Raw genomic sequence first — 57671 nt, 5'->3', positions numbered from 1 at the left:
CCTTCTGGGCCAGGGCATCCGCCAGGTCGGTGGGGTCCGTACAGCTCATCAGCAGCACCGCGGGAAGGGCGATCGCCAGTCCCCGCAGCAGGAACCCCAGCCCCAGCTCCAGCGAGCCTTCGCTGATGGACCAGATGCCGACGTCGAGCAGGATCCTTCCGGTGTCCGGCGCGAGGATCGAGGTGCTCCAGCCGCCCAGCGCGGCCGCCACGATCAACGGCCACCCGCGCTGCCACAGCAGCGCGACGGTCAGGCCGGCCAGCGGGAAGAGCAGCAGTTCGAAGGCCAGCGCTACGGAGGCGGACACCCAGTCGATGGACAGCGCCAGCACCACGGTCATGAGCATCACGACGCCGAACTTGGCCAGCGGATTGGCCCGGGTGAGCAGGGCATGGTTGGCGTGCAGGGTCAGTGCTTCCCTCATGGCGCGGCCACCTCGGGATTGCGCGGGCCGGGTTCCTGCGCAGCAAGATTGAGCCGGGGCGCGCCAAGTTTCAGCTCGGTGCCGCCCAGGACGTCGCTGAACTCCTGGTCGTGGGTCACGGAAACCACGGCCGTGCCGGCGTCGAGGAGTTCGGAGAGGAAGGACGCCAGTTCCGCCCAGGTGTTGGCGTCCTGACCGAACGTGGGCTCATCGAGGATCAGCACCTTGGGATGGGCGGCCAGGACGGTGGCGACGGACAGCCTGCGCTTCTCGCCGCCTGAGAGTGTGTAGGGGTTCGCGTCCACGAGTTTGGTCAGCCGGAGGCGTTCCAGCAGTTCGTCCACGCGTTCCTCTCCGTGGCCGAGGTGCCGGGGGCCGAACATCAGCTCGTCCAGCACCCGGCCGGTGACGAACTGGTGCTCCGGCTCCTGGAACACGGTTCCGATCCGGGCGATCAGCTGCTCCGCCTTCCATTTGTACGGGTCAATTCCGGCGCCGTCACTGAGCTCGACCGTGGCGGATACCTTACCCTCCACCGGCTGGAGCAGCCCGGCGAGGGTCAGGGCGAACGTGGATTTCCCGGAACCGTTGGGGCCGGTGATGGTCAGCGCCTGGCCGGCCCGGACCTGCGCCGTGATGCCGGACTGCACCGGGACCGGCGGAACGGTTTTGAAACGCCGGCGGCGGGGACGCTCGCGGGATACCGCCAGGCTTTCCGCAGCCAGCAGCAGGTCCCCGCCGGCGGGCACTCCGGCACCGCGCCCGCCAGTGGCACCCGGCACTCCTGCGGCACCGGAACGCGTCCGTGTGGCAGGCACATACCCGGGCACCCAGACGCCGGCGGCCACGAGCATGTCCCGGGCCTGGGCCAGGACCTGGTCCGGGGACCCGTCCAGGAGCACTGCGGATTCCGTGGCCGATCCCGGCTGCAGCACCACGATCCGGTCCACGAGGTCCTTCCACACGCCCACGCGGTGCTCCACCACCACCAGGGTTGCCCCCGTTTTGTCCAGGCACCGGCCCACGGCGTCGCGGACCTCCAGCACACCGGCGGGGTCGAGGTTGGCTGTGGGTTCGTCCAGGAGCAACAGTCCCGGGCGCATGGCGAGGATGCCGGCGAGCGCCAGGCGCTGCTTCTGGCCACCGGACAGGGCCGACGTCGGGTGGTCCAGCGGCAGGTGGGCCAGCCCGACGTCGGCGAGCGCCTCCCCCACACGCTTCCAGATGTCCCCGCGCGGTACGGACAGGTTTTCGGCGCCGAAGGCGACGTCGTCCCCCAACCGGGAGAGGACCACCTGCGTCTCGGGGTCCTGCTGCATCAGCCCGGCACGTCCGCGCTGGGCGCGCGGCGGGGCGCCGTCGATCAGCAGGGTGCCGGTCTCGTCGGAGTCCTCGGCGTCCGGGGCGCCCCCGTGGTGGGCACCGGCGTCGCTGTCACCGAGCACTCCGGCAAGGGCATGCAGCAGCGTGGACTTGCCCGCGCCGGAGGGGCCGAGGAGGAGTACACGCTCGCCCGGCTGAATTTCCAGGTCGAGGCCATGGACTGCCGGCTGGGACCGGCCGGCGTGCCGCCAGCCCCAGCCCCGTGCCGTGACCGCCGCGGGGCGGACGCTGTCGGAAAACGTCATGAGCAGTGTGCCGTCATCAGGAGAAGACGGGCTCCGTGGCTGCCTTGCGGGAGGCGAAGGAGCTCAGCACGCCGGTCCTGGCCAGACCGCGCGTGGCGATCCAGGACAGCCCCCCAGCGATGATGGCGCCTGAGATGGCGGTGAAGATGATGTAGGCCAGTTTGTCACCGGCAGCGTATGCGATGTTCCAGCCCCACGGCGCGAACGCATCGTTCAGTCCGCAGAAGAAGCCTGCCGCGGCGCCGGCCAGCAGCGAAACGGGCAGGTTGAACTTCTTGTAGACGAACACGGCGAAAATGATTTCCGCGCCGAGGCCCTGCACGAAGCCGGAGAACAGCACGGACGCGCCGTACTGCGAGCCCATGATGAGCTCCCCGGTGGCAGCCACGGTTTCGCAGAAGATGGCAGCGCCCGGCTTGCGGATAATCAGCATGCCCAGGACGGCGGGAATCATCCAGCCGCCGGCGATGAGGCCGGTCAGCGGCGGGTATACGGCGTTCATGGGCGGCGAAACAGCGGCGGCACCCTGGGACCATGCCCAGAAAATAACGCCGCCGGCCACCGCGATCAACGCGGCAACAACAATGTCCACCACGCGCCAGCTCTTCTTGCCGTGGTGCAACGTCTGCTTTGCAGAAATATCAGTCATGTCTTCCTCCTGAGGTACAGGAGGGGAGAGTGTTTCCCGGCCGGACCGCGGCTTCCGCCGCCTGCTGCCGGACACTCTGAGAACTCGACTCCCTTGCGCCGGTACTAACCGGATCAGGTTCGAGGGTCTGCGGCTGTCCGCACTCTCAGCGCCCGCCTCCGGTTCCCCTGGACTGCTCCAGTGATGCCCGACGGCGACGCTCCCCTGTCGTATCAAATCGCCCTTGTGGGCGTTGATCAGTTTACACCCGGGGGCCCGCGAAATCCCGGGGGAAGTTGTCACAATCGGGCGGCCCGCCGCCTTGTTCCGGCGGAAGGCTGACCGTGCTCCGCGCGCTCAGGGGGCTAGGCTAGGGGAAGCCCTGTTTCCGCCGTCTTAGGAGTACCTGGAATGAGTCTTTTCATCAAGCTGCTTGGAACCGGAGTGAGCCTGCTGGCCGGATTCGCCGGCACCAAGGCCGTTGACGTCATCTGGGAAAAGGTCACCGGCAGGAAGCCTCCCAAGGGCGACAAGGATGACGTTCCCACCACCCTGCGCAGCGCCCTGACCTTTGCCCTGATTTCGGCAGCCGTCAGCGCGATCATCCAGGTTTTGGCCAACCGCGGCACCCAGCGTGCCATCACCCGCTTCGCCAAGAGCCAGGACATCGTCTAGCCCACATCCCTATTGGAGTTTTTGTCCAGAAAATGGCCGATGAGCGGGCTCGAAGTCGCGTTATCTGGACAAAAACTCCATGGGAAGTCAGGCCCGGCCGCTTGCTTCGTCGTCGTCCGCGTCACGTTTGTCGGCGGCTTTCTGCACCACGGCTTCCAGCTCGTCCGTGGTGAGGAGTTCCCGGTGCAGGTGCTTGGTACGGTAGCCGGCCCTGCCCACCATGTGCGCGGACACCGGCACGGTGAGCACCTGGAAGATCCACGCCACGAACAACACGGGCCACACCCACCAGGTCCGCAGCTGCAGGCCCACCGCTGCCAGCAGCAGGAAGAGGCCCAGCACCTGGGGCTTGGTGGCGGCGTGCATCCTGCTCATCAGGTCGGGGAAGCGCAGCAGGCCAACGGCCGCGCCGAGGGACATCAGGGCGCCCACCACCATAAAAACGGCAGAGACCGTGTCAATGACTGTGTCCACGCCGGATACCTCAGGATTCATTGGGCTGCTCCCGCCGGTCCGCCACGAAGCGGGCCACGGTCACGGACCCGATGAACCCGATGATGGACAGCGCCACGAGCAGCATCAGGTTGTTCAGATGCCGGTTGACGGCCATGTCTATGCAGAGCGTGGCCCCGATGATGGCCAGCAGCACGTCGGAGGCAAGGACCCGGTCCAGCAGGGACGGGCCGATGGCGATGCGGACAATTGCCCCGGCTGCCGCGAGGGACAGGATCACAGCCGTCACGGTCAGCACGATCTCCATCATGAGTCCACCTCCTGTTTCAGCTCGGCAAGTTCCTCTTTGGTGCCCATGATCCTGATCAGCCCGGCCTCGGTGTCCCGGACTTCCTTACGCAGGCTCATCACGTCCTCCCCGTTGCGGACGTTCAGCCCGTGGATGTAGAGCGTGGACGTGGAGCGGTCCACCTCCACCACCAGCGAGCCCGGAATCAGCGATATGACGTGGCCGGTGGCGGTCACCATCAAGTCCGAATGGCTCCGAAGCTGGACGGCCACGACGGCGTTGGTCACCTTGGGCCCGCGGGCCATGGCCAGGTACAGCACCTGGAAGCTGGCGGCCACGACCTTGCCCAGGAACACGATCGCGAACGCGACGGCACGCACAACGCTGAATCGGCCGCCCAGTTCCACCGGGGGCAGGTAGAACAGCCTGGCCACCACCACGGCGATGAGCGCCCCGAACAGGAGGTTGCCGGGGCTGAAGTCCTGCCAGAGCGCCGCCCAGACAAACACCAGCCAGACCAGGAGCGGCAGCTCCTGCCGGAGGGAGATCCGCCGGCGGCTCATTTCTGCGCCTCCTGCCAGGCAGGTTCAGGCTGGGCAAGTTCAGGCTGGGCAAGTTCAGGCTGGGCAGGTTCAGGCTGGGCAGGTTCAGGCTGGGCAGGTTCAGGCTGGGCAATCGGGTGCACCGGCGCGTTCTCGCCCAGCACCGCCTGGATGTAGGCGGACCGGTCCAGCATCTCGACGGCGGACTGGTCCGCCACCCGGAACAGCGGCCCGGCGAAGACGGTAAGCGCCACGCCGAAGATCACCAACCCCATGGTTGATCCCACCATGGTCCGCGGCAGCAGCGTGACGTTGCGTTTGCCCGCGCGGTCGCCCGAATCGGCGTCCTCAGGGGAGGCCAGCAGCACGGGATCCGGGTTCTCGGCGTCCTCGGGCTTGCGCCAGAACGCACGGTTCCATACCCGGGCAACGGCAAGGAGCGTCAGCAGGCTGGTCAGGACGCCGCCGATCACCAGGGCATAGGCCAGCGGTGTGCCGAGCTCTACGCCGGCCTGCATCAGCCCAAGCTTTCCCAGGAAGCCCGAGAACGGCGGGATCCCGGCCAGGTTCATGGCGGGAACGAAGAACAGCAGGGCAAGCACCGGGGACAGCTTGGCCAGCCCGGCAACGCGGTCGATCGACGAGCTTCCGCCGCGTCGTTCGATCAGGCCCGTAACCAGGAACAGGCTGGTCTGGATGGTGATGTGGTGGGCCACGTAGAACACCGCCGCGCCCAGCCCCGCCACGGAGGACATGGCCAGCCCGAACACCATGTAGCCGATGTGGCTTACCAGGGTGAAGGAGAGCAGACGCTTGATGTCGCTCTGCGCCAACGCACCCAGGATTCCCACCACCATGGTCAGCAGCGCCGCCACCATCAGGGGGGTGTTCAGCGAGTCCCCCGGAAAGAGGAGCGTCTCGGTGCGCACCATCGCGTAGACGCCCACCTTGGTCAGCAGGCCGGCGAACACCGCAGTGACGGGAGCCGGGGCCGTGGGGTACGAGTCAGGCAGCCAGAAGGACAGCGGGAAGACGGCCGCCTTGATGCCGAATGCCACGAGCAGCATCACGTGCAGCAGCATCTGCGTTCCCGGGTCCAGGTCCGCCAGCTTGATGGCCAGGTCCGCCATGTTGATGGTTCCGGTAGCCCCGTAGATCATCGCGATCGCGATCAGGAACAGGACCGATGACACCACGGAGACCACCACATAGGTCACGCCGGCGCGGATACGGGGGCCGGTTCCGCCGAGGGTCATCAGCACGTAGCTGGCCGTCAGCAGGATCTCGAACCCCACATAGAGGTTGAAAAGGTCCCCCGAAAGGAACGCGTTGGACACCCCTGCCACCAGGATCAGGTAGGTGGGGTGGAAGATCGACAGCGGGGCGTCCTGGTCGCCGTCGGCCATGCCCTGGCCGGTGGCGTACACCAGCACCGCGAGGCTGACCGTGGAGGAGACCACCAGCATCAGCGAGGAGAACTGGTCCACCACCATCACGATGCCCCACGGCGGCAGCCAGCCGCCGATGTTGACGGCCGCGGTTCCGCCGTCCCACACCGAAGCCAGCAGGATGCACTCCAGCAGGAGGGTCAGGGACAGCAGCGTGATGCTGACCACCCGCTGGGCCCGCGAGTGCCGGATCAGCACGAACGTCAGGGCGGCACCGAGGATGGGAAGTACGACGGCGAGCGGGGCAAAGCTTGCGATGTTCACTTCACACTTCCTTCCGGGCCGGGGGTCACGTTTTGGGAGCCGGGCTGTTCTTCCGCGGCGGCGTCTTTGGCGCGGATGCTGTGGTCCCCCGCTTTCACGGTGGCGTGCTCCGGGCTGTCGCCGGAAGCGCCGTCGCCGGAAACACCCGAATCGGAAATTCCCCGGCCGTCGGATCCGATCATGGTCAGCGGAAACTCGGACGTCTCGACTGGGATCTCGGAATCGTCCTCGGCATCGAAGCTGGGGGTTTCGGCCACGCGGATGTCTTCGACGTCGTCCTGGATCTCATCGCGGCGGGCCAGCACCCATGAACGGTAGATGATGCCCAGCATGAACGCGGTCACCGCGAAGGAGATCACGATCGAGGTCAGGATCAGCGCCTGAGGGAGGGGGTCGTTGTAGTCCCGGGGGTCCGTGTCCTTGCTGAACATGGGTGCCAGGCCGGCGTAGCCGCCGGTGGCCAGGATCAGCAGGTTGGTCGCGTTGGCCAGCAGCATCAGGCCCAGGAGCACCCGGGTGAGGCTTCGTTCCATGATCAGGTAGATACCGCAGGCATAGAGGGCTCCCATGACCGTCAGCAGTGTCAGGTTGACGCTCATGCTTTCCCCCTCCCGGTGGTTTCCGCGGGAACCCCGTCCGGTTCCTGGCCTTCGGTCTCGCCGGCGGGGCGCTCTTCAAAGTGTTCATCGATTTCGGCGCCAAGGCTGCGCAGCACGTCAAGCACCAGCCCCACCACCACGATGTAGACGCCGATGTCGAAAATGGTGGAGGTGACGAACTTGATGTCGCCGAACACCGGCATCCACAGTTCGATGATGGCGCTCTGGAAGACCTGGCCGCCGAGCAGCAGCGGCACCACCCCCGACGCCGCGGCCGTGGCCAGCCCGATGCCCAGGAGTGTTCCCGCGCCCACCGGGGTGGCTTCCCGCAATTCGAAGCGGCCGCCGGCGAGGTACCGGATGGTCAGGGCGAGCCCGGCCATCAGCCCGCCGGCGAAGCCGCCGCCGGGAAGGTTATGGCCGGCGAGGAGGAGGTAAATGGAGAAAACGACCATGGAGTGGAACACCAGCCGGGTGACCACCTCGAAGATGATGGAGCGCCGTTCGGGAGCCAAGGTGCGTCCTGCGACGAGCCAGGCGTCCCGGGTGGAAGCTGCAAACTGGCGGGTCAGGGCCAGTGCGGCGCTGTCACGGGAGCTCTGGCCGGCAAGGGACCGCCGGCCCACCGTGCCTTCGGCCACTGAAGAGGAGGACCGGATGCCGTCGCCGCGCCCCTTCACGAAGATGAGGCTGGCCACGCCGGTGGCGGCAAGCGCGAGCACGGAGATCTCGCCGAAGGTGTCCCACGCCCGGATGTCCACGAGCGTGACGTTCACGACGTTGAGTCCCCCGCCGCCTTCGTAGGCGAGCCGCGGGAACTCCAGGGAGACGGGCGTCGCGATCCGGGCGCCCATGGCGTAAATGGCCACGAAGATCATGGTGACGCCGAAAGCCACCCCGATGATCACGCGGATCACGCGGTACTTGCCGCCGGTACGGTCCCGGAGCTCGGCCGGCAGGCTGCGCATGGCCAGGACGAACGCCACCAGGATGATGGTTTCCACCAGCATCTGGGTCAGGGCCAGGTCCGGTGCACCCTGCAGGGCGAACATGAGGGCGATGCCGTAGCCGGTCACCGAGACCATCAGCACCGCGAGGAACCGTTTGTTCGCCCGCACGGCAGCCAGCGCCCCGATCACGATGCCGGCCCCCGCCACGAGCTGAAGCGGAGAATTGGGATCAATGAAGTACAGGCCGTCCGGCAGGGGCTTCCCTGCAATGATCAGGGCGGTGAGGGGAAGCACGAACGCCACTGTGAGAATCACGGCAAGGTAGAAGAACAGCGAACCACGCTGCGTGCGTCCCGTGACCCAGACTGCCACGTCATCCAGGGCGCCGATGGTCACCTGGTAGGCGCGGTCGCCGTCCACCCAGGCCGGCACCAGGCTCTGACCCCGCGCCACGAGGTTGCGTCCGTAGAACATGGCCACACCCAGCAGGAAGGTGATGGCCGTCAGGCCGAGTGCGGGGGTAAATCCGTGCCAGAGCGCGAGGTGCCCTGCCGCGCTTGCCGGATCGCCGCCGTCGTGCACGAATTCCGCGGCGTACGGCTGGATCCACTCGTCCACCGGCGCCGGCCACAGGCCATAGACGATGGTGAGCAGGCTCAGCAGGGCCGGGGCGGCCAGGAAGGACGGCTTGATGGCTTTGAACGGTGTGGGCTCGATGCCCGGCTTTGCCGCGAAGGCGCCCCACATAAAGCGTGCGCTGTAGGCGAACGTGAGGATGGATCCCAGCACCAGCCCTGCGAGCACCACCAGTCCCCAGGCGTTCGGCTGGCCCGCGGAGTCAGGGGAGGTGCCGTAGTGCACGAAGGCCTCGAACACTGATTCCTTGGCCACAAAGCCTGCCAGCGGCGGGATTCCGGCCATCGAGGCGGCACCGATGGCCGCGACGACAGCCAACGCCCGGGATGACTTGTAGACCCCGGACAACTTGCGCAGGTCACGGGTTCCGGACTGGTGGTCGATGATGCCCACCACTAGGAACAGGGTGGCCTTGAAGAGCCCGTGGGCCAGGAGCAGGGCCAGCCCCGCCAACGCAGCATCCGGTTTACCTAGCCCCACCACCATGGTGAGGAAGCCCAGCTGGCTGACTGTGCCATAGGCGAGGATGAGCTTGATATCCGTCTGCCGGAGCGCCCGGTACCCGCCCATCAGCATGGTGGCCAGGCCCAGGACCAGCACCATGGGCAGCCAGTAGGCCGTTTCCGCGAACCCCGGCGCCAGGCGTGCCACGAGGTAGACCCCGGCCTTCACCATCGCCGCGGCATGAAGGTACGCGCTCACGGGCGTGGGCGCCGCCATGGCCCCCGGGAGCCAGAAATGGAACGGGATCAGTGCCGACTTCGTCACGGCACCGATGAGGATCAGTACGACGGCGGCGGCCACGGCTCCCGCTGCCGGCCCGCCGGCCAGCTCCGGAGCCTGCTCCAGGATGGCTGAAATCCGATAGGTTCCGGCGCTGAAACCCAACATGATGAGGCCCACCAGCATGGCCAGGCCGCCCGCCGTGGTGACCATCAGGGCCTGCAGCGCAGAGCGCCTGGCGGAAAGCCTGGTGCGGGCGTAGCCGATCAGCAGATACGACAGGACGGTGGTGAGTTCCCAGAAAATGAACATCAGGAGCAGGTCGTCGGCCGTGACCAGGCCGAACATCGCGCCGGCAAAGGCCAGGAGCTGGGCGCCGAAGCCGCCCAGGTTGCTGTCCTTGTTCTTGAAGTAGCGTGCGCAGTAGACCAGCACCAGCGCACCCACCCCGAGCACCAGCAGGGACATGATCCAAGCCAGGGCGTCCATCCGGAACGCGAGTTCGATCTTGAGTTCGGGGATCCAGGGCAGGATCTCGGTGACTGCGCCGCCCGTGAAAGGTGGTGCCGCGGAGGCTTGGCCGGATGCGCCCTGGTACACAGCGTCGCGTTGCAGAAGCAGCCAGGCGAACGAGCCTGCGGGGACCGCGGCCAGCGCGTAGAACGAGTTCCTGCGGAATTTCCGGAACAGGAACGGCGCCACAGCGGCCACCGCGAAATGCACGGCAAGGACTGTGATCACTGGTTATCTCCGCAACGTCAGGAATTCGATTGTCAAAAGTTGGAGCAGGCGGTTATTCGTCAGGTTCGGTGCCCACAGTTTATCAAGCGGACGCAAACACTTTTGACACGCACGGGGCCGGTGGGGCACGGATTCCCCGTGACTCCGGGGAGTTTCCACCTTCCGTTAACTCGTCGTTGCGCTTAGGGCGGATAGCATCAGCCTATGAACCCCGCCACCGCCTCCGCGGCTACGCAGCCCCCGTCCGAACTGGAGTCCGGAACGCTGGCCACCAGCAAGGGAAGGGTCCTCGCCTGGGCCGCCTGGGACTGGGGCTCAGCGGCCTTCAACGCCGTGATGACCACGTTTGTGTTCACCGTCTACCTGACGTCCAATGCTTTCGGCGGCGAGGACCAGGCGTCTGCGGTGCTCGGCGGTGCCCTCGCCATCGCCGGCGCCGCCATCGCCCTCCTTGCGCCGGTGACGGGCCAGCGTTCGGACACCGGCGGACGCCGCAAGCTGTGGCTTGGCGTCAACACGGCCGCCGTCTCCGCGCTGACCGGATTGTGCTTTTTCGTCTTTCCGCGGCCGGAGTTCCTGCTGCTCGGCGTCACGCTCATCGCCCTGGGCAACGTCTTCTTCGAGTTCGCGGGGGTGAACTACAACGCCATGCTGGCCCAGATCTCCACCCCTAAGAACATCGGCAAGGTCAGCGGCTTCGGCTGGGGCATGGGCTACCTCGGCGGCATCGTCGCGCTGCTGATAGTCCTGCAGCTGTTCGTCCAGCCGAGCTTCGCGTGGTTCGGCGCCTCCACCCAGGACAGCCTCAACATCCGGCTCGTGGCGGTGTTCTCCGCCCTCTGGTTCTTCATCTTCGCCCTGCCGGTCCTGTTCGCCGTGCCGGAACTGCCCAAGCCGCAGCAGGGCGCCAAGCTGGGTTTCCTGGCCTCCTACGGGTTGCTGGTCCGCCGCATCAGGGCCATCTACCGGACCAGCCCGCACACCATCTTCTTCCTCCTCGCCAGCGCCATCTTCCGGGACGGACTGGCCGCCGTCTTTACATTTGGCGGGATCATCGCCGCGGGAACGTTCGGGTTCGAACTGAAGGAAGTCATTTTCTTCGCCATCTTCGGCAACGTCGTGGCAGCTGTGGGAGCCATGATCGGCGGCTTCCTGGACGACCGGATCGGGCCTAAGGCCGTCATCATCGGTTCCCTGGTCGGCCTGCTGGTCGCCGGCACGGTCATCCTGGTCCTGGGCAACGGCAGCTATGTCTTCTTTGGCCAGGCCTGGGCAGGTGCCACCACGTTCTGGGTGTTCGGGCTGTTCCTGTGCCTCTTCGTTGGCCCTGCCCAGTCCTCGTCCCGCGCCTACCTTGCCCGGCTGGCGCCGCACGGCGAATCCGGGGAGCTCTTTGGCCTGTACGCCACCACGGGCCGGGCAGTCAGCTTCCTGGCACCAACGCTCTTTACGCTCTGCATCGCCGTGGCCTCCCCGCTCGTGGAACCGGGGGAAGCACAGCGTTGGGGCATCCTCGGCATCATGGTGGTGCTGCTGGCCGGACTGCTGGTGCTGCTGCCGGTCAAACCGCCCGGCAAGGTGCAGATCGCCGTGGTTCCTGACGCCTGAGCGGGCGGCCGGGAATTCGGCGGTTTCGGAGCCCCAACTGCCTCCGCGCGGACTAGGCTGGTGCCATGAACGTGGATGAGACAGACCTCCCTGGCCTCGGCAGGCGCAAGGATTTCATGACCACCTCGGGGCGCCGGATCGGCGTGGTGGAATACCGTGAGGGTCAAACCGAACTGATCGTTTCTACCTGGGACGATCCCGATACGTGCCAGGCGTCCATCCCCCTGACAGCTGACGAAGCCGCTACCCTGGGCAACCTCCTGGGTGGCCAACGCCTGGCGATGCAGCTGTCCGAGGAACACCGGGAGATCCCCGGAATCGTCACGCGCCAGTTCTCCATCGGCGCCGACTCGCCATTCAACAACCAGCCCATGGGGAAGGCCTGCATCCGCACGCGCAGCGGCGTCTCCATCGTTGCGATCATGCGCGAAGGAGAGGTTGTGCCCTCCCCAGGGCCGGACATTGTCCTTCACCCCGGCGACCTGCTCGTGGCGGTGGGAACGCAAGAAGGCCTCGACACGGCGGCCGATATCCTGCGCAACGGCTGAGCGGCATGGATCCGCTCGCGCTAACCCTCATCGAACTGGGGGCCGTAGTCTTCTGCCTTGGCCTGCTGGCCAGGCTGGCCGGGCGGATCGGAATGTCCCCCATTCCCTTGTACCTGGTGGGCGGGCTGTTTTTCGGGGCCGGCGGCCTGGTCAAGCTGGAGGGTATGCACGAGTTCGCACATCTCTCCAGCGAGATCGGAGTGATCCTCCTGCTGCTTATGCTCGGATTGGAATATACGGCCACCGAGCTGGTCACCGGGCTGCGCAGGTCGTGGCAGGCCGGCGTCCTGGACTTCGTGCTGAACTTCCTGCCGGGCGCAGGCCTGGCGGTATGGCTGGGCTGGGGAGTGGTGGGAGCGATGGTGATGGGCGGCGTCACCTACATCTCCTCCTCCGGCATAGCTGCGAAGGTGATTACGGACCTGGGCCGTATCGGTAACCGCGAAACCCCGGTAGTGCTCTCCATCCTGGTCTTCGAGGATCTGGCGATGGCCATTTACCTGCCCGTCCTGACCGCCACCCTGGCCGGCGTCAGCTTCCTGGTGGGCCTTCAGACAGTCGGAATTTCACTGGCGGTGGTCACTGTGGTGCTGGTGGTTGCCCTCCGGCACGGACACCATGTGTCCAAGGCGGTGCACAGCGAAAACTCCGAGGTCTTCCTGTTGAACCTCCTCGGCGCGGCCCTGCTGGTGGCTGGCCTCGCCGCCGCAATGCAGGTCTCGGCCGCAGTGGGTGCGTTCATGCTCGGCATCGCCATTTCCGGTGCCACCGCGCACAGCGCAACCCGCATCCTTGAGCCGCTGCGGGATTTGTTCGCGGCCATTTTCTTCGTGGTCTTCGGCCTCAATACCGACCCCACGACCATCCCGCCGGTCCTTGGCTGGGCACTGATCCTTGCCGTCGTCACGGCCGCCACCAAAATGATCACGGGAATCTGGGCGGCAAAACGCGCAGGAATTGCCCTCCCCGGCCGCTTCCGTGCCGGTGCCGCGCTCATAGCCCGCGGCGAATTCTCCATCGTCATCGCCGGCCTGGCGGTGGCCTCCGGGGTGGTGCCGCATAACTTGGCGGCGCTGGCAACGGCTTACGTGCTCATCATGGCCATCATGGGTCCGCTGGCGGCGCGCTACGTGGAACCGATCGTGAAGATGTTGCGGCGCCCGGCTAAACCACAGCCCGCCCCCGCCGCCTAAACAGCGACGCTCTCTCAGATCCCGCCGCCCAAACAGCGACGCTCCCTCAGATCTCGGTGCGGTGGAAGTTCAGGTGGCTGCGGCTGGCGGTAGGCCCGCGCTGACCCTGATAGCGGTTGCCGTACTCACCGGAACCGTAGGGGAACTCGGCGGCCGAGCTCAGCTTGAAGAAGCACAGCTGGCCGATCTTCATACCCGGCCACAGCTTAATGGGCAGGGTGGCCATGTTGGACAGCTCGAGGGTGACGTGGCCGGAGAAGCCAGGATCGATGAACCCCGCGGTGGAGTGCGTCAACAGCCCCAGCCGGCCGAGTGAGGACTTGCCCTCCAGGCGTGCGGCGATGTCATCCGGCAAGGTAACTGTCTCGTAGGTGGAACCGAGCACGAATTCGCCCGGGTGGAGGATGAACGGCTCCCCGGAGTCCACTTCGACCAGACGGGTCAGCTCAGGCTGGTCCTCGGCGGGGTCGATGTGCGCGTATTTGTGGTTGTCGAACAGCCGGAAAAACCTGTCGATCCGCACGTCCACGGACGACGGCTGGACCATCACAGGGTCATACGGATCCAGGACAATCCGTTGGGAATCAATTTCGGCACGAATATCGCGGTCAGAGATCAGCACACTCAAAAATACCGCACCATTGCCCACCCCGCGGTCCGGGGCTACTGTTGCTGCTGTTAAGGAACGTCATTTCCGCTACAGGATGAGTCTGATGTTGCGGCTGTGACGGCGTCTCTCCCGGCAAAAGGGACGCCGACGGATCTGGGGTTGACTTGAGGAAAATTTCGGCACGGGCAACGGCGGCCATGATCTGCGCGCTGGCTCTCATCCCGCCTGCTGCCGGCCAGCTGGGGGGATTTTCCTCAAGCCCGGAATCCGCCGGGTCTTCAGCCATGGGGCACCAGACGCAGAGCGTCGCCCTCGGCCCGCCGTCGGCCACGTACGACGGCGGCACGGAAGCCGCCGCTGCGGCGCCGGGCCTCGCCCCCGCCGTGGACCCGGACATCCGGGCGGGCGACTCCGCCGGACTGGCAGATACGTCGGGAGCGGCGTCCGCTGTGGCCCCAGCCGGCACTATGTCCAAGGCAACCCTGCCTGCGTCCGATGCCGGAACGGCTGCGCCGCCAGCTGAGGACACCCCGCCCGAACCTGCGTCCATTCCACCGCTGTCCGCCACGGACGCGGACCTCGCGGCCTTGGCCCAAGCTCCGTCGCAACCCCCGGCCGTGCCCGCCGCCGCCACCGAGGCGCTCCAGACGGAATCCCTCACCACGGAAGCCCTGGTCAGGGACGACGCATCGTCGCAGATCAAAAACGTCTTCAACGCCATCAACAGCTACCGGGCTTCGTTCGGACTGCCCGCCGTGAAGTACCACGCCACGGTCGCCGGGATGGCGCAGGAGTGGTCCGACAGCATTGCCTCCCGCGAAGTGATAGAGCACCGCTCGAACTTCTGGACCGACTCCCGCGCCCTCAACCCCACCAACGGCGCAGGGGAAGTCATCGCAGTCCGCTGGGACCGCGACGCCGCACAGCTCGTGGAGTGGTGGAAGGGCTCACCTGCCCACAACGCCATCCTGAAGGACCCGCGGTTCAATGTGATCGGCGTCGGCATCACTTTCACGGACGGAAACTGGCAGACCACTCCCAACCGATACACCATGTGGGGTGTGGTGAACTTCTTCGGGTACAGCACACTCCCCGCCGGAACCATCACCAGCCCGGGCGGCAGCACTGAACCGCCGGCGCAACCCGTCACCGTCTGCGATCCGCTGGTCCGGCACATGCCCCCGACGGCGGACCTGGCGGCGGCGGCCATCAAGGGTCCAGGCGACCTTGTGTCCGTTAACTCGTCTGGCCAGCTCCTTAACCGCCCCTCGCTGGGGAACCGGCAATTCGGTGCACAGCAGGTCATCGGGAGCGGGTTTGGCACCGCCAAGGAAGTTTTCGTCACGGACTGGGAACGCGATGGCGTTTTTGACCTCCTCGTCCAATGGGCCGACGGGCGGCTCACGTTGCATGCGGGAGAGGTTGCCGGCGGCTTCCTCCCCGCCGTGACCCTGGGCCAGTCCGGATGGGCCGGAATGACCCTGGCCCTGGGAGGCTGGTGCGCCAACAACCGGCTCCCCCAACTGGTGGCACTGGACGGATCGGGGAACCTCTGGCTGTACCCCAACCGGGGAAAGGGCGACCTGGTGACCCGGACGCTGATGGCGTCGGGCGTCTCAGCCAACCGGCTGGCCATGGTGGATTACGACGGCGACGGTTTCCAGGATCTGCTGGCGCGGCAGACGGACGGCAACGTCCGCCTCTACCGCGGCTCAGGCGCACCGGCACCACGCGCCGAAGCACGCAGCGTGGTGGCCAGCGGATGGACGGACGTCACGGCGATCCGTCCGCTGCAGGATGTCACGGGCCTGAATTCGACGGGGCTGGCTCTCCGGCGCGCCGGCGACGTGGTGCAGTACTGGGACCTCAGCACCGGTGCGCTGTCCTCGCCGTCGTCCATCCCGGGTGCGTGGGCGGGGCAACGCCTGGCCCAGTAACGGCGCGACGTCCGGCGCAGTAACCGCCGGGCGGCTGGTACCCGGTGGCTATTGCTCCGTCGACCGGGCCTCCAGGACTGACTTGAGGCGTTCAAGTTGGGCGACTTCCGCCTTCATTGTCCGCTGGATCATGAAGTCCATGAGTCCGGCCAACCCCTTGGGCCGGAATTCCAGCGCGAACCGGACCCGGGTGTTTGTTCCCTCGGTGCTCAAGTAATAGCCGCCGTGCGGGCGTGCGGGACCGGCAACCACCTGGAACTGGATCTCGGCGCCCGGCCTGAGCTGGGTGATCTGGAAGTCCGCGGCAATGGGGCGCCCCGCCGGGCCTGTTAAGGTCTGCTGGTAAACGGCGCCGTTGGCGCCCACGGCGCCGGACCACAGTTCAATGCTGCGGATTCCTTCACGCCACGAGGGAAGATTTAGCCCGTCCTGCAGGAACTGGTACACGGTCATGGCATCGCGTTCAACGACGACCTCGTACTCTGCAAATGCCACGGGGATCCCTTAATTGTCGGACAGCTTTCTGATGTAGCCCGTTCCCCTGATACTGCAGCTAACCTCTTCAGGATATTCAGGAGTCGCCGCTTCGGAGCCGCCTGCGCCGTGCCTTAACCGAACAGTTATGGAACAGCCGGTCCCGCCAACGCAAGCGGGACGTGTTCACAGTGGCGCGTGTGCGAGCTGAAGGCGCCAACGTTTCCGGTGTCACTGTTCGGGGACGGCGCGCGCCTGGGGTAAAGTAAATCCGGTTGACGCAACCGGGACTATCAACCACATCGTGGCCGGTCCCCATGCGGCTGTAGCTCAATGGTAGAGCGCTAGCTTCCCAAGCTTGATACGCGGGTTCGATTCCCGTCAGCCGCTCCAATTTTCCCGCGGACTTCGCAGCGCCCGTTGCGGGCGCCTCCCAGCACCGCCCGCCACAGTCGCTTCCTGCGCGCCGTGGCCTGGCCCCGGGGCATTAGGCGCCTACCTGTATCGTCAGAAGTCAGGAACCCCTTCGGTTCCGCTACAGGAGCAATCATGGCTGACAAGTCCCCGCGTCAAGCAGCATCCAAAAAATCCGGCAAATCCATCAAGGAAAAACGCGCCGACAAGAGGGCCTCGGAAGCGCCCGCCAGCTCCCTCGACAAGGCGACCGCCGCCAAGTCAGCGAGCCCCAAAAAGAAGTGACCGGCTCCGTGAACCACCTCACCCTCGGAGTCCTCGCCAGCACGCGAAAGCCTGACGAACGGCGACTCCCGCTCCACCCCCTTCATCTGGACCGCATAGCACCGGAGCTCAGGCGGCAGATCATCCTTGAACAGGGCTACGGTGAACGGTTCGGTGTCTCGGACAGCCACCTGGCCTCCCTCGTGGGACGGATTGCCACCCGCGACCAGATCGTTGCCGACGCCGACGTCGTCCTGCTGCCCAAACCGCAGCCCGAAGATCTGGCCGAACTCCGCGACGGGCAGGTCCTCTGGGGCTGGCCGCACTGTGTCCAGGACCGCGGCATCACGCAGCTGGCCATCGACAAGAAGCTCACGCTGATCGCCTTCGAGGCCATGAACCACTGGGCCGGCGACGGCGGCTTCGGCCTGCATGTTTTCCACAAGAACAACGAGCTGGCCGGCTACTGTTCCGTCCTGCACGCCCTTGCCTTGACCGGGTCCACCGGTGATTACGGCCGGCGGCTTTCCGCCGTCGTCATTGGTTTCGGCGCCACCGCCCGCGGTGCCGTCACCGCGCTGAATGCCCACGGCATCCACGATGTCCAGGTGCTGACCAACCGGGGCGTGGCCGCCGTCGGCTCGCCCATCCACTCGGTGCGGATCGCCCAGTTCGACCATGACGACAAGGCGCCGTTCCTCAGCCAGGTCATCACCGAACGCGGCAGGGTGCCGCTGGCACCGTTCCTCGCTGCCAGCGACATCGTGGTCAACTGCACGCTGCAGGACCCCAATGCCCCCCTCACGTACCTGCGTGAAGAGGACCTCGGTGCGTTCCGTCCCGGCAGCCTGATCGTGGACGTGTCCTGCGATGAGGGCATGGGCTTCAGCTGGGCGAAAACCACCACGTTCGCCGAACCCATGCTTACGGTGGGCAGCCACATCGATTACTACGCCGTGGACCACAGTCCGTCCTACCTGTGGAACTCCTCCAGCTGGGAGATCAGCGAAGCGCTGCTCCCCTTCCTGGAAACCGTCATTTCCGGTCCCGAGGCATGGGCCGGAAACGAGACGATCGCCCGTGCCATCGAAATCCGCGGCGGAGAGATCCTCAACAAGGACGTGCTGCAGTTCCAGCAGCGGCAGGCGGAGTACCCGCACGCCCCTCTGGGCGCGTAGCGGCCGGCTGGTGCGCCGGTCCTGAAGGCCGGCGCACCGGCTGCTTCACCGTTCGCCTGACAATCCGGAGCAGGTGGCGCCGGTCCTTGAGGTCCACTTTGAGGGTCAGCTCACCGCGCCGGGCAAGTACGACGGCGACAGTCACCGCTGCCAGGACCGGCACCCCGCCGGAGACCAGGATGGCAGTGTGCGGGTCCAGGTGCTCGGCAATCCATCCGATCATGGGACCGCCGATGGCCTGGCCGCCGATCAGCACCATGATGTACAGGCTCATAACGCGTCCGCGGATTCCCATGTTGGAGCTGATCTGGACCAGCTGGTTCGAGGCGGTCAGGAACATCAGGCACCAGAACCCGGAGAGCACCATGGCCGCGCCGAACCACACCATGGACGGCGCCAGTGCCGCCAGGCAGAGCATGAGCCCGTACATTCCGGCGCCCAGGACCACTGACCGCAGCCGCAGGTGCCGGCGGCGGGTGGAGGCAATGGCCCCGGCCAATGCACCGAGCGCAACCAGCGCGTTCAGCAGGCCGTAGCCTCCGGCGCCGACGTCGTACACGTGGTCCGCGAAGGCGGCCAGCAGCACCGGCAGGCTCATGGCGAATACGGCGATGAACCCGGCCATCAGCCACGGCCAGTAGATGGTCGGCTTGCTGAGTGCGTACCGCAGCCCCTCCCGGAGCATTCCCTTGCGCTTGGGAGCAGGCGCACTGATGAACAACTGGTCCTTGCGCAGAAGCAGCAGCATGGCCACCGTTGAGCAGCAGGCCACGGCGTTTGCGGCGAAGGCCCAGCCGGCACCCACGGCGGTGAGCAGAAGTCCGGCGATTGCAGGGCCGATGAGTCCGCCCAGCTGGAAGGTTGTGGAGTTCACGCTGATGGCGTTGCGCAGGTACGTGGGGCCGACGAGTTCGTTGACGAACACCTGCCGGGCCGGCTGGTCCAGGACGGTGACAAGTCCCAGCACCAGGGCGATGGTGTAGACGTGCCACACTTCGATGCGCTGGCTGATCGCCAGGATGGCCAGTGTGGCCGCGAGGACCGCCGCGACGGCCTGGCAGAGAACCAGGATCTTCCGTTTCGGGAACCTGTCCGCCATCATCCCGCCCCACGGCCCCAGCACCAGGGACGGCATGAACTGCAGCGCCACGGTGATGCCGACGGCGGTGACCGAGCCGGAAAGCTGCAGCACCAGCCAGTCCTGCGCAATCCGTTGCATCCAAAGCGCCACCACCGCAATGAAGTGCCCGATGGCAAAAATGCGGAAATTGGGGACCCGGAGGGAAATGAAGGTGTGGCGCCACGGAAGCCGTTCAGTGACGACGGCGATCGGCTGGGTGGCGTCCGCGGGCCGCGGCGGCGCAGCCTGCGGCGGCGAAGTCCGCGGCGGAGTCTGCGAGGGTGGGGAACCGGCGGAGGCGGCGGAATCGATGACGGGCTGGCTGACGGTTGCCGTGGAAGGCGGAGGGGGTGCCACAGGGAATCCTCAAAAGGTGCGGGTGAGCGGGATACTTCCACGCTATGGTGGCCCAAAGTGATTATGGAAGCGTATTGTTCCTATAACTAACATTGCGAACCGCAATACTGCCTTGGCGCGGAGCCGCCCTCACGGGGGCTCCGACACCTGCGTCCGCCGCCCGCCACCCCAGGAGTGCCATGTTTGAACCCGCCCAACTCCGGTCCTTTTTGGCCGTTGCCGAGACCCTGAGCTTCACGAAAGCGGCGGAGCGGCTGGGGTTGGCCCAGCCCACCGTCAGCCAGCACGTGCGCAAGCTGGAAGCCGCGGCCAAGCGGGTGCTGATCGCCCGTGACACGCGGGACGTGCGGCTGACGGACAACGGCGATGCCATGGCAGGTTTCGCCCGGACCATCCTCGCGGCCCACGATGCCGCTTCCCGCTATTTCTCCGGGTCCGCCAAGCGCGGCCGGCTGCGTTTCGGCACGGCGGACGACCTTGCCATCACCGGCCTCCCCCGCATCCTCCGGGAGTTCCGCCAGATCTACCCGCAGATCAACCTGGAACTCACAGTGGGCCAGAGCGACCAGCTCTACAAGAAACTGAATGCCGGCCAGCTGGACCTGGTGTTCGTGAAGTGGGTTGCCGGAGCCAAGGACGGCACGGTGGTACAGCACGACGCGTTCGCGTGGGTGGGCCTGGAACAGACGGCACTTGAACCAGGGGATCCGGTTCCGCTGATCGCCTACCCCTCGCCCAGCCTTAGCAGGAAGCTTGCCATCGACGCCCTCGAATCCCGGGGCCGGACGTGGCGCATCACCTGCACCACCCGGCAGATCAGCGGCGTCCTGGCCGCGGTCCGGGCGGGAATCGGCGTGGCCGTCATGCCGTCCTCGCTGGTCCCCGAGGACCTCAAGATCATCACCCGCCGCTTTGACCTGCCGCCGGTGGGCGACGTCGACTTCACCCTGATCCGCAATCCGCTGGCGAATGCCGAGGTGATCGAGGCGCTCACCCAGGCGATTGTGGGGCGCACACTGAAGCGCTCCGCATAGCAGTTGAGTACCGCCCGAGTAATGGAACAATTAGCACTTAACCAAGTAAGTACCTTCCCGGGCATAAATGATTAGTGCGCGTAAGTGATTGAAGATATTACGCGCGTAATTTATGCTTGAATTCTGTTAAAGGTTATGCAGAAGCCAATGACAACGATTCGATGACGAACCGTGTCCGCCGCCGCTGCCTTGGGGGCGCCTGTCGGACAACGTTCGGGATAGGCATGCGATGACGCCAACCACGAACCACCCGCATCTTTCAGTCTCAAATTCGGTCCACTCACTAAAAACGGTACGCCCGCTGGCGGTAGGGACGCACCGCAACACGCCAGCACATCATGAATCAAGCGCACACGCTGATCTAGTCACTCAGCGCGAACCGCATGCCGCCGCAACCCTGGTGGACACCGAGTTTGTGGGTAGCCCCTACTGCGAGCGCTGCGGCACGGATGAGTTTATTTACTTGGAGACCTTCGTCCCGGCAAAGTACCGGCACGACGGCACCCTCCGGAAGCCGGGCGAAGTAACGTACTTCTGCACCGGCTGCGAAGATTTTTCGGCACACTCGGTCCCAGCCTCGTGGGTGCCGCCCGGCTGGTATTTGGGCTAGCCGCAACTCCGCTGACATTCACCTAACCTGACATACACCTAGACAGAAACGAATCGCCGCCGGCAGGCACCCGAGGGTGCCCACCGGCGGCGACTGCTTTTGGCCTGAACCCGTCTGGGTGAGGCTGCCGAACCGCCTCTTAGATCAAGCTGTCCGAGAGGTGGTTGGGCGTTCCGAAGCGGTGCGCGGTGATGCTGACGGCCTGCTCGTGCAAGAACGGCAGCAGCTCCACCCGACCGGCCTCGGTGACCGGGTGGCCGTAGATGGCCAGGTCCGGGCGCCCGCCGGTGGCTTCGGACAGCGCGGTCGCGTCGCCGCCCAGGAGCCGGATCCGTCCGCCGGACAGCTTGCCTGCCCCGGCGAGCCTCGCAGCGGAGGCCAGCCACGCGGCGTCGTCCTCCACGGTGACGGGGATATCCAGCGCACCGAGCGCCTCCTGCAGCGGTGCAGGAAGTTCGACAGCGGTGGATACCGTCAGTGCCGACCCGGCCAGGACGCCGGCGGCTACTGTCCGCACCAGGGCAGCGACGGGTTCATCCGCGGAGAGCCGAACGGTCACCGGCAGGGAGCGGTAGCGGAAAATGTTCCGCTCGGCGCTCAGGCCGGAGACATCCTTGGCGGTGCCGAACTCTTCGGCCCAGGCGAGGGCGTCGGAAGCAAGTGCACGCTGCAGGGCTTCGAAGGCGGGAGCGTCCAATGAGCCCTTCGCGGCACTGACCAGGCGGCGAACGCCCGGGTTGGTGACGGCTGCCGAGGCGCCTGCGGCTGTGCTGGCTTTGCTTTCCCAGCCACCGAGACCGGCGAGGTAGTTGGGTCCGCCCGCCTTGGTTCCGGCGCCGACGGCGGACTTCTTCCAGCCGCCGAACGGCTGCCGCTGCACGATCGCTCCGGTGATGCCGCGGTTGACGTAGAGGTTGCCTGCCTGGATGGTGTCCAGCCAGAGCCCGACTTCCTCCGTGTCCAGGGAGTGCAGGCCGGCGGTCAGGCCGTACTCCACCTGGTTCTGGATGGCGATGGCGTCTTCCAAGGTGTCCGCTGTCATGACGCCAAGCACCGGACCGAAGAACTCGGTGAGGTGGAAGTAGGATCCGCGGCGCACTCCGTAGCGGACGCCCGGGCTCCAGAGCCGGCCGGACCCGTCCAGCTGCCGCGGCTCAACGGCCCAGCTTTCGCCTTGGCCCAGGGTGGTGAGGGCGTTCAGGAGCTTGCCGTTGGCGGGTTCGATGATCGGACCCATCTGGCTGGTGGGGTCCTCCGGGTAGCCCACCTTGAGGGAGGTGACGGCGTCAATGAGCTGGTTATGGAACCGCTTGGAGGTGGCCACGGAGCCCACCAGGATCACCAGGGAGGCGGCGGAGCACTTCTGACCGGCGTGGCCGAAGGCAGAGTAGGCGACGTCCTTGGCAGCGAGGTCAAGGTCGGCACTGGGGGTGACGATGATGGCGTTCTTGCCGCTGGTTTCGGCCAGGAGCGGCAGGTCCTTGCGGAAGGAGCGGAACAGCTCGGCGGTCTCGTAGCCGCCGGTCAGGATCACGCGGTCCACGGCGGGGTGCGAGATCAGCTGCTGCCCGAGCTCACGCTCGCCCAGCTGGACCATGGTGAGCACGTCGCGGGGAACGCCGGCTTCCCAGAGCGCTTCGATCATCACGGCACCGCTGCGGCGGGCCTGCTTGGCGGGTTTGATCACGACGGCGGAGCCGGCGGCGAGTGCCGCGAGGGTGGAGCCGGCCGGGATGGCCACCGGGAAGTTCCACGGCGGGGTCACCACGGTGAGCTTCGCGGGCACGAACGTGGCGCCGTCGACGTCGTCGAGCTTGCGCGCGGACTCGGCGTAGTAGTGGGCGAAGTCCACGGCTTCGCTGACCTCCGGGTCGCCCTGGTCGATGGTCTTGCCGGTTTCGCTGGCCATGACTTCAAGCAGGTCGGCGCGGTGGGCCTCCAGGATGTCGCCGGCATGGTGGAGGACGGCGGCGCGCTCGGCGCCGCTGAGGGCGCCCCAGGCCTTGCCCTTTTCGACGGCCGTGGCGATGACCGTGTTGAGCGTCTCTGCGTCCGCGATGGTGGCGGCTTCCACGGAGTCATTGCCAAGCGTGGAGAACGGAACGCGTTCCAGGATTGCGCGGCCCCAGTCGCGGTTGGCCGGCAGGGATGGGTCAGTGTCCGGGGTGTTCTCGAAGGAGTCGCGCGGCATCGGCTCGGCCGCGAGGCTGCGGTTCTGCCGGCGGTTGGCCGGCGGAACCTGGTCGTCGAGCTCTGCCAGCGAGGCGAGGAAGCGCTGCTTCTCGCGCTCGAAGAGCGCTTCGTTTTCGCTGAGCTCGAACACTGCGGACATGAAGTTGTCCTGGCTGGCGCCCTCTTCGAGGCGGCGGATCAGGTAGGCGATGGCGACGTCGAACTCAGCCGGGTGCACCACGGGGGTGTAGAGCAGGAGCGAGCCGACATCCTTCTTGACGGCTTCGGCCTGTCCTTGCGCCATGCCGAGCAGCATCTCGAATTCGATGCCGGATTCCACGCCGCGCTGCTTGGCTAGCAGCCAGGCGAACGCGATGTCGAAGAGGTTATGGCCGGCCACACCGATCCGGACGTTCTTGATCCGGTCCGGATGCAGCGAGTAGTTGATGACGCGCTTGTAGTTGGTGTCCGAGTCCTGTTTGGTGCCCCATGTGGCCAACGGCCAGTCGTGGAGGGAAGCCTCGACGTGTTCCATGGGCAGGTTGGCGCCCTTGACGACGCGGACCTTGATCGCGGCGCCGCCGTCGGCGCGGCGGGCCGCGGCCCAGTCCTGCAGGCGGATCATGGCGGACAGGGCGTCCGGGAGGTAGGCCTGGAGCACGATGCCGGCCTCGAGGTTCTTGAACTCCGGCTTGTCCAGGATCCGGGTGAAGACCGCAATGGTCATGTCCAGGTCCTTGTATTCCTCCATGTCCAGGTTGATGAACTTGGCGTTCTGTCCGGTGCCGGCAAAGGAGGCTGCGAGGGCGAAGAGCGGAGTGAGCTTTTCCACGACGTGCTCCACAGCCTCGTCGAAGGCCCAGGCGGAGTGCGGGGCGACGGTGGAGGACACCTTGATGGAGACGTAGTCCACGTCCGGGCGGGCCAGCAGCGTGTGGGTGCCTTCGAGCCGGCGGGAGGCCTCGTGTTCGCCGAGGACGGCTTCGCCGAGGAGGTTAACGTTGAGCTTGATGCCGTCCGTGCGGATCTTCGCGATGGCCGGGCCCAGCTTGGCTTCGGTGGCGTCGACAATGAGGTGGCCCACCATTTCGCGGAGCACGCGGCGGGCGACCGGGATGACTACCTGCGGCAGGACCGGAGCCATGGTGCCGCCGAGGCGGACGGCGCTGCGCATGTACCAGGGGAGGAAGGCCGGGACCTTGGGCGCGAGGGCAGCTAGGTTCCGGGCGGCCACGTGGACGTCTTCCGGGCGGACCACGCCGTCCACGAAGCCGACAGTGAAGTCCAGCCCGTTGGGGTCCTTCAGAACACCGGCGAGCTGTTCAGCGGAGGCATCCACGGGGACCTTGGCGGCTTCCGTCAACCAGTGGCGCACCAGCCCGATTGCTTCCCCGGCCAGGGCCTGGGCTTCGGGCACGTGGGAGGCGGCTGCAACGGCCGGTTCGGTGGCCGCTTTCCCGGTGAAGACGCCGGGCTCCGTTGAAATGTTGGTCATATCTAACACTCGTTCTTTCCGTTGGTGAGGTCGTTCTTTCCTTCAGTATGATCCTCCTGTCACTTAAGATAAAGCGACGTTTTCTGAGTAATACAGGTTAGAAAACCCAATGATTAATAATCCCGTCCGAACGTTCGGAAATCACCCCGAACGCTCCCTCACTTCCTGCAGCTTTCCGGGTGACGCTCTCTCACTTCCTGCGGCTTTCCGGGTGACGCTCTCTCACTTTTCGGATACAGACGACGAACCCCCTCCCACCGAGGTGAGAGAGGGTTCGTCGATATGGCACCGGATCTGAGAGAGCGTCCGGTTATATGTTGCAGGAAGTGAGAGAGCGTTGGGCTGCTACCCGAGCAGGCGGGCGAGGGAATTCAACCCGGGAAGTCCGGCAAAAATCTGTCACGCGCGTTGACAGGTCTAGTCATTAGTGACATGGTTCACTCGTCTATGGCCCCGGGATGCCCGATATCCTGGGCGCGAATATGGGGGAATACATGACGAAACAGTTAGCCGCAAAACGACTGATACTCGGCTTCGATGCCGGATGCATGACGTGCAGCAGGATCGCCGAAGATGCCGCGGCGGCCAGTGGAGGGAAGCTGGAAGTCATGAATCTGGGCTCCTCGGAAATGGTCAAGTGGAGAACTCAGGCGCTTGGTGCGACACCGCCTTGGAAGCCAACCCTGGTCGAGCTGGTCGGCACGGTCACCGCCGTCCGCACCGGACCCGCTATCGGGTTCGCATTGATCCGAAACCTCGGCATGGCCGGCAGCTGGGGCGTCCTGAAGTCCATTGGCAAGCTCCGCCAGGAAAGCGGGGAGGCAAACCGAGGACCGGAGTTCGGACCCAGTCGAAGCGCCTTCCTTCGAGGGCTCACAGGGGCAGCATTGGGTGTCTCGATCCTGGCCGGTTCGGGTAATGCCGCAATGGCTGCCCCGAACCCCAAGAAGACGCGCAACAACCACTGGTTCGATGCCGTGGAAAGCGTCGCGAAGGAGGAACTATCTCCCGAGCAGGCCATGGCCGCCTGGCGCAAGGCCGTGGCAACGGATAACTTCGCCAAGCTCGCTGCCCTGCCAACCATGAGGGCCGGGCTGACGCTGCCAGCGCCTGAAAGCGTCCGGGGCGTTACCTGCGAAACCGAACTCGACAACGGACCGACTGTTCGCGGTGCTATGCACACACTCAAGAACGGCGGCGCGATGACCGCATTGGCGCTCATCGACGAAGACCGCATGACCGTGACGTACGAGGTCGCAACCAAGAGCGGCACCATCCGACGCCTCACAAAAGTGCATCAAGTGACGGGAGAACTGACGAGCCAGCTGATGGCTGAGGCTGACGACGGCGTTGCTACAGACATCAGCGCATTGAGGGCCTCAAACGATGACGGACTTACACCGATGGCGAATGGCTGCCCCGACTGCATGTCTCCACGTTGCGATGACATGGACTGGGGCTGCGCTGCCGCTTGCTGCGGCGCCTGCCGCTTTGCCAACTTCTTTGTGATGATGAGCTGCTTGGCCGTTTTTTGCCCCGGCTGCACCGTAGGGACATGCTGCCGCCGGTATTCGTGCCAGCCGATTGCTCGCTGCGGGCCCTACTAAGCAGGACCCTTCCTGCCCGCATGACGATTAATTAAGTAAGACCGCCGTCGGCGCCATGAGCACCGACGGCGGTCTTCGTTTTCAGCTGCTACCCCACGGGGCGGTGCATCTCCACAGCCTCTTCGTGCCGCGGGCTGTTCGGGTTCATCAGCGAGTGCTTGCGGCCGTAACCGAAGTAGATGATCAGGCCGATAATGAGCCAGATCACAAAGCGCCACTTGGTGTCCGCAGGAAGCTGCCAGATGAGCAGCGCGGAGGCCAGCACACCGAAGGCCGGGATGAACGGCATCAGCGGAAGGCGGAACGTGCGGGGCGCATCGGGCTTCTTGTAACGGAAAACGATCACGGCCACGCAGACCACCACAAACGCTGCAAGGATACCGATGTTGGTGAGGTCGGCGACCGCCTTGATTGGGAACACACCAGCGAGCAAGGCGGAAGCTACACCCGCAATCCAGGTGACACGCTGCGGCGTACCGTGGCGGTCCGTCTTGGAGAACCAGCCGGGCAGAAGACCATCGCGGCTCATGGAGAACCAGACGCGGGTGACGCCGAGCAGGAAGGTCAGCATCACGGTGAGGATGGAGAGAACGGCGAACACTGAGATGATGGTGGCAATCACCGGCAGGCCGACGCTGGTAAAGGCTGAGGCGAAACCGGCAGCAGGATCAATGTCCTTGTAGTTCTGCATTCCGGTGAGGACCAGGGTGGCCGCCACGTACAGGAGCATGGCGATGATCAGAGACAGGACGATGGCCTTGGGCATGTGCTTCTTGCCGTCCGTAGCTTCCTCGGCCGCCGTACTCATGGCGTCGTACCCGAACACGGCGAAGAAGACGGTCGCGGAGCCCGCCAGCACCGGGCCGAAACCGCTGGGCATGAACGGGTTGTAGTTATTGGTGTCGATGTAGAAGACGCCCAGGCCGATGATGAACAGAATCAGGACTACTTTGATGGCCACGGCTACCAGTTCAAACCGGCCAAAGGCTTTGGTTCCTCGGGACAGGATCCAGGTCACCAGAAGACAGACCAGGATGGCGGGAATGTTAACAATGCCCCCCTTGCCTTCATCCGCCGTCGAGGCCATCCACGTAGGCAGGTGAATTCCAATGCCGGAAAGGAAGGCGTCGAAGTATCCTGAGATGCCAATAGCAACCACTGCCACAATTGCGACATATTCCAGCAAGAGGTCCCAGCCGATGAACCAGCCGATCACTTCCCCGAGGGCAACATAGCCGTAGGTATATGCCGAACCGGCGCGGGGAATCATGCCGGCGAATTCCGCGTAAGACAATGCCGCGGCTGCCGACGCGAGGCCTGCGATCAGAAACGAGATCAGCACCGCGGGCCCCACGCCCGGGGTGCCTTCGGTGCCGGCCGCGATCAGTCCGGCGAGCGAGAAGATGCCGACGCCGATGATGCCGCCGACGCCAATGGCAGTCAGTTGCCAGAGGCCGAGCGATTTGAATAGTCCGCTGTGCTTGTTTTCTTCTTCGATGTCATCCAGCGGCTTGCGCCGCAGGATCGACTGGGACAAATCTTTAGTACTCATCACGAACTCCTGCATGGGGTGCGGCCCCATCGCGGCGCCCTGTTATCGGGCTGTGATGGGGATAACTGGGTCCGATCAGTATGCAAGCCCGATTGCATTAGATAAAGTGAATTCTCCTAATTAGTATTGATTAGATTTAGCGAAGGAACAGTCATGCTCGACGTCCGGCGGTTGAGGCTGCTTCGTGAACTCAAGATCCGGGGAACCCTGGCAGAAGTGGCAGACGCCCTCCAGTACAGCCCCTCGTCGGTGTCCCAGCAGTTGGCGCTCCTGGAAAAGGAAGCCGGAGTCCAACTACTTCGCAAGACAGGACGCCGGGTCCAACTGACCCCGCAGGCCGAGGTTCTCGTGGCACACACCGCCCATCTTCTCGAGACCCTGGAGCAGGCCGAGGCGGACCTGGCGGCCTCGCTGACCACTGTTACAGGCACGGTCCGGATCGCCGTCTTCCAGTCCGCCGCCTTGGCCCTGATGCCGGGCACCCTCACGCGGATGGCCGCCAATTACCCCGAGGTCCGGATCGAAATGGTTCAGCGGGAGCCTGAGACTGCGCTGCACGAAACGTGGGCCCGGGACTTTGACCTGGTCATCGCGGAACAGTATCCCGGCCACGCCGCACCGCGGTACGCGGAACTGGACCGCATCCGGCTGACCAGCGATGCCATCCGTCTGGCCATCCCCGGACCGGACAAGGGCCTGCCGCCGATCAGTGCGCTCGAGGACACCGCGGACCTCGCGTGGGTGATGGAGCCGAGGGGTGCGGCGTCCCGGCACTGGGCCGAACAGGCCTGCCGGAGCGCCGGCTTTGAGCCCGACGTCCGATACGAAACTGCCGACCTGCAGGCGCAGATCCGGCTGATCGAGTCCGGCAACGCCGTTGGCCTGATGCCGGACCTGGTCTGGACAGGACGGGGAACGTCGGCGGAACTGCTGCTCCTGCCGGGCAATCCGCACCGGACCGTGTTCACGTCCGTACGGCGGTCCAGCGTCAAGCGGCCCGCCATCCTGGCCGCCCGGGAAGTGCTGGCCACAACCGCCGACTCGATTGCTCCGGCAGGGCCGGTCCCGCCGGAGGCCAAGTCCGCGTGATCCCCGGCATGGCCATGTTCGCGGCCCTAGCAGGGGAGTTGCCTACGTCACAGCGCGGAATTACACCGGGCGTTAGACTGAACAAGTTATGAATCGCACAATGTTTAAGTCCAAAATCCACCGGGCCACTGTCACGCATGCCGATCTGCACTACGTCGGGTCGGTCACCGTTGACCTGGACCTGCTGGAGGCTGCGGACATTCTCCCGGGAGAGCTCGTAGCGATCGTCGACGTCACCAATGGCGCCCGCTTGGAGACGTACACCATCGCGGGCGAGCGCGGTTCCGGTGTCATCGGCATCAACGGGGCGGCGGCGCACCTGATGCACGAAAATGACATCGTCATCCTGATCACCTATGCCGAGATGACCACGGAAGAGGCCCGGTCCTACACGCCGAAGGTTGTCCACGTAGACAAGGACAACAAGATTGTCCAGATCGGCAACGACCCCGCCGAGGGCCACACCCGTGGTCTCATGCGGCCGCCGTTCGCCCTGAACAACTCCGCCCTGAACTAAACCGGCAGCCGGCCCGCGCGCCCAAGCAGGGCGCGGATCCGGTAGTGCTCCGCCGGCCGGAACCCGGGCCGTCCGGATACCGAGATCCTGCCCACACTCCGGCTTCAGGCTGATTAAATCTGATTAGGCTGGGATGGTGAACGCTAACCCCTGCCCGCCTGCCCTGCCAGGGACACTTTCAGGGACGTCCGGGTGCTAGGCGTTCTCGCGGGCTTCTTCGTGGTGTGGTGCATCATCCTGGTCGGTATGTTCGTGGGCCGACGGAATGTGCTCGGCGAGAACGCCCGTTCCGTTCTCAGCTCGCTGACCTTCTTCGTGGCCAGCCCGGCGCTCCTCTTCGAGACGCTCGGCAAGGCTAAGCTCCACGATGTCTTTGCCGCTCCCCTGCTGGTCACCGCCGTCGGTGCGATGGTCACGGCCGCACTCTTTTTCGTGATCGTCCGTTTCCTGCTGAAGCGGACCGTGCCCGAATCGCTGATGTCGTCCATGAGCGCGTCACTGGCGAACTCCGCCAACCTGGGCATCCCCATCGCCGTTTATGTCCTCGGCGACGCCAGCTACGTGGCGCCGCTGCTGATCTTCCAACTGGCCTTCTTCACGCCGCTCTTCCTGATGGCGCTGGATGCCACCACCAGCGCACACCGGACCACGCCCGCCGGCTTCGCCCTCATGATCCTCAAGAACCCGATGATCGTGGGTTCCGCGCTGGGCCTGGTGGTGGCGGGAACGGGATGGCAGGTGCCGGAGCTGGTCATGCAGCCCATCCACCTGATCGGCGGGGCAGCCATCCCGGCCATGCTGATCGCGTTCGGCATGAGCCTGAACGGCTCCCGGCCGCTGCAGGCAGCCGCCGGCCGCCGCCTCGACACCCTCCTGGCAAGCGCCTTCAAGCTCGTGATCCACCCGGCCATCGCCTACGTTTTCGCCCGGATGCTCGGCATGGAAGGGCATGCCCTGTTCGCCGTCGTGGTGACGTCCGCGCTGCCCACCGCCCAGAACGTTTTCGTGGCGGCCAGCCGCTACCGGACGGGCATCACCGTGGCCAAGGACACCGTCCTGATCACCACCGTCGTGGCCGTCCCGGCAATGATCGTCGTGGCCCTGCTCCTGACCTAGTTCTTCTGGTGCTGGTCCAGGAGCCGGGCGCAGCGGATGAAGCCGAGGTGCGAGTACGCCTGCGGGTGGTTGCCCAGGTGGGTTTCGGTGCCGGGATCGTACTCCTCGGGCAGCAGGCCGGTGGGACCGAACAGGTTCACCAACTGGTCGAACAGGTCCCACGCCTCCTCGATCCGGCCCACCGCCACGTAGGCCTCAATCAGCCAGGTGGTGCAGATGTGGAAGCCGCCCTCCAGGCCCGGCAGGCCGTCGTCGTACCTGTACCGGAAAACCGTGGGTCCCACCCGAAGCTCCCGTTCCACGGCGGTGACGGTGTCCAGGAACCGCTGGTCGGTCACGTCCAGCAGGCCGGACAGGCCGATGTGCAGCACCGCGGCGTCCAGGTCCGGGCTGTCGTAGGCCACGGTGTAGGACGCCGCGCCGTCGTCCCAGCCTTCGCGGAGGACTTCCTCGCGGATGGTTGCGGCGGTGGGCGCCCAGGCCGGTTCCGGTTCCCTGCCGTGCCGGGCAGCGGTGCGCAGGGCCCGGTCCAGCGTCACCCAGCACATGACTTTGGTGTACACGTGGTGCCGAGGGGCCCGGCGCGCTTCCCAGATCCCGTGATCGGCCTCATGCCAGCGGGCCAGCACCGCGGATGCCATCTGGACCATGAGCTCCCAGTGTGCATCCTCCAGCGCGCCCTGGCGTTCGCTCACTGCGGCGATAAGTTCGGCGATTGGCCCGAACACGTCGAGCTGCACCTGGTGGTCCGCCGCGTTGCCGATCCGGACCGGGCGGGACCCCGCGTAACCGGGCAGGCTTTCGATGATGGCCTCCGTGGACAGCGGCGCTCCCGTGACCGAATACAGCGGGTGCAGCCATTCCGGCCCGGGCGCGTTGTCCAGGATCCGCCCCAGCCAGCGGAGGAACCCGTACGCTTCCGTGGTGGAACCCAGGTCCACCAGGGCGTTGACGGTCATGGAGCCGTCCCGCAGCCAGCAGTAGCGGTAGTCCCAGTTCCGGGTGCCGCCGATTCCTTCCGGCAGCGACGTGGTGGGCGCGGCGAGCACTGCACCGGTGGGTTCGTGCACCAGCGCGCGGAGCACCAGCGCCGAGCGGCGCACCAGCGATGGCTTGACACCCGGCAATGCCAGGTCCTGGACCCACCGCCGGGAGTGATGGGCGACGGCGGCACGGCGCTCCGTTTCGCCGCTCACCTGGGCGTGGCTCGGATCGGTGTCACCGCAGCGCAGGTTGAGCACCACGGGCCCGTTCTGCAGGTTGACGTCTGCGGTGGCTGTGGCATGGCGGCCGTCCGAGGTGATGGAAAAACTGACGCCGGGAGCCAGCAGGATGATGGGATCGGAGGTGCCCACCACGTGTAGTTCCTCGCCCCGGGCCTCCATGCTGAACGGCGCGTTGGCGTAGTCGGGCCGGGGAGCGAAGACGACCCTTGCCGCGCCGCTCCCTGACAGCACCCGGACCAGGCTGGTGATCCCTTCCGGGGCCGGCTCTAGGTAGTCGGTCACCGTGACGTCTGCCCAGCGGGTTTCCACGATCATGGTGCTGTCCACGTAGCGCTGACCCAGGACCTGGGACGCCTTGACGGGTTCCACCGAGAAGTGGCCGGCGGCGTCGCCACCCAGGATATGGGCGAACAGGGACCCGGAGTCCGGCAGCGGGTGGCTCATCCAGCAGACCTTGGCTTCAGGGGTGATCAGGGCCGTGGACGAGCCGTTGCCGATCATGGAGTGGCGTTCCAGGCCGACGGCGTCCTCCCCGAAGAGCCACGCCCGCCGCAGTTCAAACAGGATGGCCAGGACCCGGGCAAAGGATTCAGGATCCCGCAACCGGTGGGCCGCGGCAGTTGGCCCCTCCCCTACCTTGATGCCCATGTCAGGGCCGCGGAGGGTGGTTATGGCAAGTTCGTCGCTTGAGGCATCACCGGCGTACAGGGCGGCGCTCACGCCCAGGCGGGCACGGAGATGCTCCAGGGCGTCGGCCTTGGACGGTTCCACCACGGAGAGGTCCAGCACGGAACCGTCAACAATGTAGAACAGGCCGTGGGCGCGGGCGACTGCCTCGGCTTTTTCCAGCACCTTGACGACGATCGCGGGCGAGGCCGGCCGGGTGTGGACGGACACCGCCACCGGCTTCCGCTCGATGCTGATCCCCTTGTAGGCGCCGATGGTTTCAACCAGGGCCTGGCTCGCCTGCTGCAGGACGGATTCGGTGGCCAGCGAGAGCCCGTGGGCGAAGCCCATGTCGAATTCCGCCCCGTGCGAACCCACCAGGTGCACTTCCGCCGGGAGCCGGGACACAGCCGCCAGGTCCCGCAGCGACCTGCCGGAGATGACGGCGGCGTGGGTATTGGGCAGGGCGGCCAGGGCCCGGAGGGCGATCGCGGCGCTGCCCAGCGGCAGGGTCTCGGTGGAGATGCCTTCCGCATCACAGAGGGTGCCGCCGTAGTTGCAGGCCACCAGCAGCCCGGGCGTCCGGGCAAGGATCTTGAGTTCAGCGAGCAGGTTCGGCGTGAGGCCGTCGTCGGCGGCATCCGACTGCACAAAGGCGCGGAGCAGGCCAAGCGGCAGGGACCGAGTCAGGAGCGCGGAATCGGCCACGGTCTGGTTGAGCGGAGTAGGCACAGGCGACGTCCTTCGGATAATCCCCAATGATGCGTGAGAAAGTCCGGCGAGGGACATACCCCCAAGTTTCCTGTGCCGTCGTTACATCAGAATATCCCTGTCATTGCGGGAATGTAACGTGTGCACGCCCTCCCTTTGCGGCAGAGGGCTTTGCGGCAGATGGCGGCTCCCGGGCAGCTACCGCCGCGCCCGCTTCAGCACAACCACGGTGGCGTCGTCGGAAACCTCCCGGCCGGAGGCCAGCTCCAGGACGGCGTCGCAGGCGGCCTGCGCGCTGGCGCTGGCGGAGACAGTGCCAGCCACCACGGCGGTCAGGACCTCGACGTCAGGGTAGACATCGAGCAGGCCGTCGCTGACCACTGCCAGCGAGTCGCCGGGCTCCAGCGAAACCTGGTGCGCGTCCCACTCCTGGCCCGGCCAGGCTCCGACCGGCGGTCCGCCGGTGAGCAGCCGCGAAGAACTGCCGTCCGCCTTGATGTGCAGCGCCAGTCCGTGGCCGGCGTCCACGTAGTTCAGGATGCCGGTGGATGCGGTGAGCCGGGCGTGGAAGAGCGTGACGAACGACGCGGACTGCTCCAGGTCGGCTTCGAGGATCCGCCCGGCGGACTTGAAGGCGTCGCCCAGCGGCGATCTGTGGGCAACCGACCGCATCACGGCGCGGACGGTGGCCGCGATCAGCGCGGCCCCCATACCCTTGCCCATGGCGTCCGCCAGCGTCAGCTGCAGGCCGCCGTCGTTCGGGTACCAGTCGAAGAAGTCGCCGCCGACGTTGCGGGACGGCCGGAACGACCCGGCGATGTCGAACCCGTCGAGGGACAGCCCCTCCGCCGGCAGCAGGCTGCGCTGGACCTCGACGGCGCGGCGCAGTTCGTCCTGGACTGCGGCCTCATGGACGGCGCTGGCGCGCGGCCTGCGGAACAGGGCAGTGATCCTGGACCCGAGCTCGCGGGGGCTGAAGGGCTTGGTGAGGTAGTCGTCCGCGCCGGTGTCGAGCCCGGTCAGGCGGTCCAGTTCCTCGCCGCGGGCGGTGATCATCAGGATGTAGGCGTCGGAAAAGCGGCGAAGTTCGCGGCAGACCTCAACGCCGTCCATGTCGGGCAGGTTGAGGTCCAGTGTCACCAGTTCAGCGCCGTCGCGCTGCATCAGTTCAATACCGGCCCGCCCCGTTGAGGCGGAGGAAACCTGGAAACCCTGCTTGGTCAGAATGTGGACCAGCAGGCCGCGGATGTCTTCATCGTCCTCAATGACCAGGGCACGGCGTACGTCCGGCTCAACAGTCATGCACTTATTAGACTCCGTGCGGCTGTTATTGTCACATCCGTATCATCCGTGACGTTCTGCCACACGGGCGTCGTGCCCCGGCTACGCCGACGGCACCCGGCGGCGGACATCCGCGGCCGGGCAGCCGATGCCTAGACCCGGGCCATCCCGGCTGCCGTGGCGAGCAGTTCGACGGACCGCAGGCGGGCCTCGGTTCCGTTGCTCTGGTGGGCCACGATCAGCTCGTCCGCGTCAGCGTGGGCCGTGAACTCGTCGAGGTAGTCCATCACCACATCCGGAGTGCCGATGGCCGAGTACTTCATCATCTGCGCCACGTGCTGGCCCTGAGGCGAATCGAGGATCATGTCCGCCTCATCGTCGGTGAACACCCTGCCGTTGCCGAAGAACAGGGACACACGGGCGCGCTTGGTGGCCTGGAACATCGACTGCGCCTCGGCGGCTGAATCGGCCGCAATCACATTCACGCCGGCGATCACATGCGGAGCGTCCAGCTGGGCCGAGGGCTTGAATTCGCGGCGATAGGCGGCCACGGCATCCTGCAGGGCGTTGGGTGCGAAGTGCGAGGCGAAGGCGTACGGCAATCCGAGCTGCGCTGCCAGCCGGGCCCCGAAAAGCGAGGACCCCAGGATGTACAGCGGCACGTTGGTGCCCTTGCCCGGCGTGGCCTCCACACCATGGATGCGGGTGGGGCCGGTCAGGTAGCCCTGCAGTTCCAGGACATCCTGCGGGAAGCTGTCCGCCGACATCGGGTCGCGGCGGAGGGCTCGCATGGTGTTCTGGTCGCTGCCCGGCGCACGGCCCAGGCCGAGGTCGATGCGTCCGGGATGCAGCGTCTCCAGCGTGCCGAACTGCTCGGCGATGGTCAACGGGGAATGGTTGGGCAGCATCACGCCGCCGGCGCCCAGCCTGATGCTGCTGGTGTTGGCCGCGATGTGGGCGATCAGCACGCTCGTGGCCGAGGAGGCGATGGAGGACATGTTGTGGTGCTCCGCGTACCAGACCCGGCTGTAGCCGAGTTCCTCGGCCCGCTGTGCCATGGCCACGCTGCCGGCGAAACTCTCGGCCGCTGTCTGACCCTTCGCGATGGTGGCCAGGTCAAGGATGGAAAGCGGAACAGTCACGGAGGAGCCGGCCTTTCGTAGCGGAGCAGTGGCGGTCCGTTCCGGTAGCGGAACAGGCACACTGGCGACAACGACGGCGGCGGCCCGGTTATTTCTGGATGTCGCCGTGGTGCTGGACACGCGGGAAGGGCGTTCGATTTAGCTCAACTGTGCTATATCCAGATCGTCCGGCTGGATGCGACGGTTACTTACACGCGTAGTTGTAGTCGAGGCCACTGGAGACATACTGCGTCAGCGCCACGCGGCTGCCGGGTGTGAGCCCTGATAGGGAGCAGTTCGACTTGGCGCCGTTCAAGGTGCGGGCACCGGCAAGCCAGCTGGGAAGCCCCGCCAGGTTGCTGCTTGAGGGAACAGTGCCTGCGATCTGACCCCACTGGTACCCGGTGGAATAGATCCCGACGTCGGCGCCGATGCTTTCGAAGTAGGCGGTCATGCCCTCGAGGTCGGCCCGGTTGGCTTCCCTGTCCGGCTGCCAGCTGTTTTCCGTCTCCACGTCCAGCCACCAGAAGTAGTCCTCCGGGTCGTCCACCCCACGCAGCACGGCGTCGTCGTACGCTTTCGCATAGCCGTACATGTAGGCGCAGGCCTTGTCATTCTTGCCCGCACACTTCCCGTACGGGTTGTCCACTACGGTGCCCGAGTAGAAGTTGGACGAGGGCCACCAGGAACCGCCCAGCCCCGGATTGGCGGTGTTCACGTACAGCGCGACCCGCGGCTGGGAGGTCGCCTGCGGATATTTGATGGTCAAGGCCGCCCAGTCCAGCTGCGCCTCCAGGCACGGATTCGTGGTGTTCGCGAGTCCGTTGTTGACGCCGACAATGGCGAAGGCGAGTCCGGAGGGAAGGGTCTTGCCGCACTGCGGCCACGAGACGTCAATGCCCACCGGATCGGCAGGCCGCGGCGGCGCCGCCGTCGCAGGTGCTCCGCCAAGAACCGCGAGGGCAACGGCGGTGGCAACGGACAGAACCATCTTCAGCATTGATGCGGCCATACCAAAGTCTACTGCGGAGGCCTTGGGCAGGCCGGGCAATTCACCGCGTGGCACCAACTATGTTGCGTGACGCCAGCGGACGCCGGATTAAGCCCGATTACCCCCTGTATCGTCCGGTTTCAAAGTCCTTTGACCGGACTTTCGCCCTGCCGGATAGTTGCTGGCACAAGCACCCAATCCGATACTTCCAAGGGGAAACCATGGCCCGTTTTTCACTCAAGCCCGGCGTCACCGCGGCGCTGGCCGCCACCACCTTGCTGGGCCTGGCGGCGTGCTCCGACCCCGGCGCATCGGCTGCAGCGGGCTCCGCTCCGGCGTCGTCCGCCACCGGCGTCAAGCAGTTCAACCTCTCGCCGGAACAGGACCGCGTGACGGCGGCCGTGGACCCGGCTGCAGCGTCGCTGGTGCCTGAATCCATCAGGAAGGACGGAAAACTGACAGTGGCGGTCAGCCCGTTCGCTGCCCCGCTGGCCGTCTACGCCACGGACAACAAAACTCCGGTGGGCAACGAGGTGGACATCGCCGTCGCACTGGCCCAGGCGCTTGGCCTCGAAGCGGACATCGTTCCCACCGCATGGGCCGACTGGCCCCTCGGTGTGGAGTCCGGGAAGTACGAGGCCGTGCTGTCCAACGTCACTGTGACCGAGGAACGGAAGCTCAAGTTCGATTTCGCGAGCTACCGCGACGACAAGCTGGGTTTCTATGCCAAGGCCGACAGCTCCGTCGCCAAGGTGGAATCGGCACCGGATGTTGCCGGCAAGCGCGTGATTGTCGGGTCCGGGACCAACCAGGAATCCATCCTGCTGCGTTGGGATGAGGAGAACAAGAAGAACGGCCTGGCGCCGGTTGAGTTCCAGTATTACGACGACGACTCCGCGTCCTCGCTCGCCCTGCAGTCCGGACGCGCGGACCTGACGTTCGGGCCGAATGCCACGGCGGCGTTCAAGGCGGCCTCCGATGCGAAGACCAAGCTGGTGGGGCTGGTGGACGGAGGGTGGCCGCTGAAGGCGAGCATCGCCGCCACCACCAAGAAGGGCAACGGCTTCGCGGCCGCAGCCCAGGCAGGGCTCAACCACCTGATCGAAGACGGCAGCTACGCCAAGATCCTAGACCGCTGGGGGCTCACTGCGGAGGCGGTCCAGAAGTCCGAGCTGAACCCCGCGGGCCTGCCCAAAAAGTAGGCAGCCGTTCGGACCACCGTGGAAAACACCGGGACCGCGGCGTACGCTCATGACATGAACCCACAAGAGCTCGCCAACCTGGCGCACCTGCGCCGGGCGCGGGACCTGATCGACAGGGAGTTCGCCCACGCCCTGGACGTCCCCACCATGGCCCGCAAGGCCCTGATGTCGCCGGCGCACTTTTCGCGGCAGTTCCGGGCCGCGTACGGCGAGACTCCGTACAGCTACCTGATGACCCGCCGGATCGAGCGGGCCATGGCACTGCTCCGCGGCGGCATGAACGTGACCGATGCCTGCATGGCCGTGGGCTGTACGTCGCTGGGTTCCTTCAGCTCACGCTTCACCGAAATCGTGGGAGAGCCGCCCAGCGCGTACCGTGCCCGCGAGCACAGCGCGGTGGAGGCCATGCCCGCCTGCATGGCGAAGATCCGGACGCGGCCCACCCGGCACAGCGCCGCGCGCGGGGCGGACGCCGGGACCGGGGATGGTGCCCAAGCGAGCAGGATTCGAGAAGCGATACTCGTGCCCGCCGAATAGCGTTAGTGGCATGAACATTTCACTCCAGTACTGCAACATCACAGTCAACGACACCGAAAAAGCCCTCACCTTCTACCGGGACGCCCTGGGCCTCGAGGTGCGCAACGACGTCGCCTCCGGAGGATTCCACTGGGTGACGCTCGGCAGCGCCGCCCAGCCGGATCTCGAGATCGTGCTCTCCGAACCACATGCCGGCCGTTCGCAGGAGGACGGGGACATGATGCAGGAGCTCCTCACCAAGGGCGTCCTGCCGATGCTCGTTTTCCGCACGGACGATCTGGACGCAACGTTCGAGAAAGTCCGGGCGTCCGGCGCCGAGGTAATGCAGGAGCCCATCGACCAGCCCTGGGGTCCGCGCGACTGCGCCTTCCGGGATCCCTCCGGCAACATGGTCAGGATCTCGCAGACGCCGACGGCGTAACTCTCCACATCCACACGAATCCCCCGCCGGATGCTCCGGCGGGGGAATCTGGTTTGATGGGCTGCGCCCAAGCATGGTCCGGTAGGTGATCGTGGTTCCTCTAGAGATACTGCTGCCAGATGGTCAGCTGCAGCTTCACAGTATTCGCGGCTGATTCCCTGTCAGCGTCTCCCACTTCCGCGCCGGACACCTCATCACCCATCGGCTTAGACCCTCGCTTCCGGCGTTGCGGACGAGGGAGCGGCTTCCGCGTCAGCGGGCTCCGCTGCGGGACGTTCCGGAGTCGCCAGTCCCAGGTTCTCGCGCAGCGTGCTCCCGGCATATTCCGTGGGGTAGACGCCACGTTCCTGCAGCGCCGGCACCAGGTGGTTGACGATGTCGTCCAGCCCGGTGGGAATGAGCCATGGCGAGATGTTGAAGCCGTCCACGGCGCCGGTGCGGGCGTAATCCACCAGCCGGTCGGCCACCCCGGCATAGGATCCGTTGAAGGTGGCGTCCACGCGGCTGGTCTTGGCGGAGACGAACTGGCGGATGGACAGACCCTTCTCCTTGGCTTCCGCCCGCCACTGGTCGGCCAGCTGCCTCGCCTTGGCGCCGTGGAAGCCGCTCCCCCGGGTCTCGGAAGTTTCCTCCACCACCGGATCGATGTCCGGAAGGGGGCCGTCCGGATCGTATTCGCCAAGTTCCCGGCCCCAGAACTGTTCAAGGTAGGCGATGGCCTGCTGCGGTCCGATCTGGAGGCTGCGGACCCAGGCCTTCTTCTCCAGGGCTTCCTGCGGCGTGGCCGCCAGGATGAATTCGCTGGCCGGCATGATCTTGACGTCGTTGGCGTTCCGGCCCGCCTTCAGCGTGCGCTCCACGATGTCGCTTCGGAACGTCAGGGCGTCGTCGAGCTTCGGGTGCGCCGAGAAGATGACGTCGGCCTGCCGGGCGGCGAAGTCGCGCCCTTCCGGAGAGTCGCCTGCCTGGAACAGCACGGGCCGGTACTGGGCGCTGCGGGGCAGGCGCGGCGTGACGTCCACGGTGTAGTGCTGGCCCTCTTTGACCACCCGCCGCCACTGCCCGGATACGGGATCATGGGCATCCCAGATCCGCTTGGCCGTCGCCACAAACGCCTCGGCATGGGTGTAACGGTCAGCGTGGCCAAGGTAGCCGCCGCGGCGGAAGTTTGCGCCGGTCCAGGCGTTGTCCGTGGTCACGATGTTCCACGCCGCGCGGCCGCCGGAGAGCAGGTCCAGCGAGGACAGCCTGTGCGCCAGGTCCGCGGGATCGTTGTACGTGGTGTTCTGGGTGGCGACGAGTCCGATGTTCGACGTCACCGATGCCAGGGCGGCGAGCATGGTCTGGGCGTCCGGGCGCCCGGCAACGTCCAGTTCGTGCGGGCGGCCGAGGTGCTCGCGGAGCCGGAGCCCTTCGCCCAGGAAGAAGGCGGCGAACAGGCCCCGCTCCGCTGTCTGGGCGATGCGGCGGAACGATTCGAAGTCCGTCTGGGAACCGGATTCGGCGGCCTTCCAGATGGTTCCCGAGTTGACGCCCTGGAAGAAGATGCCGAACTGGAGCTGGCCGCTCGGCTGGTATTTAGCACGGCTGTGCTGTGTCATGGTTTTTCCTCAATTTCCGACGGCGGTTGCGGCGTAGCGGCTGGCTGGCCTTTCCAGGCCCAGCAGGTCCCGCAAGGTACCGTCCAGGGGCACCGGGGCCAGGACTCCGCGGCGGCGGAGTTCCGGAAGCACCAGGCGGGACAGTTCCTCGAGGTCCACAGCTAGCCCGGCGGGATGCAGGCGGACGCCGTCAGCCACATCCAGCAGCTCGGTAAGCAGGTCGGCCAGGGCAGCCGGGGACCCGGCGAAGCGCGCCCGGCCAGTGCCGGACAGAGCGGCACCGGCAGGCTGCACGCCGGGCAGGTCCGCTCCCGCAAGCCGCTGGGCGGCGCTCTGTCCGCGGGCGTCCAGGACGACGTCGAGCTCCACCACGACGGCGGGCGCCCGGCCGCCCAGCCGTTCCCTCACCTCGCGGACCTCGTCCGTGAGGAGCTCAGGTGTGGGGGCCGAGACCAGGACGGCGTCCACCGCGGTCGGCTCAACCAGGCCGTCTCCGGCCAGGGACGCCGGCACCAGCACGGGCACTTGCCCCTGCAGGGGGCGCGGAATGATGGACGGGCCCTTGACCGAGTATCCGGGGCCGTCGAAGTCCGCGTAGTGCAGCTTCCCGGCGTGGACGTAGCGGCCGGTGGCGACGTCGCGGATCACGGCGTCGTCCTCCCAGGAATCCCACAGCCTGCGGCTCACCTCGATGGAGGCGGCGGCCTCCCGGGCAAGGCCTGCACCTGTGACGTGACGGCGTCCGACGGCGGCTGCCGCCGCGCGGTCATCGTCCGCGGTGGCAATCCACCCGGCCCGCCCGCCGGTCACGTAGTCCAGGCTGGCCAGCTGGGTGGAAACATGGAACGGCTCGGTGTAGGCCGTATCCACCTCCGGGATCAGGGCGATGGACCGGGTCAGGGGGCCGGCGAAAGCGGCTCGCTGCAGCGCGTTCAGCCGTCCGGCCTCCGGGGAGTCCCGGAAGGTCACTGCGTGGAAACCGGCTGACTCGGCGGCCAGCACGGCAGCGGCGAGCGCCGGGCCCCCCACTGTGACTCCTCCGGCCGCGCCGCCGGTGGCGCCGTCGAGTTCCAGGGCCAGGAAGCCCCAGCCGGCGGGAGCCTTGGTTGCGTTGCTCATCATGCGTCCTGACGTTCGGTGGGGGTCTTCTCGCCTGCCTCGACGGGCACGGGCAGGCGGTTCTCGGCAGGCGGCAGCGGGCACGTGGCCAGGTCGGTGTAGGCGCACGGCAGGTTCACTGCCCGGTTGAAGTCCAGGCTGACCGTGCCGTCCGGCGCGGGTGCCGCAATGGTCAGCGACCGGTTGGCCGCGTACGTGGTCTTTCCGGACGTCTGGTCGGTGAACAGCACCGACAGGCTGCCCGGCGCGTGGCCGTTGAACGCTGTCAGCGCCAGCTCGCGGTTCCCCAGGCGGAACCTGACTTCCCCCGGGGCCTCGTACACGTGCTGAATGCCCTCAACGGCGGCGCCCACGGTCGTGGCGCGCGGCTCGGCGAACGGCACGAACGTGCCTTCGACGGCGAACGCGGGGTCCGGCGCGTAGGCCGGTGTGCCCCGGTATTCCCTGAGCAGCGGGTTCTCGGGGTGCCGCGGCCGGACGATGTATTCGCCGCCGCGCTTGGCGAGCTCGACGACGGTGTCCCCCGCGGTGAGGTTGATGCCGTCGCGTTCGGCGATGGGTCCGAACTCCACGGTGGCACCGCCGTCGGGGTTCAGTTCCCTGCCGTCACGCTGCAGGCTTTCGCCGGGCCCCAAAACCAGTCGGACGGCGTCATCCTCCACACGCCAGGTGCCGGGAACGCCGTCGAGACGGGCGGGTTCGGCGCCGAGCCAGTGCAGGTGCGTGACGGCGAGGAAGCCGTGGGGGTCAGCCCGGCGGCGTTCGTGGGCGTCGTGCCATTCGGCCCAGGCCGTGGCGAACGCATCTTGCTGGGACTCAGCCCGGCGGGACGAATTTTCAGTGTGCGTAGACGTGGGCATGGTCGCTCCTGTAGTTGTCGTGGTCGGCGGTGACGGCCGCGGCGGCGTCGGGTTCGGCGGCTCCGGCAGACTCCGGACGGCCACCGAAAGGATCCCGGGCCTCCCACAGGCTCGTGGGCGCGGCGGCCCGGACCGCGGGGATGACCTCGAGGGCGAACCGTTCGAGGATGTCGAGCTGCTGCTCGAACGGCAGCGTGGTGGGCAGGGAGATGGACTGCAGGTCGTGGCCGTAGACCTCGTGGTAGCGGAGGATCTTGTCGATCACCTGCTCCGGGCTGCCCACCAGGGCGGGCCCCTCCGCTACAGCGTGGTCGATGTCGCGGAACGGGGAGTTGTTGCCCGGCACGTTCCTGCCCGCCGTCAACGCCTCGTACACGGGACCGAACTGGCGTTTCGCCTCCTGCGTGGTGTCAGCGATGAATAAACCGCCTGCGCCGCTGCCCGACCCAAGGTACTGATGCCGCAGATCGTGTCCGTGCCGTTCATACTCCTCGCGGTAGTGCTCGATCAGCACGTGGTAGTTTTCCCGGGGCTGGATGGCGTTGGCCGTGAACAGCGGATCGCCCCACTTGGCCGCGAGCGCTGCGGAGGTCAGGGTGGTGGCTGAGCCGTGCCAGACGCGTGGTGCGCCGGCGTACGGGCGGGGCGTGGTGGTGACCGGCTCGGTCAGCGGGCTGCGGAAGCGGCCGGACCAGGTGACGTTATCCTCGCGCCACAAACGCCGCAGCAGCCCGTACTTTTCGGCCAGCAGCTCCCACTGGTCGTCCAGGTCCAGCCCGAACAGCGGGTATTGCAGGACCTCGTTGCCTTTGCCGATCACCAGCTCCAGCCGGCCGCGGCTGAGCTGGTCGATGGTGGCGTAGTCCTCCGCCACGCGAACGGGGTCCAGGACGGCAAGCACCGTCACGCCGCTCTGCAGCCGGATCGTGTTGGTGACCGCCGCGATGGCGGCCAGCACGGTGGTGGGCGAGGAGGAGATGAACTCGCCGGCGTGCCGCTCGCCGACGGAGAAGCTGTCGTACCCCAGTTCTTCCGCACGCCGGGCCGTCTGCACCACCTGGTTGAGCCGGTCCGCGGCGGAGACTATCGCCCCCGTTACGGGATTCTTAAGGTGCGGGATGATGTCCAGGACCTGGAATTTCACTGTGTTTTCCCTGCCTGGGTGATACCGAAGTTCGCCTCGGTGACGGTTTTGGACTCCGGCAGGGCTTCCTCGGACAGGCCCCAGCGTTCCAGGACCTTGCCGTACGATCCGTCCTTAATGGCGGAGTTCAGCGCCTCCGTGATGACCGGAGCGAGGCCGTTGCCCTTCAGCGACGTGGCAGCCACAAGCGTCTCGGACGGCCAGCCGGCGTTGACCTTGCCCACGATCTTCAGGTCGTCCCGGGTGTTTTCGCGGTACACCGTGGACGGGTAGGGCGCGATGTTCAGGTCGGTGCGGCCCGAGGACAGTGCCAGGATTGTGTCAGCATCCGATGAGTAGTACTGGAGCACTGCCGGCGCCTTGCCTTTGCCCTCCAGTTCCTTGTTCCATGCCAGCAGGATCTTCTCCTGGTTGGTGCCGGAACCCACGGAGATCTTCAGGCCGGAGATGTCGTCAGCGCCCTTGATGTCATAGGAGGAGCTCTTCTTCGCCTCGAAGCCCATGTACGCGGCCCGGTAGCTGGCGAAGTCGAACAGCTTCACCCGTGCTGCGTTGATGCCCACGTTGGAAAACACCGCTTCGAAGTCGCCGGACTGGGTCTTCAGCGGCCAGTTCTCCCACGACGTGACCTGGACGTCCAGCTCCAGGCCCAGCTTGTCCGCCACGAGCTGCGCAATGTCCAGCTCGGAGCCAATGGGTGTCTTGTCGTCCGTGGCGTGGAAGGACAGCGGGATGGACCCGGCCGTTGTGGCCACGGTGAGCTTGCCGTCCTTGCCGATCAGCTCGGGGACCTTGGCGGCGAGCGCCGCATCCTTTTCCGCCCGGATCCGCTGCTGGTCCGGCGAGGTGTTGTAGACGACGCCGTTGCGTGCCGCCGTCGCGGATGTTTTGCTGGACGCGGAACCCGAAGCCGCTGCCCCTGGATCGGAGCAGCCGGTCAGCGCCAGCGTCCCGGAAAGGGTTCCGAGGAGGACGACGGCGGGCAGCGCCGCCAGGGTGCGCGGGCGGCCGCTGCGGTTGCGCCGGAAGGTGGAGAGTGCCATGGGGACTTCCTTTAGATGTTGAAAGCGGGCTCGATCACCTTGGAGAAGAAACTCCGGGTGCGTTCTTCCTGCGGGTTGGTGAAGATGTCCTGGGGTGCGCCCTGTTCCACGATCTGTCCCTGGTCCATAAAAACCACGGTGTCCGCCACGTCGCGGGCGAAGCCCATCTCGTGGGTGACGATGATCAGTGTTGTTCCGGACTTGGCGAGCTCCCGGATGACGTCCAGGACCTCGTTGACGAGTTCGGGGTCCAAGGCGGACGTGGGTTCGTCGAAGAGGAGGATCTTGGGGTCCAGGGCCAGGGCGCGGGCGATGGCCACGCGCTGCTGCTGGCCGCCGGACAGCTGGCGCGGGTAGGCGCCGGCCCGGTCCTTGAGACCCACCCGGTCCAGCAGTTCCAGCCCGCGTGCACGGGCTTCGGCTTTAGACCGGCCCTGGGCGACGACGGGGGCCTCGGTGACGTTCTCCAGCGCCGTGAGGTGCGGAAAGAGGTTGAAGTTTTGGAACACCATGCCGATTTCGGTCCGCTGCTTGAGGATCTCCTTCTCGCGCAGTTCGTGGAGGCGTTTCCCGCGGACCTCGTAGCCCACCAGTTCGCCGTCGATGGCGATGAATCCGCCGTCCACCTTTTCCAGGTGGTTGATGGTGCGCAGCAGGGTGGACTTGCCGGACCCGGAGGGCCCCACGATGACGGCCACGCCGCCCGGCTCCACGGTCAGCGTGATGCCTTGGAGGACTTCGGTGGCACCGAAGGACTTGCGGACCTTGGTGATTTCCACGAGCCCGCGGGTGGTGGCGGGGCCGGCGATTTCGGTTGCCGCCTGGGCGGTTTCAGTGACTGCGGCGCTCATCGGGTGCCCTTTGCTCGGTTGTCGGTAACGGCAGCGTGGGTGGCGAAGAACCTGCGGGCCTTCTGGAGCGGCGTCAGCGGGAGGGTCCGCACGGCGCCCTTCGAATAGTGACGCTCGATGTAGTACTGGAAGACGCTCAGCACGGAGGTGATCACCACGTACCAGAGGGTGGCCACCAGGAGCAGGGGAAGCACCTGCTGGGTGCGGTTGTAGATGACCTGGACGGTGTAGAACAGCTCCGAGTACGCCAGGACGTAAACGATGGAGGTGCCCTTGACCAGGCCGATGATTTCGTTGAAGGCCGTGGGAAGGATGGCCCGCATGGCCTGGGGCAGGACGATCCGGGTGGAGCGGCGCCAGGCGGGGATCCCCAGGGCTGCGGCTGCTTCCAGCTGGCCCTGGTCCACCGACAGGATGCCCCCGCGGATGATTTCGGCCGAGTACGCTGCCTGGTTCAGGGTCAGGCCCAGCACTGCTGCCGCAAACTGGCTGATCAGTGTGGTGGTCTGGACTTCGAAGAAGCGGACGTCCGTGAAGGGAATCCCCAGGCTGATCTTCTCGTAGAGGTAGCCAAGGTTGTACCAGAGCAGCATCTGCACCAGCAGCGGGGTGGAGCGGAAGATCCACGAGAAGGTCCAGGACACCGAAACCAGCAGCGGGGAGGCGGAGAGCCGCATCAGCGCGAGGATGAAGCCGAGAATGAAGCCGAGCGCGCCGGAGATGGCGGTGAGCTTGAGGGTCTCCAGCAGCCCGTTGACCACCGACTGCGCGGTGAACCACTGGGCCACCACTCCCCATTCCCAGCGCGGGTTCGTTGCCAGGGACCACACCACCGCTGCCAGTCCCAGGGCGACGACGGCGGTGCCCACCCAGCGCCACGGGTGGCGGGCGGGGACCAGGCGGTAATCGGCATAGTCTGTGGCGGCCTGCCGGGATTGGGGCGCTTTGGGGCTTCCCGGGTCCGCGGACGGACCCGGGGTGGGGACACTTACGTCAGTTCCGGCGGACGCCGGCCCCGCTGCGGACTGCGCTGCCCGGGTTGCTGTTGAACTCATGCGCCACCTCGCTTCTTCTTGTTGTCTGTCAGATTGGAATTTCAGGTCGGGTTGGCTGCAAATCTAGGGACGCCGGAAACCCGCAGCAAGGCGGCATGTTGCATTGGTTCACAGGGGTTCTTGCGGCGTCATGAGTCGCTTTCTTGCGCGGATTTACGCACCGTTACGCGGCGTGAACGGGCGTGACCGGAGCCTCGACCACGGCCCGATCCGCTGCCTAGCATGAGGGCCCCGGGCCACCCTGAAAACGTGGCCGGGCCAGACCACCCCGCCTGAACAGGAGTCCAGCCGTGCCAGCGACCATCCCCTCCGTGGCCTTTGTCGGCGGCGGTCCACGGACAGCCGGCATCCTGGAACGCCTCGCGGCTAACCGGCCGGAGCTGTTCGCCCGGCCCCTGGCAATCCACGTCATCGAGCCCCACGTTCCCGGCTCGGGCAGGATCTGGCGCTACGACCAGCACCCGGGCCTCCTGCTCAACTCCGCGGCGGCGGACATCACCATGTTCACGGACGCCTCGGTCGCCTGCGCGGGACCGGCCGCGGACGGCCCCGGACTGGCCGCGTGGGCCGCCGGAGTGCTGGACGGCACCATCGCGGACGTTCCCCGGCTCCCTCCGGAGCTCAGGCGGCAGCTGCGTGCCCTGACCGGCGCCACCTTCCCGACGCGCCAGCTGCAGAGTGTGTACCTGGAGTGGTTTTTCCGGCGGGCCGTCTCGGGCCTGGGTCCGGACGTCCGGGTCACCGTGCATCGGGATACCGCCGTACGGATCGATTCCGACGACGGTGCGGGCGCCGGGGGTAAAGGCACTGCCGGGTACCGCCTTCGTCTGGCCGGAGGCGGCACGGTTGACGCCGACGTCGTGGTTTCCGCCCTGGGCCACACCGATTCGCTGCCCGACGAGGCGTCCGCCGGCCGGGCTGCCTTTGCCGCCCGGCACGGGGGGTTCCATGCGGCACCCAGCTACACCACCGACGTCGACTATTCAGGGGTGGCCGCCGGCCAGGACGTGATCGTCTCCGGCATGGGGCTGGCGTTCGTGGACCTTGTGGTCCTGCTGACGGAAGGGCGGGGCGGACGCTTCCAGGAAACGCCCGACGGCGGCCTGGCGTACGTTCCGTCCGGGGCTGAACCGCGGCTCTGGGCAGGTTCGCGGCGCGGGGTCCCCTACCATTCCAAGATTTCCTCCGCGCTCCGCGGGGAAGCGGCCGGCGACCCCCGGTTCTTCACGGCCGCCGCCATCCAGGAGTTGCTGGCGAGGCACGGGGAACTGGACTTCCGCACACAGCTCTGGCCGCTGATCGCCAAGGACGCCGGCTACGGCTATTACCGGGAAATCTTCACGGGCTACCCGGAACGCGTGAGCATCAGCTGGGACGAATTCTCGGACCGTTTCGCCGCGCTGGACTGGTACAGCCCCGAACGCGAGCGGCTGGTGCTCGAGTCGGTCCCGGACGCTGCATTCCACCTCGACTTCGAGCAGCTGGACCGGCCCCTTACAGGGTTGGATACTGCCGGAGGGGACTTTGCCGGTCCGGACGACGTGCAGCGTGCGGTGGCCGGCTACATCGAGAACGACCTCCGGCTGCGGACCAGCCCGGACCACTCTGAGACGCTGGCCCTGTTCACCGCACTGCTCAGGGTCTACATGGACCTGGGCCGGCTGGTACCGGCCGAACGCCTGAACGCGCGGTCGCAGCATACGGTCCATGGCTGGTGGCACGGCTTCTTCAGCTTCGTTGACTCCGGGCCTCCGCCGCAGCGTTTGCGGGAGCTGCTGGCGCTCCACCGCGCAGGGCTGCTGCGGTTCATCGGGCCGGGGCTGGAGATTACCGCTGATGAAGTGTCCGGGCAGTTCGTGGCCAGCTCCGTCCGCGGCGCCGTGCGGGTGTCGGCGAAGGCCCTGATCGAGGCGCGGCTGCCGTCGCCGGCTGTGACAGGCTCCGATAACCCGCTGCTGCGTTATTTGCACAGCTCCGGGCTGGGCAGCGAGCAGACGGTCCTCACGGCCGAAGGCCTCCATGCAACCGGGCGGCTGCTGGTGTCCGGGGCCAACGAGCTCGTCGGCCCGCTGGGCGAACCCAACCCCAGGCTGTTCGCCGTCGGGCCCAACACCTCCGGCTGGGGCGCCGGCGCCTTTGCCCGCCCCGGAACGAATGCCGCCCCGTTCCGGGAAAACGATGCCCTCGCGCGGCGGATCCTTGGCTTGCTGGCACGGGACCTAAGCGGGGACAGTGGACGCCGTGACAGCGAACGCGGTGAAGTTGAAGCGGCGGCTGTCCCGGCCGCCTCGGGAAAGGCTCAATCATGGAACAACTAACCGCCCCGCCGGCCCGTGTGCAGGAGTCGGCACTGGCTGTGCTTAACCTGCCCATGCATGATGTGCGGGTCCGGCCGCTGCTGGACGAGCTCGCCCGGGAGTACGACGCCCGGTACGGGAACCTGTTTGGGCGGGGAGCGGCGGCCGAGGAGCTCAACCGCTACCCTGCGGCTGAATTTGCCGCGCCCGGCGGTGCGCTGCTCATCGTCCAGGAAAACGGCGAATCCGTGGCGGGCGGGGCATTCCGCCGGCACGGGCCCAAGACGGCGGAGTTCAAACGGATCTGGACGCATTCTGCACACCGCCGCCGCGGGCTGGCCCGGTTCGTGCTGGCCGAGCTGGAAACCCTGGCAGCCCACCGCGGTTACAGCCGGGTGTACCTGACCACCGGCCCGCGGCAGCCCGAGGCCAAATATCTCTATCTGAACTCCGGCTACGAGCCGCAGTTCGACCTGGCCGCGGATCCCGAAACCATCAAATTCCTGGCTTTCACGAAAGATCTGGAGCCGCGCGGCTAAGCTATCGGCATGGCCATGAAATCCACTGCAGATAAAGTCGCCACCATCCAAAAGGGGTACACCTTGGAAGGCGCCACCATCGAGCTGGGAGCCGCCATCGTCGACGGCGAACTGCACAAGGATGCCCCCGTCCGGCTGCCTCTGGCCATGATGAACAGGCACGGGCTGGTGGCCGGCGCAACAGGAACGGGCAAGACCGTCACGCTGCACATGATGGCGGAGCAGCTGTCCTCTGCCGGGGTTCCGGTGTTCCTGGCCGACATCAAGGGAGACCTGTCCGGTCTGGCCACCGCGGCAACGGGCAACGAGAAACTCAAAGCGCGCACGGACAGCATCGGCCAGGCCTGGGCGGGCAGGACTTTCCCGGTGGAATTCCTGGCCCTCGGCGGGGACGGTAACGGCATCCCCGTCCGGGCCACCATCACGTCCTTCGGCCCCATCCTGCTCTCGCGCGTCATGGAACTCAACGACACCCAGGAATCCAGCCTGCAGCTGGTCTTCCACTTTGCAGACAAGAACAACCTGGAACTGATCGACCTCAAGGACCTCCGGGCCGTGATCCAGTTCCTCACCTCGGACGAGGGCAAGGACGAGCTCGAGGACCTGGGAGGCCTCTCCAAGGCGACGGCCGGCGTCATTCTCCGTGAATTGGTGACGCTTGAAGCGCAGGGCATGGAGGCCTTCTTCGGTGAGCCCGAATTCGATACCGCCGAACTGCTTCGCACGGCTCCCGACGGCCGCGGCGTCATCACCTGCCTGGAACTGCCCACGCTGCAGACCAAGCCCATGGTGTTCTCCACCTTCCTGATGTGGCTGCTCGCTGACCTCTTCGAGGACCTGCCCGAAGCGGGTGACCTGGACAAACCGAAGCTGGTCTTCTTCCTCGACGAGGCGCACCTGCTGTTCAACGACGCCTCCAAGGCGTTCCTGGAGGCCATCACCACCACCGTCCGGCTCATCCGGTCCAAGGGCGTGGGGATTTTCTTCGTCACCCAGACGCCGAAGGATGTTCCGGCCGATGTCCTGGGCCAGCTGGCCAACCGCATCCAGCACGCGTTGAGGGCCTTCACGCCGGAGGACGCCAAAGCCCTGAAAGCCACCGTGTCCACGTTCCCGGTGAGCGACTACGACCTCGAAGAGACACTCACGTCGGCCGGCATCGGCGAAGCCGTCATCACGGTGATGAACGAGAAGGGCGCCCCCACTCCGGTTGCGTTGACCCGGCTGCGGGCGCCGGAATCAGTGATGGGTCCCAGCACCGATGAGCTGGTCAAGAGCACCGCGGCCGGGTCCGCCCTGCTCCCCAAATACGGCACGGCGGTGGACAGCATCTCCGCCTACGAGAAGATCTCCGGAAAGTCCGCCACCAGCACCGGAGCTGCAGCCCCCGGCCAGCCGCCCACACCTTCCACAGGGGTGTTCGTGCCCAACAGCCCCGTTCCCGGAACCATGGACCAGGCCGCCGTTGACGCCGACGCCCGCCGCATTGAGGAAGAAATCCTGGGCCGGCCCAGCAGCAGGCCGGCTCCGGCGCCGGAACGGGCCCGGCGTGCGGAGCGCACAGCGCCCCCGGCCCCGCAGGAATCAGGCGGAGGAATGGTGGGCGACCTCGCCGGGGCCCTGGGCGGCGCGCTCGGCGGTGGCCTCAAAAGCATGGCCCGCTCGCTCGGAACCCAACTGGGCCGGGAGCTGTTGCGGGGCGTTTTCGGCACCTCCGCCAGGCGCCGCCGTTAAGGGCGGCAAGCCGCCGTCGTACTGTCCGGCAGCAGCCGGGCGGTGTCACAAGGGACGGCCTCCACACCTGCTTTCAGGCGCCTTGCAGGTAACGTAAGGTGCGTGCAGATGAGTCAAGCGTTGGTGAGGATCGCGGCCGGGTGGCTGTTGGGCCTTATGCTTGCCATCGCCGGAGCCGTCGTGGCGGTCAACCTGGTGAACGCCTCAGTGGCTGGTCCCGAGCAGCCCGTGCGCGAATATCTGGACGCTTTGCAGAAGGGCGAGGGCGAAAAAGCGCTGGGTCTCCTGCGCGCTTCCGTGCCGCAGAGCGACGCCGCCATGCTCGACGGAACAGCGCTCCAGACGGCCGCTTCCCGCGTCACCAACGTGAAGTTCGGTGAGACCCAGGAGCGTCCCGGAAACCAGGTCATGGTCCCCATGGAGTACACCATCGACGGCAGCAGGCTGAGCACCGAGTTCCTGCTGGAGCGGACCGGGACCGAATGGCTCTTCTTCAACAAGTGGGCGTTCGTGCCGGCATCGCTGCCTGTCCTGGAAGTCACCGTGGTCAACTCCAGCCAGGCCACGCTCAACGGCGTCCCGGTGAACATGCCCAACGGCCGCAATTCCTTCGCCGTCTTTTATCCCGGCGAGTACGAGGCCAGCCTGAACGGCGAATACTTCGCAGCTCCGGCCAGCCGTGCCACGGTGTCCGGCCGCGACGTTCCCACGGCCCCGCTGAGCCTCCTGACGGAAGCCACCCAAGGGCTGAAGGACGCCGTGGGCTCCAAGGTCAAGGAATTCCTGGACACCTGCGCTGCGGCGGCCGTGAAGGAACAGAAGCTCCAGCCCGACTGCCCGTTCTACCACGCCACGTTCAACCGGGTGACGCCGGGAACCATCAAATGGAGCATAAGCGAGTACCCGAAGGTGTCCATTGAGCCCTTCGGTGGCCGCTGGGTGGTGGCCCCGCTGGACGGGAAGGCCCGGTTGGAGGCCCAGCAAACGGACCTGTTCAGCGGCGCCGTGACCGACCTGAACGTGGAACACGACTTCAGCTTCACCACGCGGCTCGACGTCGACGGCGACACCATCACGGTCACCCCGCTCCTGAGCTACTAGGCTGCCGGCGGCTCCTTGGCTGGTGGCGCACGTCGTCCCTGACAGAACTGGCCCGGCTCCCAACCCCAGGGGGTCGAAAGCCGGGCCAGCTCAACATCCATGGACGGCGGGGCCTCAGTCCATTCCGCGGAGGTCCAGGACCAGCTCACTGTCGCCGTCGGCCTGCAGGACCACCGGGATGCCCCAGTCCTGCTGGTACAGGTGGCACGCCGCGTGATCGGGGATCTCGCCGTCGGCCGTTTCGGGGCCGTCACAGGCCGCGGCGCGCGCCGTAATGTGCAGTATGCCCTCCGGAACGTCGGAGGAGAGCTCCAGCGTCCGCCGCAGCCCCACTGACGTGCCGCCGCCGGCAACCAGCAGCTCGGGCGGGGTGGAGGAGATCTTCAGCTGCGTGGGGTCGCCCCAGCGATCGTCGAGCTTCTGCCCGGTGGGCGCCGTGAAGCGGACCGTGAGCTCCAGCGTGCCGGGGGCAACGGGGCTCTTGGGACGGTGGGTCTGCACTGCGCCCTCGTCCACCTGCTGCGCTTCCTTGGGGATGGGCACGTAGACCAGTTGGTGCTTGTTTGCTTCCACCACCACCAGCAGCGGCTCAGAGCCGGCCACGTGCGTGTGGTCCACAATCACGTCGGACGGCTCGGACAGCCCCCGCGCAAGGGTGGACACGGTTCCGGTCGCGGGGTCGTAGCGGCGGACGGCGCCGTTGTAGGTGTCGGCAATCGCCACGGAACCGTCGGGCAGCACGGTGACGCCGAGCGGGTGCTGCAGCCGCGCCTCAGCGGCCGGTCCGTCGCGGAAGCCGAAGTCGAACAGGCCCTTGCCGACGGCGGACTCCACGGTGACCGTACCGTCGTCGTCAATCACCAGTTTGCGCAGCGCGGACGTCTCGGAGTCAGCCACCCAGATGTTGCCGTCGGCGTCCTCGGCCAGCCCGGACGACTGGGCGAACCAGGCTTCGTGGGCGGGGCCGTCCAGGAGGCCCTCCAGCCCGTTGCCGGCCACGATGGACACGACGCCGGACAGGGGGTCGAAGCTGAAGATCTGGTGGACACCGGCCATGGCGACGACTACGGCGTTGAGCTTGGCGGACCACACCACGTCCCACGGCGAGCTCAGCGCAACGTCCAGGGGATGGTCGCCGAGCCGTCCGGTGAAGCCGGCCGCGTCCTCGTCCACGCGTGCAGGCCCTGTTTCCAGCAGGCGCTGCACGCCGCTGCCGACGAGTGTGGTGACGGTTCCGTCCGCGAGGGACAGCCCGCGCAGGCGGTGGTTGACGGTGTCGGCAATCACGACGTCGTAGCCGGTCTTCGCTGCCACGTCTTCCGGCAGGAGGACAAGGCCCTGCGGCTCGTTGAACTGAGCGGTGGGCTTGACGGAGTCGACGTCGGAGCCGGGGCCGTCAGCGTGGCCCTTGGTCCCGGAGCCGTAGGTGCGCAGCACCGTGTGGAAATCAGTGTCCAGCTCTACCAGGCGGTGGTGACCGGTGTCCGTGACCAGCCAGGAGCCGGCGTCGGGAGTGTTGGCGTCGGCCTCCGCACTGGCTGGCTTTCCGGCAGAGGTTCCGCGGCCTGCGGGGAGGAAGAGTGCTTTGCCCGGGAACCGCAACGTGCCCGACGTCGGCTCCGGCGCCACGTACGGGCCGTTGCCGCGGTGCAGGGTCCCCTTCGCCTCGTGCTCGGCGATGAGTTCCGGGATCAGCACGGATAGGCCGTCAGCGTGGCCTTCGCCGGACAGGTGGGCCACGATGTAGCCCTCGGGGTCGATGACGACCAGCGTGGGCCAGGCGCGGGCCGTGTAGGCCTTCCAGGTTTCCAGCTCGGGATCGTCCAGGACCGGGTGGTGGATCTCGTAGCGCTCCACAGCGGCGGCAAGGGCAACGGGATCGGCCTCGTGCTCGAACTTCGGGGAGTGCACGCCCACGGTCACCAGGACGTCGGAGTACTTCTCTTCGAGAGGGCGCAACTCGTCGAGCACGTGCAGGCAGTTGATGCAGCAGAAGGTCCAGAAATCCAGGAGCACGATCTTGCCGCGCAGGGCTTCGAGGTCCAGGGACTTCCCGCCGGTGTTCAGCCAGTTACGGCCCACCAGTTCGGAGGCGCGGACCCGGAGGTGGGTGCGTACGGTTTCGCTCATCAGCGTCCTTCCAGCTTTGAGTTGCGTTCAGCCAGCTTGGCGTCGCGTTCAGCCAATTTGGCAAACATATCGTTGTAAGCAGTGAGATCGGCGTCGTTATTCCTGTCGGCCGCCCGGTCGGTCCGTTTGGACTCCCGGTCGTCGGAGCGCGACCACATCACGGCGACACCGATGGCCACCAGGAGGGTGGGTACTTCACCGATTCCCCAGGCCACTGCGCCGCCCATCTGCTGGTCCAGCAGCGCAGACGGCCCCCAGGCCCGGCCCAGGTTGCCGAAGTAGTCCGCGGCCAGCAGTCCGGTGCCGCCCATGATCGCTACGCCGAAGAAGGCGTGGAAGCCCATGGTGGCCAGCAGGAGCACCAGGCGCATGGGGTAGGGCGCGCGGCGGGGAAGCGGATCGGTACCGATCATGCTCAGGACGAAGATGTAGCCGGTGAGGGCGAAGTGCAGGTTCATGAGTTCGTGGCCCACGTGGTCCCGCATGGCGTAGCCAAAGGCGTCCGAGTAGTAGAACAGCACAATGGAGCCCGCGAAGTTGGCGGCGGCGAACAGCGGGTGCGTGACCAGTTGGGAGAGCCTGGAGTGCACAAACAACAGCAGCCACTCACGGATACCGCGTGACCCGTCGCCGCGTGCCGGCAGGGCCCGCAGCGCGAGCGTCACGGGGGCACCGAGCACCAGGAAGATCGGAGCCACCATGGTGAGCGCCATGTGGTCCACCATGTGCGCGGAAAAGAGCACCCGGCCGTAGACCGACGGCGGGCCGGACGTGATGTAGGTGAGCACCAGGAGCCCGATCACCCAGTTGACGGTGCGGAACCAGAACCATTTGTCACCCCGGCGCCGGACCTTGGCTACGCCGAGGACGTACGAAACCAGGCCAAACACAGCGAGGGCGATCCACAGCCAGTCCAGGCGCCATTCCGTAAGCCAGCGTTCCGGGGTCAGCTCGGGCGGCAGTTCATAGCCGGAGAGGATGAAGGCCGGGGACGCGTCCGGGGCGAACGTGGTGGGCTGCGGCGGGGCCGAGCGGCCCAGGGCGACGGCGATGCCGGACGTTGCGCCCATGATCAGCAGTTCGGCAATGACCAGCTGCCACAGCACCCGACGGGCGGACAGGGCGGCGCCCTTGCGGTGGAGCTGCGGGATAACCCACTGGCGGTGCATGAGGCCGATGCCGCCGAGCATGAGCGTGGCCACGGCCTTGGCCAGCACCATTTGCCCGTACGCGGATCCGAACAGATCGTGCCAGCTGGTGATCCGGATGCTCGCGTTGATGACACCGGAGGCGAAGACCAGCACGAAGGCGAATCCGGCCAGGGAGGAGAACCGGCGGAGCGTGGGCTCGGTGATGTCTGCCTTGGCGCTGGTGTTGCCTCCGGTCAGGATGCCGGACAGGACGGCCAGCATGATGATCCCGCCCACCCATGCGGACACGCCGACCAAGTGCAATGCCAGGGAGTTGATGGCGCCTTCATGGTCGCTGGAGCTCGAGGAGTGGCCGATCAGCGCGATGGGCACCATGCCCACGAGCGACAGCACAAGGGTGAGGGCCAGCCCGGTCAGGGAACGCACACCAAACAGCGCGGTGGTAACGACGGCAGCCACGATGGTGACGGCAAGCCACGCGCGTCCGGTCTCGATGTCCGTCATGAAGTAGACCAGAGCACGCGTGAACTCGGCGTCCCCGGAGAGGGACTGGCCTGCCACGTCCGAGTAGGTCAGCACCAGCACCGCTATCGCGGACAGCGTCCACGCAGCGCCGGCAGCCGCCGCCACGGCCAGTGCCCGGGAGAACGCCGGGTGCTCCGGGGTGCTGGTGTCCTTGGACCGGGAACCGTTGGCGTTGCGCGGCAGGATACCGACGGCGAAGATCAGGCCGCCGATCACTGTAGCCAGGGAGACGTTGTGGAGGGCCTTGCTGATGGGGAGCCCCCAGCGGATCAGGGCTCCGGGGTCGGACACCTCGCGTGCGGCGGCCGCTCCCGAGAACAGGAGCGCTGCTGCAAGGCCCAGGAAGAGCGCTGCCACGCCCGCGAACTGCCACGGCCGGGAAATGCCCGCAGCGCCGCCAGCTGCCCCGGTCTTTCCCGGGTGGGGGGAAGGCTGCGGAAGGGTGGGGCGGGATTTTGCTGCTGAGGGCACCTATCCATTGTCCGCTACGGGTGCCTGCGCCGCGAATCGGAGGGTTGGCTGCTGACTGGCGTGATTGCGGTTAAAGCAAAGGGAGCGGCAACCCTGAGGTTGCCGCTCCCTTTCAAGCGTTGGACGCCGGATGCTACTTCTTGGAGACAGCAGCCTTCAGCTTGGAGCCAGCGGTCAGCTTGACGCTGTGGCCAGCGGCGATCTGGATGGTCTCGCCGGTCTGCGGGTTGCGGCCGGTACGGGCTGCACGGTCGGTGCGCTCAACTGCGAGCCAGCCCGGGATGGTGATCTTCTCGCCCGCGGCGACAGAGGTCTCGAAAACCTCGAACAGTGCATCCAGCACGGAGTTGACGGCTGCCTGGCTGGTGCCGGCCTTGCCTGCTACCTCTGAAACAAGTTCACTACGGTTCTTAGCCATTGATGTCCTCCTGGACGGTCATGATTTCTGGAGCCTGCACGCGGCATGCGTACAAGCCACTGTTCGAAAACTTACCAGCTTGCCGCGGTCAGGTCCGCAAATTCCGCGTGTTTCCGGCATTTTTTGAGGTAAATCACCGGTTTTGAGGCCTTTCGAGCCCTTATTTCGCCATCAGCGGACGCTCCCCCTTCTTCCCCGGCGAACGGTCGGGCAACCTCTTCAGCGTCCGCCGACCCCCTCCGCTATCCGCCAGGCGGACGCTTCCTCACTTTTTGCGGGAGAATCCCGGACGCTCTCTCAGTTTCCGGTGAGTTTACGACGGCGGTGCGGGGTTTGGGTGCCCGGCCGGTCTTTGCAGGGAGTGAGAGAGCGTCCGCCGAAAGGGCCCGGGATGTGAGAGAGCGTCGGGGTTTTCGGTGCAGGATGTGAGAGAGCGTCCTGGTGTTCCGTGATTCGGTGGGGGCGGTTGAACGGGTTTTTTGGGGGGGGTGGTTAAAGTGGGAGAGCCTCCAGACTGTGTCTGGAGGCTCTCGACCTAATGGTTGTCCGGCGGTGACCTACTCTCCCACACCCTCCCGGGT

At 66.4% G+C, this 57671-nt stretch carries 47 protein-coding genes, 1 tRNA gene and 1 riboswitch (1 of these 49 running past the window's edge); of the genes, 20 read left to right on the top strand and 28 right to left on the bottom strand.

Going from position 1 to position 57671, the window contains the following annotated elements; translation table 11 throughout:
• The 3 genes in view from AB0N24_RS11125 to AB0N24_RS11115 are tightly spaced (at most 16 nt apart) and all read right to left on the bottom strand, a layout consistent with a single transcriptional unit that may run on beyond the window.
• Positions 1-424, bottom strand: partial view of an energy-coupling factor transporter transmembrane component T gene (locus AB0N24_RS11125; RefSeq protein WP_364123753.1) — the 5' portion only. 380 nt of this gene lie to the left of the window's left edge; 424 of the gene's 804 nt are visible here — the first part of the coding sequence; the start codon lies at positions 422-424; its stop codon lies off the left edge, out of view.
• Complete coding sequence (locus AB0N24_RS11120) at positions 421-2052, bottom strand: ATP-binding cassette domain-containing protein (RefSeq protein WP_364123751.1); 1632 nt, start codon at positions 2050-2052, stop codon at positions 421-423. The genes AB0N24_RS11125 and AB0N24_RS11120 overlap by 4 nt, the downstream gene beginning before the upstream one ends.
• Before the next feature lie 16 nt (positions 2053-2068).
• On the bottom strand, positions 2069-2701 hold the full coding sequence (locus AB0N24_RS11115) for an ECF transporter S component (protein WP_364123749.1): 633 nt from the start codon (positions 2699-2701) through the stop codon (positions 2069-2071).
• A 72-nt stretch (positions 2702-2773) separates the two neighbouring features.
• Positions 2774-2917, bottom strand: a riboswitch (TPP riboswitch).
• A 174-nt stretch (positions 2918-3091) separates the two neighbouring features.
• Between AB0N24_RS11115 and AB0N24_RS11110 the strand changes: the two genes are divergently transcribed.
• Positions 3092-3355, top strand: a complete 264-nt coding sequence (locus AB0N24_RS11110; protein WP_364123747.1) for a DUF4235 domain-containing protein — start codon at positions 3092-3094, stop codon at positions 3353-3355.
• Between the two features lie 87 nt (positions 3356-3442).
• Here the strand turns inward: AB0N24_RS11110 and mnhG are convergent, their stop codons facing one another.
• From mnhG to AB0N24_RS11080, 6 genes are read right to left on the bottom strand one after another with little or no spacing between them, the layout of a single operon-like run.
• Positions 3443-3850, bottom strand: coding sequence for a monovalent cation/H(+) antiporter subunit G (gene mnhG / locus AB0N24_RS11105; RefSeq protein WP_364123745.1), 408 nt, complete (start codon positions 3848-3850; stop codon positions 3443-3445).
• Complete coding sequence (locus AB0N24_RS11100) at positions 3840-4118, bottom strand: monovalent cation/H+ antiporter complex subunit F (RefSeq protein WP_104174799.1); 279 nt, start codon at positions 4116-4118, stop codon at positions 3840-3842. Before AB0N24_RS11100 ends, mnhG begins: the two co-directional genes overlap by 11 nt.
• Positions 4115-4660, bottom strand: a complete 546-nt coding sequence (locus AB0N24_RS11095; protein WP_364123743.1) for a Na+/H+ antiporter subunit E — start codon at positions 4658-4660, stop codon at positions 4115-4117. The genes AB0N24_RS11100 and AB0N24_RS11095 overlap by 4 nt, the downstream gene beginning before the upstream one ends.
• Positions 4657-6351 carry a Na+/H+ antiporter subunit D gene (locus tag AB0N24_RS11090; protein ID WP_364123741.1) on the bottom strand — a complete coding sequence of 565 codons (1695 nt, stop codon included), beginning with the start codon at positions 6349-6351 and terminating at the stop codon, positions 4657-4659. Before AB0N24_RS11090 ends, AB0N24_RS11095 begins: the two co-directional genes overlap by 4 nt.
• Positions 6348-6950, bottom strand: a complete 603-nt coding sequence (locus AB0N24_RS11085; RefSeq protein ID WP_364123739.1) for a Na(+)/H(+) antiporter subunit C — start codon at positions 6948-6950, stop codon at positions 6348-6350. The genes AB0N24_RS11090 and AB0N24_RS11085 overlap by 4 nt, the downstream gene beginning before the upstream one ends.
• Positions 6947-10000, bottom strand: coding sequence for a Na+/H+ antiporter subunit A (locus tag AB0N24_RS11080; RefSeq protein WP_364123737.1), 3054 nt, complete (start codon positions 9998-10000; stop codon positions 6947-6949). The genes AB0N24_RS11085 and AB0N24_RS11080 overlap by 4 nt, the downstream gene beginning before the upstream one ends.
• A gap of 204 nt (positions 10001-10204) precedes the next feature.
• On the opposite strand from AB0N24_RS11080, the gene AB0N24_RS11075 reads away from it, so the two are divergent.
• From AB0N24_RS11075 to AB0N24_RS11065, 3 genes are all read left to right on the top strand, one after another.
• Entirely contained in the window at positions 10205-11608 is a 1404-nt protein-coding gene (locus tag AB0N24_RS11075) for an MFS transporter (protein ID WP_364123735.1), read from the top strand.
• Positions 11609-11673: 65 nt separating this feature from the next.
• Positions 11674-12156 (top strand): cation:proton antiporter regulatory subunit, encoded by a 483-nt coding sequence (locus AB0N24_RS11070; RefSeq protein WP_364123733.1) that lies wholly within the window; start codon positions 11674-11676, stop codon positions 12154-12156.
• Positions 12157-12161: 5 nt separating this feature from the next.
• Entirely contained in the window at positions 12162-13349 is a 1188-nt protein-coding gene (locus AB0N24_RS11065; RefSeq protein WP_364123731.1) for a cation:proton antiporter, read from the top strand.
• Positions 13350-13395: 46 nt separating this feature from the next.
• Here AB0N24_RS11065 and dcd read toward each other — a convergent pair whose 3' ends face one another.
• Positions 13396-13971, bottom strand: coding sequence for a dCTP deaminase (gene dcd / locus AB0N24_RS11060; protein WP_364123729.1), 576 nt, complete (start codon positions 13969-13971; stop codon positions 13396-13398).
• A gap of 152 nt (positions 13972-14123) precedes the next feature.
• On the opposite strand from dcd, the gene AB0N24_RS11055 reads away from it, so the two are divergent.
• The gene (locus AB0N24_RS11055; RefSeq protein WP_364123727.1) at positions 14124-15896 is read left to right on the top strand and encodes a CAP domain-containing protein; all 1773 of its coding nucleotides are present in this window, start codon (positions 14124-14126) and stop codon (positions 15894-15896) included.
• Positions 15897-15944: 48 nt separating this feature from the next.
• Here AB0N24_RS11055 and AB0N24_RS11050 read toward each other — a convergent pair whose 3' ends face one another.
• Complete coding sequence (locus AB0N24_RS11050) at positions 15945-16391, bottom strand: SRPBCC family protein (protein WP_364123725.1); 447 nt, start codon at positions 16389-16391, stop codon at positions 15945-15947.
• A gap of 298 nt (positions 16392-16689) precedes the next feature.
• Here AB0N24_RS11050 and AB0N24_RS11045 point away from each other — a divergent pair.
• The 3 genes from AB0N24_RS11045 to AB0N24_RS11035 all read left to right on the top strand — a co-directional run bounded on the left by AB0N24_RS11045 (position 16690) and on the right by AB0N24_RS11035 (position 18226).
• Positions 16690-16763 (top strand) — tRNA-Gly (locus tag AB0N24_RS11045).
• A gap of 156 nt (positions 16764-16919) precedes the next feature.
• Positions 16920-17069 (top strand): hypothetical protein, encoded by a 150-nt coding sequence (locus AB0N24_RS11040; RefSeq protein WP_364123723.1) that lies wholly within the window; start codon positions 16920-16922, stop codon positions 17067-17069.
• Positions 17066-18226, top strand: a complete 1161-nt coding sequence (locus AB0N24_RS11035; protein WP_364123721.1) for a N(5)-(carboxyethyl)ornithine synthase — start codon at positions 17066-17068, stop codon at positions 18224-18226. The genes AB0N24_RS11040 and AB0N24_RS11035 overlap by 4 nt, the downstream gene beginning before the upstream one ends.
• Here AB0N24_RS11035 and AB0N24_RS11030 read toward each other — a convergent pair.
• Complete coding sequence (locus AB0N24_RS11030; RefSeq protein WP_364123719.1) at positions 18159-19703, bottom strand: MFS transporter; 1545 nt, start codon at positions 19701-19703, stop codon at positions 18159-18161. The two genes, AB0N24_RS11035 and AB0N24_RS11030, sit on opposite strands and share 68 nt — an antisense overlap.
• A 179-nt stretch (positions 19704-19882) precedes the next feature.
• Here AB0N24_RS11030 and AB0N24_RS11025 point away from each other — a divergent pair, with 179 nt between their 5' ends.
• On the top strand, positions 19883-20737 hold the full coding sequence (locus AB0N24_RS11025; protein WP_364123717.1) for a LysR substrate-binding domain-containing protein: 855 nt from the start codon (positions 19883-19885) through the stop codon (positions 20735-20737).
• Between the two features lie 749 nt (positions 20738-21486).
• Here AB0N24_RS11025 and AB0N24_RS11020 read toward each other — a convergent pair.
• On the bottom strand, positions 21487-25014 hold the full coding sequence (locus AB0N24_RS11020) for a bifunctional proline dehydrogenase/L-glutamate gamma-semialdehyde dehydrogenase (RefSeq protein WP_364123715.1): 3528 nt from the start codon (positions 25012-25014) through the stop codon (positions 21487-21489).
• 458 nt (positions 25015-25472) lie between these two features.
• Here AB0N24_RS11020 and AB0N24_RS11015 point away from each other — a divergent pair, with 458 nt between their 5' ends.
• Positions 25473-26621, top strand: a complete 1149-nt coding sequence (locus AB0N24_RS11015; RefSeq protein WP_364123713.1) for a hypothetical protein — start codon at positions 25473-25475, stop codon at positions 26619-26621.
• A gap of 88 nt (positions 26622-26709) precedes the next feature.
• Here the strand turns inward: AB0N24_RS11015 and AB0N24_RS11010 are convergent, their stop codons facing one another.
• Positions 26710-28173 (bottom strand): amino acid permease, encoded by a 1464-nt coding sequence (locus AB0N24_RS11010; RefSeq protein ID WP_364123711.1) that lies wholly within the window; start codon positions 28171-28173, stop codon positions 26710-26712.
• A gap of 153 nt (positions 28174-28326) precedes the next feature.
• On the opposite strand from AB0N24_RS11010, the gene AB0N24_RS11005 reads away from it, so the two are divergent.
• From AB0N24_RS11005 to AB0N24_RS10995, 3 genes are all read left to right on the top strand, one after another.
• On the top strand, positions 28327-29262 hold the full coding sequence (locus AB0N24_RS11005; protein ID WP_364123709.1) for a LysR family transcriptional regulator: 936 nt from the start codon (positions 28327-28329) through the stop codon (positions 29260-29262).
• 88 nt (positions 29263-29350) lie between these two features.
• Positions 29351-29779 carry an aspartate 1-decarboxylase gene (gene panD, locus AB0N24_RS11000; protein ID WP_214949935.1) on the top strand — a complete coding sequence of 143 codons (429 nt, stop codon included), beginning with the start codon at positions 29351-29353 and terminating at the stop codon, positions 29777-29779.
• A gap of 192 nt (positions 29780-29971) precedes the next feature.
• On the top strand, positions 29972-30895 hold the full coding sequence (locus AB0N24_RS10995) for an AEC family transporter (RefSeq protein WP_364123707.1): 924 nt from the start codon (positions 29972-29974) through the stop codon (positions 30893-30895).
• Here the strand turns inward: AB0N24_RS10995 and AB0N24_RS10990 are convergent.
• The 4 genes from AB0N24_RS10990 to AB0N24_RS10975 all read right to left on the bottom strand — a co-directional run bounded on the left by AB0N24_RS10990 (position 30892) and on the right by AB0N24_RS10975 (position 36912).
• Entirely contained in the window at positions 30892-33519 is a 2628-nt protein-coding gene (locus tag AB0N24_RS10990; protein ID WP_364123705.1) for a trehalase-like domain-containing protein, read from the bottom strand. The two genes, AB0N24_RS10995 and AB0N24_RS10990, sit on opposite strands and share 4 nt — an antisense overlap.
• 177 nt (positions 33520-33696) lie before the next feature.
• Positions 33697-34800 carry a SpoIIE family protein phosphatase gene (locus tag AB0N24_RS10985; protein ID WP_364123703.1) on the bottom strand — a complete coding sequence of 368 codons (1104 nt, stop codon included), beginning with the start codon at positions 34798-34800 and terminating at the stop codon, positions 33697-33699.
• A gap of 131 nt (positions 34801-34931) precedes the next feature.
• Entirely contained in the window at positions 34932-35921 is a 990-nt protein-coding gene (locus AB0N24_RS10980; RefSeq protein WP_364123701.1) for an LLM class flavin-dependent oxidoreductase, read from the bottom strand.
• 184 nt (positions 35922-36105) lie between these two features.
• Entirely contained in the window at positions 36106-36912 is an 807-nt protein-coding gene (locus AB0N24_RS10975; RefSeq protein ID WP_364123699.1) for a hypothetical protein, read from the bottom strand.
• A gap of 200 nt (positions 36913-37112) precedes the next feature.
• Between AB0N24_RS10975 and AB0N24_RS10970 the strand changes: the two genes are divergently transcribed.
• Genes AB0N24_RS10970 through AB0N24_RS10960 form a run of 3 tightly spaced genes read left to right on the top strand, consistent with a single transcriptional unit; the run spans position 37113 to position 39051 of the window.
• A complete protein-coding gene (locus AB0N24_RS10970) occupies positions 37113-38093 on the top strand; it encodes an ABC transporter substrate-binding protein (protein WP_364123697.1) in 981 nt (326 codons plus the stop codon).
• 54 nt (positions 38094-38147) lie between these two features.
• Positions 38148-38630, top strand: a complete 483-nt coding sequence (locus tag AB0N24_RS10965) for a helix-turn-helix transcriptional regulator (RefSeq protein ID WP_364123695.1) — start codon at positions 38148-38150, stop codon at positions 38628-38630.
• A gap of 10 nt (positions 38631-38640) precedes the next feature.
• Complete coding sequence (locus tag AB0N24_RS10960; protein ID WP_214949963.1) at positions 38641-39051, top strand: VOC family protein; 411 nt, start codon at positions 38641-38643, stop codon at positions 39049-39051.
• 206 nt (positions 39052-39257) lie between these two features.
• Here AB0N24_RS10960 and AB0N24_RS10955 read toward each other — a convergent pair whose 3' ends face one another.
• From AB0N24_RS10955 to AB0N24_RS10925, 7 genes are read right to left on the bottom strand one after another with little or no spacing between them, the layout of a single operon-like run.
• Positions 39258-40652 (bottom strand): NtaA/DmoA family FMN-dependent monooxygenase, encoded by a 1395-nt coding sequence (locus AB0N24_RS10955; RefSeq protein WP_364123693.1) that lies wholly within the window; start codon positions 40650-40652, stop codon positions 39258-39260.
• Between the two features lie 9 nt (positions 40653-40661).
• A complete protein-coding gene (locus AB0N24_RS10950) occupies positions 40662-41771 on the bottom strand; it encodes an LLM class flavin-dependent oxidoreductase (protein WP_364123691.1) in 1110 nt (369 codons plus the stop codon).
• Positions 41771-42631, bottom strand: coding sequence for a DUF1684 domain-containing protein (locus tag AB0N24_RS10945; RefSeq protein ID WP_364123689.1), 861 nt, complete (start codon positions 42629-42631; stop codon positions 41771-41773). The genes AB0N24_RS10950 and AB0N24_RS10945 overlap by 1 nt, the downstream gene beginning before the upstream one ends.
• Complete coding sequence (locus AB0N24_RS10940; RefSeq protein WP_364123687.1) at positions 42609-43775, bottom strand: LLM class flavin-dependent oxidoreductase; 1167 nt, start codon at positions 43773-43775, stop codon at positions 42609-42611. The genes AB0N24_RS10945 and AB0N24_RS10940 overlap by 23 nt, the downstream gene beginning before the upstream one ends.
• Positions 43772-44818, bottom strand: coding sequence for a transporter substrate-binding domain-containing protein (locus AB0N24_RS10935; protein ID WP_364123685.1), 1047 nt, complete (start codon positions 44816-44818; stop codon positions 43772-43774). Before AB0N24_RS10935 ends, AB0N24_RS10940 begins: the two co-directional genes overlap by 4 nt.
• Positions 44819-44829: 11 nt before the next feature.
• The gene (locus AB0N24_RS10930) at positions 44830-45669 is read right to left on the bottom strand and encodes an amino acid ABC transporter ATP-binding protein (protein ID WP_364123683.1); all 840 of its coding nucleotides are present in this window, start codon (positions 45667-45669) and stop codon (positions 44830-44832) included.
• Positions 45666-46724, bottom strand: coding sequence for an amino acid ABC transporter permease (locus AB0N24_RS10925; RefSeq protein ID WP_364123681.1), 1059 nt, complete (start codon positions 46722-46724; stop codon positions 45666-45668). The genes AB0N24_RS10930 and AB0N24_RS10925 overlap by 4 nt, the downstream gene beginning before the upstream one ends.
• 290 nt (positions 46725-47014) lie before the next feature.
• Here AB0N24_RS10925 and AB0N24_RS10920 point away from each other — a divergent pair, with 290 nt between their 5' ends.
• The 4 genes from AB0N24_RS10920 (at position 47015) to AB0N24_RS10905 (ending at position 52395) form a co-directional block, all read left to right on the top strand.
• The gene (locus AB0N24_RS10920; protein WP_364123679.1) at positions 47015-49042 is read left to right on the top strand and encodes an FAD/NAD(P)-binding protein; all 2028 of its coding nucleotides are present in this window, start codon (positions 47015-47017) and stop codon (positions 49040-49042) included.
• Positions 49030-49560 carry a GNAT family N-acetyltransferase gene (locus AB0N24_RS10915; protein ID WP_364123677.1) on the top strand — a complete coding sequence of 177 codons (531 nt, stop codon included), beginning with the start codon at positions 49030-49032 and terminating at the stop codon, positions 49558-49560. The genes AB0N24_RS10920 and AB0N24_RS10915 overlap by 13 nt, the downstream gene beginning before the upstream one ends.
• Before the next feature lie 9 nt (positions 49561-49569).
• On the top strand, positions 49570-51294 hold the full coding sequence (locus tag AB0N24_RS10910; RefSeq protein ID WP_364123675.1) for a helicase HerA-like domain-containing protein: 1725 nt from the start codon (positions 49570-49572) through the stop codon (positions 51292-51294).
• A 108-nt stretch (positions 51295-51402) separates the two neighbouring features.
• Positions 51403-52395 carry a hypothetical protein gene (locus AB0N24_RS10905; protein ID WP_364123673.1) on the top strand — a complete coding sequence of 331 codons (993 nt, stop codon included), beginning with the start codon at positions 51403-51405 and terminating at the stop codon, positions 52393-52395.
• 114 nt (positions 52396-52509) lie between these two features.
• On the opposite strand, the gene AB0N24_RS10900 is transcribed toward AB0N24_RS10905, so the two are convergent.
• The 3 genes from AB0N24_RS10900 to AB0N24_RS10890 form a co-directional block, all read right to left on the bottom strand.
• On the bottom strand, positions 52510-54525 hold the full coding sequence (locus AB0N24_RS10900) for an NHL domain-containing thioredoxin family protein (protein ID WP_364123671.1): 2016 nt from the start codon (positions 54523-54525) through the stop codon (positions 52510-52512).
• Entirely contained in the window at positions 54525-56672 is a 2148-nt protein-coding gene (locus AB0N24_RS10895) for a cytochrome c oxidase assembly protein (protein ID WP_364123669.1), read from the bottom strand. Before AB0N24_RS10895 ends, AB0N24_RS10900 begins: the two co-directional genes overlap by 1 nt.
• 133 nt (positions 56673-56805) lie before the next feature.
• The gene (locus tag AB0N24_RS10890; RefSeq protein WP_028271010.1) at positions 56806-57090 is read right to left on the bottom strand and encodes an HU family DNA-binding protein; all 285 of its coding nucleotides are present in this window, start codon (positions 57088-57090) and stop codon (positions 56806-56808) included.
• Between the last annotated feature and the right edge of the window lie 581 nt (positions 57091-57671).

The sequence above is a fragment of the Arthrobacter sp. NPDC093128 genome (assembly GCF_040683875.1).
Lineage (GTDB): Bacteria > Actinomycetota > Actinomycetes > Actinomycetales > Micrococcaceae > Arthrobacter.
The sequence above is the reverse complement of the archived record's forward strand: the minus strand, read 5'-3'. Positions and strand labels throughout refer to the sequence as shown.

Coding starts and splice junctions, on each gene's coding strand:
- AB0N24_RS11120 (WP_364123751.1), bottom strand. CDS start 2,052: ATGACGTTTTCCGACAGCGTCCGCCCCGCGGCGGTCACGGCACGGGGC.
- AB0N24_RS11115 (WP_364123749.1), bottom strand. CDS start 2,701: ATGACTGATATTTCTGCAAAGCAGACGTTGCACCACGGCAAGAAGAGC.
- AB0N24_RS11110 (WP_364123747.1), top strand. CDS start 3,092: ATGAGTCTTTTCATCAAGCTGCTTGGAACCGGAGTGAGCCTGCTGGCC.
- mnhG (WP_364123745.1), bottom strand. CDS start 3,850: ATGAATCCTGAGGTATCCGGCGTGGACACAGTCATTGACACGGTCTCT.
- AB0N24_RS11100 (WP_104174799.1), bottom strand. CDS start 4,118: ATGATGGAGATCGTGCTGACCGTGACGGCTGTGATCCTGTCCCTCGCG.
- AB0N24_RS11095 (WP_364123743.1), bottom strand. CDS start 4,660: ATGAGCCGCCGGCGGATCTCCCTCCGGCAGGAGCTGCCGCTCCTGGTC.
- AB0N24_RS11085 (WP_364123739.1), bottom strand. CDS start 6,950: ATGAGCGTCAACCTGACACTGCTGACGGTCATGGGAGCCCTCTATGCC.
- AB0N24_RS11075 (WP_364123735.1), top strand. CDS start 10,205: ATGAACCCCGCCACCGCCTCCGCGGCTACGCAGCCCCCGTCCGAACTG.
- AB0N24_RS11070 (WP_364123733.1), top strand. CDS start 11,674: ATGAACGTGGATGAGACAGACCTCCCTGGCCTCGGCAGGCGCAAGGAT.
- AB0N24_RS11065 (WP_364123731.1), top strand. CDS start 12,162: ATGGATCCGCTCGCGCTAACCCTCATCGAACTGGGGGCCGTAGTCTTC.
- AB0N24_RS11040 (WP_364123723.1), top strand. CDS start 16,920: ATGGCTGACAAGTCCCCGCGTCAAGCAGCATCCAAAAAATCCGGCAAA.
- AB0N24_RS11025 (WP_364123717.1), top strand. CDS start 19,883: ATGTTTGAACCCGCCCAACTCCGGTCCTTTTTGGCCGTTGCCGAGACC.
- AB0N24_RS11020 (WP_364123715.1), bottom strand. CDS start 25,014: ATGACCAACATTTCAACGGAGCCCGGCGTCTTCACCGGGAAAGCGGCC.
- AB0N24_RS11015 (WP_364123713.1), top strand. CDS start 25,473: ATGCCCGATATCCTGGGCGCGAATATGGGGGAATACATGACGAAACAG.
- AB0N24_RS11010 (WP_364123711.1), bottom strand. CDS start 28,173: ATGAGTACTAAAGATTTGTCCCAGTCGATCCTGCGGCGCAAGCCGCTG.
- AB0N24_RS11005 (WP_364123709.1), top strand. CDS start 28,327: ATGCTCGACGTCCGGCGGTTGAGGCTGCTTCGTGAACTCAAGATCCGG.
- panD (WP_214949935.1), top strand. CDS start 29,351: ATGAATCGCACAATGTTTAAGTCCAAAATCCACCGGGCCACTGTCACG.
- AB0N24_RS10985 (WP_364123703.1), bottom strand. CDS start 34,800: ATGACTGTTGAGCCGGACGTACGCCGTGCCCTGGTCATTGAGGACGAT.
- AB0N24_RS10975 (WP_364123699.1), bottom strand. CDS start 36,912: ATGGCCGCATCAATGCTGAAGATGGTTCTGTCCGTTGCCACCGCCGTT.
- AB0N24_RS10970 (WP_364123697.1), top strand. CDS start 37,113: ATGGCCCGTTTTTCACTCAAGCCCGGCGTCACCGCGGCGCTGGCCGCC.
- AB0N24_RS10965 (WP_364123695.1), top strand. CDS start 38,148: ATGAACCCACAAGAGCTCGCCAACCTGGCGCACCTGCGCCGGGCGCGG.
- AB0N24_RS10960 (WP_214949963.1), top strand. CDS start 38,641: ATGAACATTTCACTCCAGTACTGCAACATCACAGTCAACGACACCGAA.
- AB0N24_RS10955 (WP_364123693.1), bottom strand. CDS start 40,652: ATGACACAGCACAGCCGTGCTAAATACCAGCCGAGCGGCCAGCTCCAG.
- AB0N24_RS10950 (WP_364123691.1), bottom strand. CDS start 41,771: ATGAGCAACGCAACCAAGGCTCCCGCCGGCTGGGGCTTCCTGGCCCTG.
- AB0N24_RS10945 (WP_364123689.1), bottom strand. CDS start 42,631: ATGCCCACGTCTACGCACACTGAAAATTCGTCCCGCCGGGCTGAGTCC.
- AB0N24_RS10935 (WP_364123685.1), bottom strand. CDS start 44,818: ATGGCACTCTCCACCTTCCGGCGCAACCGCAGCGGCCGCCCGCGCACC.
- AB0N24_RS10930 (WP_364123683.1), bottom strand. CDS start 45,669: ATGAGCGCCGCAGTCACTGAAACCGCCCAGGCGGCAACCGAAATCGCC.
- AB0N24_RS10925 (WP_364123681.1), bottom strand. CDS start 46,724: ATGAGTTCAACAGCAACCCGGGCAGCGCAGTCCGCAGCGGGGCCGGCG.
- AB0N24_RS10915 (WP_364123677.1), top strand. CDS start 49,030: ATGGAACAACTAACCGCCCCGCCGGCCCGTGTGCAGGAGTCGGCACTG.
- AB0N24_RS10910 (WP_364123675.1), top strand. CDS start 49,570: ATGGCCATGAAATCCACTGCAGATAAAGTCGCCACCATCCAAAAGGGG.
- AB0N24_RS10905 (WP_364123673.1), top strand. CDS start 51,403: ATGAGTCAAGCGTTGGTGAGGATCGCGGCCGGGTGGCTGTTGGGCCTT.
- AB0N24_RS10900 (WP_364123671.1), bottom strand. CDS start 54,525: ATGAGCGAAACCGTACGCACCCACCTCCGGGTCCGCGCCTCCGAACTG.
- AB0N24_RS10890 (WP_028271010.1), bottom strand. CDS start 57,090: ATGGCTAAGAACCGTAGTGAACTTGTTTCAGAGGTAGCAGGCAAGGCC.